The sequence below is a fragment of the Streptomyces sp. NRRL F-5650 genome (assembly GCF_000721365.1).
GTDB classification, from domain to species: Bacteria; Actinomycetota; Actinomycetes; order Streptomycetales; family Streptomycetaceae; genus Streptomyces; species Streptomyces ardesiacus.
Window position 1 is genome coordinate 1 of the sequence record NZ_JOGV01000052.1, and the last position, 57,671, is coordinate 57,671.

At 72.9% G+C, this 57,671-nt stretch carries 35 protein-coding genes and 1 pseudogene (1 of these 36 running past the window's edge); 7 read left to right on the forward strand and 29 right to left on the reverse strand.

Annotation, left to right across the window (positions count from 1 at the left end; translation table 11 throughout):
• The 4 genes from IG88_RS0132510 to IG88_RS0132525 all read right to left on the reverse strand — a co-directional run.
• On the reverse strand, positions 1-1,342 hold a 1,342-nt coding region (locus IG88_RS0132510; RefSeq protein WP_234332408.1), incomplete at its 3' end, for a glycoside hydrolase 5 family protein.
• Positions 1,343-1,374: 32 nt separating this feature from the next.
• Positions 1,375-2,301, reverse strand: a complete 927-nt coding sequence (locus tag IG88_RS0132515; RefSeq protein WP_031049092.1) for a carbohydrate ABC transporter permease — start codon at positions 2,299-2,301, stop codon at positions 1,375-1,377.
• Positions 2,298-3,227 carry a carbohydrate ABC transporter permease gene (locus tag IG88_RS0132520; RefSeq protein WP_031049094.1) on the reverse strand — a complete coding sequence of 310 codons (930 nt, stop codon included), beginning with the start codon at positions 3,225-3,227 and terminating at the stop codon, positions 2,298-2,300. The genes IG88_RS0132515 and IG88_RS0132520 overlap by 4 nt, the downstream gene beginning before the upstream one ends.
• Before the next feature lie 6 nt (positions 3,228-3,233).
• Positions 3,234-4,526 (reverse strand): ABC transporter substrate-binding protein, encoded by a 1,293-nt coding sequence (locus IG88_RS0132525; RefSeq protein WP_031049095.1) that lies wholly within the window; start codon positions 4,524-4,526, stop codon positions 3,234-3,236.
• Positions 4,527-4,740: 214 nt separating this feature from the next.
• On the opposite strand from IG88_RS0132525, the gene IG88_RS0132530 reads away from it, so the two are divergent.
• Entirely contained in the window at positions 4,741-5,787 is a 1,047-nt protein-coding gene (locus tag IG88_RS0132530; RefSeq protein ID WP_031049097.1) for a LacI family DNA-binding transcriptional regulator, read from the forward strand.
• A 170-nt stretch (positions 5,788-5,957) separates the two neighbouring features.
• Entirely contained in the window at positions 5,958-7,301 is a 1,344-nt protein-coding gene (locus tag IG88_RS0132535) for an amidase (RefSeq protein ID WP_031049099.1), read from the forward strand.
• A 6-nt stretch (positions 7,302-7,307) separates the two neighbouring features.
• Here IG88_RS0132535 and IG88_RS0132540 read toward each other — a convergent pair whose 3' ends face one another.
• Positions 7,308-7,790, reverse strand: a complete 483-nt coding sequence (locus tag IG88_RS0132540; protein WP_031049100.1) for a GNAT family N-acetyltransferase — start codon at positions 7,788-7,790, stop codon at positions 7,308-7,310.
• A 54-nt stretch (positions 7,791-7,844) separates the two neighbouring features.
• The gene (locus IG88_RS42960; RefSeq protein ID WP_037837202.1) at positions 7,845-8,021 is read right to left on the reverse strand and encodes a hypothetical protein; all 177 of its coding nucleotides are present in this window, start codon (positions 8,019-8,021) and stop codon (positions 7,845-7,847) included.
• Positions 8,022-8,497: 476 nt separating this feature from the next.
• On the opposite strand from IG88_RS42960, the gene IG88_RS0132550 reads away from it, so the two are divergent.
• Positions 8,498-8,932 carry a hypothetical protein gene (locus IG88_RS0132550; RefSeq protein ID WP_031049101.1) on the forward strand — a complete coding sequence of 145 codons (435 nt, stop codon included), beginning with the start codon at positions 8,498-8,500 and terminating at the stop codon, positions 8,930-8,932.
• A 7-nt stretch (positions 8,933-8,939) separates the two neighbouring features.
• Here the strand turns inward: IG88_RS0132550 and IG88_RS0132555 are convergent, their stop codons facing one another.
• The 5 genes from IG88_RS0132555 to glgA form a co-directional block, all read right to left on the reverse strand.
• Positions 8,940-10,472 carry an SDR family NAD(P)-dependent oxidoreductase gene (locus IG88_RS0132555; protein WP_031049102.1) on the reverse strand — a complete coding sequence of 511 codons (1,533 nt, stop codon included), beginning with the start codon at positions 10,470-10,472 and terminating at the stop codon, positions 8,940-8,942.
• A gap of 104 nt (positions 10,473-10,576) precedes the next feature.
• Positions 10,577-11,917, reverse strand: a complete 1,341-nt coding sequence (locus IG88_RS0132560) for a wax ester/triacylglycerol synthase family O-acyltransferase (protein WP_031049103.1) — start codon at positions 11,915-11,917, stop codon at positions 10,577-10,579.
• 280 nt (positions 11,918-12,197) lie between these two features.
• Entirely contained in the window at positions 12,198-14,816 is a 2,619-nt protein-coding gene (locus IG88_RS0132565) for a glycoside hydrolase family 2 (RefSeq protein WP_031049106.1), read from the reverse strand.
• 187 nt (positions 14,817-15,003) lie between these two features.
• A complete protein-coding gene (glgC, locus tag IG88_RS0132570) occupies positions 15,004-16,224 on the reverse strand; it encodes a glucose-1-phosphate adenylyltransferase (RefSeq protein WP_031049108.1) in 1,221 nt (406 codons plus the stop codon).
• A 49-nt stretch (positions 16,225-16,273) separates the two neighbouring features.
• Entirely contained in the window at positions 16,274-17,437 is a 1,164-nt protein-coding gene (gene glgA / locus IG88_RS0132575) for a glycogen synthase (RefSeq protein WP_031049110.1), read from the reverse strand.
• A 1,059-nt stretch (positions 17,438-18,496) separates the two neighbouring features.
• On the opposite strand from glgA, the gene IG88_RS44635 reads away from it, so the two are divergent.
• Positions 18,497-19,786, forward strand: a complete 1,290-nt coding sequence (locus tag IG88_RS44635) for a DMT family transporter (protein ID WP_234332410.1) — start codon at positions 18,497-18,499, stop codon at positions 19,784-19,786.
• On the opposite strand, the pseudogene IG88_RS0132590 reads toward IG88_RS44635, so the two are convergent.
• Positions 19,681-20,940, reverse strand: a pseudogene (locus IG88_RS0132590) (transglycosylase family protein); the annotation flags it as partial. The gene IG88_RS44635 and the pseudogene IG88_RS0132590 sit on opposite strands and share 106 nt — an antisense overlap.
• Before the next feature lie 295 nt (positions 20,941-21,235).
• Here IG88_RS0132590 and gndA point away from each other — a divergent pair.
• Entirely contained in the window at positions 21,236-22,675 is a 1,440-nt protein-coding gene (gndA, locus tag IG88_RS0132595) for an NADP-dependent phosphogluconate dehydrogenase (RefSeq protein WP_031049128.1), read from the forward strand.
• A 599-nt stretch (positions 22,676-23,274) separates the two neighbouring features.
• On the opposite strand, the gene IG88_RS0132600 is transcribed toward gndA, so the two are convergent.
• From IG88_RS0132600 to IG88_RS0132650, 11 genes are all read right to left on the reverse strand, one after another.
• On the reverse strand, positions 23,275-23,619 hold the full coding sequence (locus IG88_RS0132600) for a GNAT family N-acetyltransferase (protein ID WP_031049130.1): 345 nt from the start codon (positions 23,617-23,619) through the stop codon (positions 23,275-23,277).
• Positions 23,620-23,641: 22 nt separating this feature from the next.
• Positions 23,642-24,061, reverse strand: a complete 420-nt coding sequence (gene panD / locus IG88_RS0132605; protein WP_031049131.1) for an aspartate 1-decarboxylase — start codon at positions 24,059-24,061, stop codon at positions 23,642-23,644.
• Between the two features lie 635 nt (positions 24,062-24,696).
• Positions 24,697-25,749, reverse strand: a complete 1,053-nt coding sequence (locus tag IG88_RS0132610; protein ID WP_031049132.1) for a hypothetical protein — start codon at positions 25,747-25,749, stop codon at positions 24,697-24,699.
• 70 nt (positions 25,750-25,819) lie between these two features.
• On the reverse strand, positions 25,820-26,092 hold the full coding sequence (locus IG88_RS0132615) for a DNA-binding protein (RefSeq protein WP_031049133.1): 273 nt from the start codon (positions 26,090-26,092) through the stop codon (positions 25,820-25,822).
• Positions 26,089-26,823: a hypothetical protein gene (locus IG88_RS0132620; protein ID WP_031049135.1), complete on the reverse strand. Its 735-nt coding sequence runs from the start codon at positions 26,821-26,823 to the stop codon at positions 26,089-26,091. Before IG88_RS0132620 ends, IG88_RS0132615 begins: the two co-directional genes overlap by 4 nt.
• A 12-nt stretch (positions 26,824-26,835) precedes the next feature.
• Positions 26,836-28,875: a hypothetical protein gene (locus IG88_RS0132625; RefSeq protein ID WP_031049137.1), complete on the reverse strand. Its 2,040-nt coding sequence runs from the start codon at positions 28,873-28,875 to the stop codon at positions 26,836-26,838.
• Entirely contained in the window at positions 28,865-29,110 is a 246-nt protein-coding gene (locus tag IG88_RS41955) for a hypothetical protein (RefSeq protein WP_078861679.1), read from the reverse strand. Before IG88_RS41955 ends, IG88_RS0132625 begins: the two co-directional genes overlap by 11 nt.
• A 255-nt stretch (positions 29,111-29,365) precedes the next feature.
• Positions 29,366-30,250 (reverse strand): hypothetical protein, encoded by an 885-nt coding sequence (locus IG88_RS0132630; protein WP_031049139.1) that lies wholly within the window; start codon positions 30,248-30,250, stop codon positions 29,366-29,368.
• Positions 30,243-32,423 (reverse strand): hypothetical protein, encoded by a 2,181-nt coding sequence (locus IG88_RS0132635; protein WP_051852157.1) that lies wholly within the window; start codon positions 32,421-32,423, stop codon positions 30,243-30,245. Before IG88_RS0132635 ends, IG88_RS0132630 begins: the two co-directional genes overlap by 8 nt.
• On the reverse strand, positions 32,420-33,346 hold the full coding sequence (locus IG88_RS0132640; RefSeq protein WP_031049144.1) for a hypothetical protein: 927 nt from the start codon (positions 33,344-33,346) through the stop codon (positions 32,420-32,422). The genes IG88_RS0132635 and IG88_RS0132640 overlap by 4 nt, the downstream gene beginning before the upstream one ends.
• Positions 33,347-33,496: 150 nt before the next feature.
• The gene (locus IG88_RS0132650; RefSeq protein WP_031049145.1) at positions 33,497-34,153 is read right to left on the reverse strand and encodes a Crp/Fnr family transcriptional regulator; all 657 of its coding nucleotides are present in this window, start codon (positions 34,151-34,153) and stop codon (positions 33,497-33,499) included.
• 431 nt (positions 34,154-34,584) lie between these two features.
• On the opposite strand from IG88_RS0132650, the gene IG88_RS43585 reads away from it, so the two are divergent.
• Positions 34,585-34,995, forward strand: coding sequence for a hypothetical protein (locus IG88_RS43585; RefSeq protein ID WP_031049147.1), 411 nt, complete (start codon positions 34,585-34,587; stop codon positions 34,993-34,995).
• Between the two features lie 732 nt (positions 34,996-35,727).
• Here the strand turns inward: IG88_RS43585 and IG88_RS0132665 are convergent.
• Together IG88_RS0132665 and IG88_RS0132670 are read right to left on the reverse strand one after the other, a co-directional pair.
• On the reverse strand, positions 35,728-36,087 hold the full coding sequence (locus IG88_RS0132665) for a hypothetical protein (protein WP_031049149.1): 360 nt from the start codon (positions 36,085-36,087) through the stop codon (positions 35,728-35,730).
• Between the two features lie 106 nt (positions 36,088-36,193).
• Positions 36,194-36,634: a DUF6010 family protein gene (locus IG88_RS0132670; protein ID WP_031049151.1), complete on the reverse strand. Its 441-nt coding sequence runs from the start codon at positions 36,632-36,634 to the stop codon at positions 36,194-36,196.
• A 285-nt stretch (positions 36,635-36,919) separates the two neighbouring features.
• Here IG88_RS0132670 and IG88_RS0132675 point away from each other — a divergent pair, with 285 nt between their 5' ends.
• On the forward strand, positions 36,920-37,858 hold the full coding sequence (locus IG88_RS0132675; RefSeq protein WP_031049157.1) for a GlxA family transcriptional regulator: 939 nt from the start codon (positions 36,920-36,922) through the stop codon (positions 37,856-37,858).
• 140 nt (positions 37,859-37,998) lie between these two features.
• Here IG88_RS0132675 and IG88_RS0132680 read toward each other — a convergent pair whose 3' ends face one another.
• From IG88_RS0132680 to IG88_RS0132695, 4 genes are all read right to left on the reverse strand, one after another.
• Entirely contained in the window at positions 37,999-38,853 is an 855-nt protein-coding gene (locus tag IG88_RS0132680) for an SDR family oxidoreductase (protein ID WP_031049159.1), read from the reverse strand.
• A 17-nt stretch (positions 38,854-38,870) separates the two neighbouring features.
• Positions 38,871-39,608: a YoaK family protein gene (locus IG88_RS0132685; RefSeq protein ID WP_031049162.1), complete on the reverse strand. Its 738-nt coding sequence runs from the start codon at positions 39,606-39,608 to the stop codon at positions 38,871-38,873.
• A 68-nt stretch (positions 39,609-39,676) separates the two neighbouring features.
• Positions 39,677-40,396, reverse strand: a complete 720-nt coding sequence (locus IG88_RS0132690; protein ID WP_234332411.1) for a type VII secretion system-associated protein — start codon at positions 40,394-40,396, stop codon at positions 39,677-39,679.
• On the reverse strand, positions 40,389-57,671 hold the 3' portion of the coding sequence (locus tag IG88_RS0132695; RefSeq protein ID WP_031049166.1) for a lonely Cys domain-containing protein. 12,555 nt of this gene lie beyond the right edge of the window; only the last 17,283 of its 29,838 coding nucleotides appear in the window; its start codon lies off the right edge, out of view; its stop codon occupies positions 40,389-40,391. Before IG88_RS0132695 ends, IG88_RS0132690 begins: the two co-directional genes overlap by 8 nt.

The following is a 57,671-nucleotide window of genomic DNA, read 5'->3' on the forward strand; positions in this document are numbered from 1 at the left end:
CGGTCCCGCTCACCGGCCTCGCGGCTCGGGTGCTCCGGGGACTGTGGGCGGGGGAGAGCAAGGACGGAACCCCCCGCCGGGCGGGGTCCGAATCGTGCGGGCCGAGTACGGCGTCGGGCGTGACGACCTCCGTGATGCCGCGCGCGGCGAGGTGTCCGGTGTCCGCGGCGCGGGTGTCGAGGACGGTGGTGGGGCGAGCGCCGTCGGCGACCAGCCGGAAGAAGGCGTCGAAGACGGCACCGCCGGGGGCGCAGGCCGAGCGCGCCGCCGGGTCGGCCGGAACGACGAGCGCGGTGGTGCGCGGGGCGGGGGCGGAACGGGCCCCTTCGCGGGCGGCGCGGGCGGCGCGGGCCAGGACCCGGGCCGTGTCCTTGGGCCGGCGGTCGTTGGTGAGGAGGCCGAGGCCGTACTCCAGCTCGGGGAAGTCGGCCAGTGTCCGGGACACGTCGTGGGAGCACCACCAGGTGACGCCCCACAGGTCCGGGCAGTCCAGGGCGTTCTCGACGGTGGCCTCGGTGAAGGCGGCGGCGTGCTCGGCGGGCACGAGGGGGGCGGGGGCGCCGACCTCCTGGAGCCAGACGGGGCGGTGCGGTTCGTCGGCCCAGGCCTTGCTCAGCTCGACCAGGTAGGCGGCGTGGTGCTCGCCGGGCACGGAGGTGCGGCCGTGGCGCTGGGCCGTGCCGTTGAAGACCCAGGAGTGCACGGCCGTGACGGCGCCCCGCCGGGCGGCCTGGGCCGGGGTGAAGGGCTGGTCGTCCTGGTACCAGGTGGCGTCGTACTCGGCGTGCAGGTGCATCCGGCCGGGGGCGCCCTCCTCGCAGGCGGCCAGCATCCGCTCCAGCCAGGCGTCGATCTGGTCGCTGGTGGCGCGGTCCGGGTCGGGGTGGGGGCCGGCGGAGAACTGGTTGACCTCGTTGCCCAGGGTCATGCCGAGGAAGTTGGCCCGGCCGGCCAGGGCGGCGGCGAGGGTGCGCAGGTAGGCGGCCTGGCCGTCGACGACGTCGGGGTCGGTGAAGAGGTTGCGGCGGTGCCAGGTGCGGGTCCAGGCCGGGACGAAGTCGAAGCTGCTCAGGTGGCCCTGGAGGCCGTCCACGTTGACGTCGAGGCCGCGTTCACCGGCCGCGTCGACCAGCGCCACCAGGTGCTCGACCGCGCGTTCGCGGATCAGGGAGCGGTTGGGCTGGAAGTACGGCCAGAGCGGGAAGACGCGGACGTGGTCCACGTCCAGCGCCGCGATGGAGTCCAGGTCGGCGCGGACGGAATCGAGGTCGAAGTCGAGCCAGTGGTGGAACCACCCTTCGGTCGGGGTGTAGTTGACGCCGAAGCGCACGGCAGGAGGCATGCGGTGTCCTAGTGACGGGGGAAGCGGGTGGTTCAGCCCTTGACGGCGCCTTCGCCGACCCCGCGGAAGAAGTACCGCTGGAGACAGGCGAAGAGGACGATGAGCGGCGCCACGGCGATGATCGTGCCCGCGGCGACGAGGCGTTCGTCGTTGGCGAAGGTGCCGTGCAGGTAGTTCAGTCCGATGGTCAGGGTGAACTTGGAGGGGTCGCTCAGCACGATCAGGGGCCACAGGAAGTCGTCCCAGGCTCCCATGAAGGCGAAGATCGCGACGACGGCGAGGGTGCCCTTCACGGCGGGCAGCGCGATCCGGAAGAACCGCTGCCAGACGTTGGCGCCGTCGACGAAGGCGGCCTCCTCGATCTCGTAGGGGAGGTTGAGGAAGGCGTTGCGCATCAGCAGCACGTTCAGGGCGCTGACGCAGCCCGGCAGCACCACACCGACCAGGGTGTTGTTGAGCCCCAGCTCCCGCATGGTGGTGAACTGGGCGATGATGATGCCCTCCACCGGCACGAGCATGGCCAGGATGAACACCAGGGTGGCGACGCGCCGGCCGCGGTAGCGCAGCCGGGCCAGCGCGTACCCGGCCAGGGCGGCGCCGACGCAGTTGGTGACGACGTTGGCGGCGGCGACCTTCAGCGAGTTCAGGGCGTAGTCCCAGACCGGGATGGTGTCGGCGACCCGTTCGTAGTTGTGCAGGGTGGGATCGGAGGGCAGGAACTTGGGCGGGGAGCTGAAGATGTCCTCGGTGGGCCCCTTGAGCGAGGTCGAGAGCTGCCACAGGAACGGGCCGATGGTCAGGGCGAGGACGCCGAGCAGCAGCAGGTAGCGCAGGGCGAGTTCCCAGCCGCGTACGCGGCGTCCGTGCTCGTCGGTGATCCGGGGTTCGCGTTCCCGCTTGCCCTCCCGGCCGGCGGCCAGGGACTTCCCGGCGGGCCGGGACTTCTCGGCGAGGCTCACGACTCCTCCTTCCGGTCGGCCCGCAGGACGAGCAGCATCAGGACGACGGTGACGACGAAGACGACGACGGAGATCGCGGAGGCGTAGCCGACCCGGCCGGTCAGGCCGGTGCCGGTGCGCTGGACCAGCATCACGAGGGTGGTGTCCTCGCCTGCCGGGCCGCCGCTGGGGCCGGCCATCAGGTACACCTCGGAGAAGACCTTGAAGGCGGCGACCGAGGAGAGGGCCGCGACCAGCACCATCGTGGAGCGGACGGCGGGCACCGTGACGGTGAGGAACCGGCGGACCGCTCCCGCACCGTCCACGGCGGCGGCCTCGTGCAGTTCACGGGGCACGTTGGCGAGCGCCGCCAGGTAAATGATCATGTAGTAGCCGAGGCCCTTCCAGACCGTGACGCCCATCGCGCTGAGCAGGATCAGCCACTGGTCGCTGAGGAACCCGACCGGACCGGCGCCGAGCGTCTCCAGCAGGGAGTTGACCAGCCCGCGTTCGTCCAGGAGCCAGACCCAGATCAGCCCGACGACGACGATCGAGGCCACGACCGGTGTGTAGAAGGCGGAGCGGAAGAAGGTGATGCCGGGGATGTTCTTCTGCACCAGCAGGGCGAGCAGCAGCGGCAGCAGGACCAGCGCGGGGACGACCCCGAGGACGTACAGGGAGCTGTTGCGCAGGCCGATCCAGAACATGTCGTCGTGGAGCAGCTCGCGGAAGTTGGCGAGGCCCACGAACTCGCCGGGGACCAGCGTGCGGCGGTCGGTGAAGGAGTTGACCAGCGTGGAGACGAACGGGTAGAGGATGAACGCGCCGGTGATCAGCAGCCCGGGTGCGGCGAACAGCCAGGGACTGATGGGCAGTTGGCGCCGCACGCGCCGGGTGCCGCCCTGGCGGGCGTCCGGGGTGCCGGTGGTGAGGGTGGGACTCGCCATGACGCCTCAGCCCTGCTGCTGAAGGAGCCGGTCGCACGCCTTGACAGCGTTGTCGAGGGCTTCCTTCGGGCTCTGCTTGCCCTGGAGCGCCTTGGCGACCTCGTTGCGCAGCTCGGTCTTCATCTGCTCGCTGAACAGCACGGGCGTGTAGTTGACGGCGTCCTTGAGGGACTTGGCGGCGGCGACCCGGACACGGGTCTCGTCGGTGCCGTCCTCCTTGGTGAAGTACGGGTCGTCCAGCGACCCGGCGGTGCTCGGGAAGATCGCGACCTGCTTGGCGAACGACATCTGGTGCGCCGCGTCGGTGACGTAGTGCGCGAAGGCGACCGCGGCGGGCTTGCGACTGCTCTGCGCGTTCACCATCAGTCCCATCACGTACATGTTCACGTGCCCGGTGCTGGTGATCTGGTCGGTGATGCCGATGTTCTTGTACAGGCTCGGCGCCTGCTTCCTGAAGTTGGCCAGGTCGAGCGCGCTGCCCGGGTTCATGGCAACGGCGCCGGTCAGGAACTTCTTCCCGGAGGACTCCGGGGTGGCGGTCAGCGCCTGCGGGTCGAGGGCCTTGGCGGCGTACAGCTCCTTGTAGCGGGTGAGGAGTTCGACACCCTTGGCGTCGTTGAACGCGAAGGCGGTGCCCTCCTTGTTCATGAGCGGTACGCCGTAGCGGCCGAAGTCCTCGATGGTGGGCACGTTGGCGAGCGTGGCGACCTCGCCGCCGGTCCTGTCGGCGATCCGCAGGGCGGCGTCGAAGAGCTCGTCGTACGTCTTCGGCGGCTGCTCGGGGTCGAGCCCGGCCTTCTGGAAGAGGGACTTGTTGTAGAAGAGGGGGCCGGTGTTGAGGTACCAGGGGAAGGCGTACGTGCCCTGCGTGCCCGGTATCCGGTGGCTGGCCCAGGCGCCTTCCAGGTACTCCTTCTCGTACTGGCCGGCCGCCTTGTCGAGGTCGAGGGCGAGGCCCGCCTCGGCGAGCGGGGCGACGAGGTCCGGGGAGACGTTGACGACGTCGGGCAGGGTGCCGCCGGCGGCGTCGGCGCTGATCTTGTCGGCGTAGCCCTCGCCGGGCTGGTCGACCCACTTGACGTGGGTGCCGGGGTACTTCTTCTCGAAGTCCGCGATGAGTCCCTCGAAGTAGTCCTTGAAGTTGGCCCGCAGGTTCCAGGTCTGGAAGGTGATGTCGCCCTCGACCTTGCCCGAGGCGTCGGCCGAGCCCCCGCCGTCACCTCCGGAACCGCAGGCACTGAGGGGCAGGACGAGGGCGGCGACGGCTGCGGCGGCGAATGTTCTGCGCGAGGTGGGCACGGTGGCACGTCTCCCTGAAGGACGTCGGCGGTGGGATGCCAGCGACCATGCACGGCGTTTCCGTGGAAAGTCAATGGATTCCGGCCAACTAAAGCAGAGGGCACAGCATTAGTCCAGGTCAGGGCCGGATCGACCCCCACTTGCCAGCAACTACTAATGCGCTTTAGGATCTTGCACTCAAGCGCTTTAGCTCTCGCTGAGGAAAGGAGCGCGCATGCCGGCCAAGCGGCCCGCCGCGCGCCGGCCGACGATGAAGGACATCGCACGGCGGGCCGGGGTCTCCGAGAGCGCGGTGTCGTTCGCGCTGAACGACCGGCCGGGGGTCTCCGAGATCACCCGGGACCGGGTGCGCCGGGTGGCCGAGCAGCTCGGCTGGCGGCCCAGTACCGCGGCGCGCGCCCTGTCCGGGGAGGGCGCGGCGACGGTCGGCTTCGTGCTGGCGCGGCCCGCGCACACCCTGGGCGTCGACTCCTTCTTCCTGCAACTGGTCTCGGGCATCCAGGAGGTGCTGGCCCGGCGGCATCTGGGGCTGCTCTTCCAGGTGGCGCGGGACGTCGAGGACGAGTGCGCGGTCTACCGGCGCTGGTGGGCCGAGCACCGGGTGGACGGCGTCCTCGTCGTGGACCCGCGCACCGACGATCCCCGCCCGGGTCTGCTCGACGAACTCGGCCTGCCCGGTGTGGTGATCGGCGGGACGCCGGACGAACGTCATCCGGGACTGTCGACGGTGTGGGCGGACGACGCGGGCGCGATGGCCGCGCTGGTGGACGGGCTGTGCGCGCTCGGGCACCGCCGGATCGTGCACATCGCCGGGCTGCCGGACCTCGCCCACACCGAGCGCCGGATCCGTGCCCTGCGCGCGGAGGCCGGCCGGCGCGGCCTCGGCGAGGTCGAGTCGGTGACCACCGACTACTCCGACGCGGAGGGCGCGGCCGTCACCCGCCGGGTGCTGGAGGCGCCCGCTCCCCCCACGGCCCTGATCTACGACAACGACGTGATGGCCGTCGCCGGGGTCGCCGCCGCGTCGGGACTCGGCTTCTCGGTCCCGGCGGACGTGTCCGTGGTGGCCTGGGAGGACTCGGCGCTGTGCCGCATGGTCAAACCGTGGCTGTCCGCCCTGTCCCGGGACAGCGTGGAGTTCGGCCGTACGGCGGCCACGGAGCTGACCGCCCTGCTCGACGGCGGTCCGGCCCGGACGGTGCGGGTGCCGGTGCCGCGGCTGATCGAGCGGGACAGCACGGGCCCGGCCCGGCCGGTCTGAACGCGGCCGGTCTGAACGCGGGCGGTCTGAACGCGGGCGGACCGGCACGCGCTCTCGACGCACGGGCCGCGGACGGGCAGAGTGCTGTCCTGCGTACTCACCGGTAACGGCGTGCTCGCACGTCGTCGCCCACATCCCGTATCCCGTCCCCGCACCCCGAGGAGCCCTCCGTGACCGACTGGGCCGGACGCACCGCCACCGAGATCGCCGCCGCCGTACGGGAGAAGCGGGCCGTGCCGCGCGAGGTGGTCGCGGGACACCTGGCCCGGATCGAGCGCCTGGACGGCGGCGTCGGCGCCTTCCGCGCGGTGCGGGCCGAGGCGGCGCTCGCGGAGGCCGAGGAGGTGGGCGCGCGGGGGGATCTGGGCGAACTGCCGCTGGCCGGCGTGCCGGTGGCGGTCAAGGACAACCTCGCGGTGCGCGGCGAGGCCACCCGCGTCGGTTCGGCCGCCACACCGCACACGCCCGCGGACGCCGACCATGTCACCGTGGCCCGGCTGCGAGCGGCCGGCGCGGTGGTGGTGGGGCTGACGAACGTGCCGGAGCTGTGCGTGTTCGGCACCACCGACGGCGTGCTCGGCACCTCCCGCAACCCGTGGGACCCGTCCCGCTCGGCCGGCGGTTCCTCGGGCGGCAGCGCGGCCGCGGTCGCCGCCGGGATGGTGCCGCTCGCGCTCGGCAACGACGGCATGGGCTCGCTGCGCATCCCGGCGGCCAACTGCGGTCTGGTCACCCTCAAGCCGGGCCACGGCCTCGTGCCGGCCGGCATCGGCGAGGGCGACTGGTTCGGCATGTCCGAGAACGGGCCGCTGGCCACGACGGTCGCGGACGCCCGCCTGATGCTGACGGTCCTCGCCGGCCACGGCCTGCCGGACCGCGAGGAGACCGGTGCCCTGCGCGTCGCCGCCTCGCTGCGCAGCCCGCTGGCCGGCGTCCCCGTCTCCCCGCCGTACGCGCGGGCGGTGCGCGAGGCGGCCGGGGTTCTGATGAAGGCGGGGCATCAGGTGCGGCGGGCGGACCCGCCCTATCCCGCGTCGCTGGGCGTGACCGCCCTGGTCCACTGGACGGCCGGTACGTCGGTGGACGCGCGGCGCCTGGACCCGCGGCTGCTGACCAGGCGCACGCGGGTGCACGCGGCCCTCGGGCGGCACTTCGCCCGCCGGGTGCCGGAGGGCGGGGGCCGGGAGCGGCTGCGCGCACGCCTGGAACCGTTCTTCGCCGAGTACGACGTCCTGCTCACCCCGGCGCTGGCCCGCCGCGCCCCCGGGGCCGGGCCGTGGCACGAACGGGGCTGGCTGCGCAACGTGGCGGCGAACTCGGCGTACTCGCCGTTCACGCCGCCGTGGAACCTGACCGGCTGGCCCGCGATGACGGTCCCCTTCGGCACGCTGGACTCCGGTGCGCCCTGCGCCGTGCAACTGGTGGGGCGCCCGGGCTCGGAGGCGGCGCTGCTGGAGCTGGCGGGGCGCATCGAGGCGCTGCACCCCTGGCGGCGGACGGCGCCGCTCGACTGAACGGCGCTACAGGGCGCGGTGCATGACGTGCAGGCCGACGCGGCCGTGCCGGGGGTGCTCGAAGGCGTCCGGGACCGTGCCCAGGACGGTGAAGCCCAGGGAGGTCCACAGCCGTACGGCGGGGTTGGTCTCGACGACGGCGTTGAAGACCATCCCCCGGTATCCGTCGGCCTTGGCGGCGGCCAGGACGTACTCGGCGAGGGCGCGGCCGGTGCCACGGCCGGCCCGGTCGGGGTCGACCATGAAACCTGCGTTGGCGATGCGCGCGGCGGGACCGCCGTAGTTGGGGGTGACGTAGGCCGAGGCGACGACGGTGCCGGTGTCGTCCTCGGCGACGTAGACGCGTTTGGCGGGGTTCATCCACAGGGCCCGGGCGTCGGCCTCGGAGGTGTCCGGGTCCCAGGCGTAGGTTTCCCCGGCGGCGACGATGCGGTGCCAGAAGGGCCAGATGTGCGGCCAGTCACCGGCGGTGGCTTCCCTGATCAGCATGGGCGTGAGTCTGGCACGCCCATGCGTCCGGCGGCTTCGGCGGGTGGCGGCGGGTCAGTCCACGCTGGGCAGGATGTGCGGCTCGGCGAGGTCCTCCTCGTAGCCCGCGAGGCGGATCGGGGCGGAGCGCGCCCACACGTCGAGGCTGCCGATCTCGCCGGGCCGGCGGCGCGTGCGCCCGCCGCGTTCCTCGGTGCGTTGTTCTGGCTTGGTCGTCGTTTCCGGTGTCACCGCGCACTCCTTATGTGTCGGATCACCCTGGGGCGGCCGGCGCCCGTGTCCTGTCCGGCACCCGGCGCCCGCTCGGGTGTGAGTCGAAATGCAGTTCGGACGCGGTGGCGCCGGTACCTCGTGCGGGAGCGGGCCGTGGTGAACCGGCTCGCTCCATGACGGACCTCGGGTGCGGGTAGTGCCCTGTGCCGCCGCCCGTCCGCTTCAGATTAACCAAATGAGCGGGGGTGCGCTCTATGGCGCTCGAAAGATGGGAGAACCATTGCCCTTCGCTCCGCGCCCAGTTGGCCCAAGTGTGCCCTGGTTCCTCCGCGTCCGCACCGCGCACAGCTCACCCGTTCGGCCTACGTCGGCGACCGCACTTTCGCATACCGACGGCTGGCGGGACGCGCAGTTAAGTCGCCGTTGGCTGCTACGCAAGCTCGCCATGCTGTGCTGCCCGTCGGGCAACGGCTGTCTCGTGGGAGGACCGGGGCATGGAACTGCGCAGTGTCGAGGAGCTGATGAACCTGCTGTACGCCTGCCGGGGCCAGCAGCCCGGCCGCGAGGGGGCCGGGGATCCGCACGAGCACGCGCTGCGGACGGCCGCGCTGCTGCGTCGGCGCCGCCCGGCCGACAAGGAGCTCCAGGTCGCCGGGCTGGTGGCGCCGGTGGGACCGCTGCTGGGGCCGGGCGACCCGGCGGTCCGGACCGCCGAGGCGGTAGGGCCGCTGCTCGGCCCGCGCGTCGCCCACCTGGTGCACCGCCGGGCCCACCCCGGGCCCCGGCCGCACGACGACGACCTGGCCGGTCTGCGTCAGGCGGACGAGGAGGCCCGCACCGCGGTCTTCGACGCCGGGGTCCTGGAGGACTGGCGCACGGTGCTGGAGCTGACGGCGGCACGCAACGCGCGGCTGGGCCGGGTGGAGTGACGGCCCGTCACCACTTGCCCGGTGCGTAGTCCTTGAGGAAGACGCCGTACAGGTCCTCGCCCGCCTCGCCGCGCACGACGGGGTCGTAGACGCGGGCGGCGCCGTCGATCAGGTCGAGCGGGGCGTGGAAGCCGGCCTCGGCCAGGCGCAACTTGTCGTAGTGGGGGCGTTCGTCGGTGATCCAGCCGGTGTCGACGGAGGTCATCAGGATCTTGTCGGTGTCGAACATCTCCTGGGCGCTGGTCCGGGTGACCATGTTCATCGCCGCCTTGGCCGCGTTCGTGTTCGGGTGGCCGGCCCCCTTGTAGCCGCGGGCGAACACGCCCTCCATCGCCGAGACGTTGACGACGTAGGCACGCCCCGACCGCGCCCTGCGCGCGGCCTCGGCCATCGAGGCGCGCAGCGCGCTGATGAGGATGAAGGGCGACGTGTAGTTGCACAACTGGGTCTCCAGCAGCTCCACCGGCGAGATCTGCTCGATGGTCTGCACCCAGGTGTTGGTGTCCACGACGTCGGGGACCAGTCCGCCCGCGTCGATGGCGGTGCCCTCGCGGTGCCGGACCACGCTGGCGTTGCCGGCGACCAGGGCGAGGTCGGCCACCTTCTGCGCGTCGAGCCCCGAGGCGCCCAGCGGCAGCGCGGCCAGTCCGTCCACGGCGCCGGAGTTGAAGGCGCCGATGACGTGGTGGGCGGGCAGTTCACCGGCGGGCAGCGGGGCACTCTCGCCCTCGACCAGCGCGGCGTACGCGGAGGGCAGGCGCCGGACGGTCTGGGTGGCGTTGTTGATCAGGACGTCGAGGGGGCCCCGCGCGGCGACCTGCTCGGCGAGGGCGACGGCCTGGGCGGGGTCGCGCAGGTCGATGCCGACGACCTCCAGGCGGTGCATCCAGTCCCCGGAGTCGTCCATCGCCTTGAAGCGGCGGATGGCGTCCTTGGGGAAGCGGGTGGTGATCGTGGTGTGCGCGCCGTCGCGCAGCAGCCTGAGCGCGATGTACATGCCGATCTTGGCCCGGCCGCCGGTGAGCAGCGCGCGCTTGCCGGTCAGGTCGGCGCGGGCGTCGCGGCGGGCCCGGTTCTCGGCGGCGCAGTCCTGGCAGAGCTGGTGGTAGAAGTAGTCGACCTCCACGTAGCGCTGCTTGCAGATGTAGCAGGAGCGGGGGCGCTGGAGTATCCCCGCGATCGTGCCCTCCTCGGTGCGTGAGGAGGGCAGCAGGCCCTCGGTCTCGTCGTCGATGCGCTCGGCGGAACCGGTGGCGGTGGCCTCGGTGACCGCCTTGTCGTGGGCGGTCTTGGCGGCCCGGCGCTCCTGGCGGCGGCGCTGCTTGACCATCCGGTAGATGTGCGAGGTGGCGCGGCGGACGGTGATCGCGTCGGGATGGTCGACGTCCAGCTCGTCGAGTTCCCTGAGCACGTCGAGGCAGACGGCGAGCCGTTCGGGGTCGATGCCGGGTCCGTACGCGGAGGGCGTCTCCTCCTGCGCGGACGCCCGGCCCGCGGGCGCTTCGTCCGTGGTCGCCGAGCCGTCCTGTGTCACCGTCATCGCCGTTGCCGTTCCCTGGTCGCCGTCGCGGCGCTCCGGGAGGCGACCGCTGTCGAACAGCGGATTTTATTTCAGCGCGCGGCGCGGATCCAAACCCGCCGTGGTCAGGGACGGCATGCCGCGAGCAACGTCTCCACCTCCGCGGTCACCGCGAGGGCGAGCCGGTCGAGGTCCGGCACCGCCTTCCCGTCGGCGACCAGACCGAAGTGCACCTGCCCGCGGTACGTGGAGACGGCCACCGCGAGGGAGTGGCCGCGGGCCAGCGGCGCCAGCGGGTAGACCTCGGTGAGCGGGTGCCCGCCGAGCCGCAGGCCGAGGCTGGGCAGGGGCACGCTGGTGACCAGGAGGTCGAACCAGAGCCGGGCGGCCCCCGAGACCAGGGGCCCGCCGATCCGGTGGCCGAGCGCCGGCACGTGGTCGGCGAGCAGCGCGACGGCTCCGGCGCCGCGGCCGGGACCGGCTTCCTTGTTGCGGTCCATGGCGGCACGGACCGTGCCGAGGCGGGAGAGCGGGTCGGGGTCGCCGACCGGGAGCCGCATCAGGTATCCGGAGAGCCTGTTGCCCTGGGGGTGCGCGGTGCGCGGGCGGCGCTTGGAGACGGGGATGAGCGCGCGGGGCGCGACGCCCTCGCTGCCGTCGCCGCGCTCGTCCAGCCAGCGGCGCAGGGCGCCGGCGACGACCGCGACGAGGACGTCGTTGACGGTGCCGCCGGTGGTCTTGCGGACGTGGTGCACGTCGTCGAGGTCGACGGCCACGCCCGCGATCCGGCGGGTGCCGGAGGACTCGGCGGTCAGCGCGGGCGACGAGCGCACGTCGAGGGTGGACAGCGCCGCGGCGGCACCGATGTCCAGCGCGCGGCCCGCGTCGGACAGGGCGTCGCGCAGCCGGTCGGGCAGCGCGCGCACGTCCGGCACCCGACCGCGCGGCGGCCGCTCGGGGCGGGGCCGGGGTGCGGGCAGGTCCATCGGGTCGAGGACCCCGGCGGCGAGGGTCAGCGCGCGCAGCCCGTCGGCCAGGGCGTGGTGGAACTTGAAGAGCACGGCGAAGGCCGTGCCGTCGGCGCCCGGCAGCACGTGCGCCTCCCACGGCGGCCGGCCGCGCTCCAGGGGTCGTTGCATGAGGCGTCCGGCCCGGGCGTGGAAGTCGGTGGCCGGGGCGTGCAGCCGCACGTGGTCGAGGGGGTCGAACCTGGGGTCGGGCTCGCGGGTGGCGCCGCCGAAGGCGAAGGGCCGCCGCAGGGCCAGCGGCGGCTGCCAGGTGTCCCTGATCCGCATCCGCAGTCCGGGCACCGCGGGGGCGCGGGCCGCGAGGAGGTCCGCGGCGTGGGCGCCCGCGGTGGCCGAGCCGGCCTCGAAGACACCGAGCGCGCCCAGGTGCATGGGGTGCTCGGCGGTCTCGATGTTCCAGAACGCCAGGTCGAGGGGAGCGAGCGGATCGGGACTCAAGGGCTTGCCTCGCAGGGACGGCGCACGGGCGGCGACGGGTGGATCAGCAGTCAATCCCCTTCCGTCGATTACGGTCAAGCACGATCAGGCTACGCACGGTTAACGGGCGATTAAAGTCCCGCCCCTTTCGACCGGGGCGGGACTGGTGTGACTCGTGGTGCGTCCGTGCTGACCTCGGCTCACGCCGTCAGCGGCGGGACCGCCCGCGCCGGGGTTCCCCACCCGGACGGCTGCGGGCCGACCGGGCGCATCCGCCCGCGCAGGCGGTCGTGCCGCGCGGTCAGGCGGCGCAGCCCGCCGGGACGGGCTGGGACGCGTCGTGGATGAGCGCCTCGTGGGCCGCCCTCACCCGCTCGACGTCCGGCTTGAGCACCTTGCGGTCGTAGGTCGTCAGACCGTTCAGCTCACCCTCGACGTCCGAGATCTGGGTGTAGACGGCGCCGTTGCCGCCCCGGCAGACCAGGGCGCGCACCTCGTCGAGCTTGGTGAGGTAGTCGTCCGTGTACGTCTGCGGATCGACGTCGACGTACGACTGCTGCACCGACCAGGCGTGGCCGGGCACCGCGAGGCCGAGACCGCCGTACTCGCCGGCGACCAGGGCGCGCCGGCCGTCCGGGGAGGGTGGCAGGGCCGGGCTCGGGTAGCCGTGCTCGTCCATGATGTCGCCGGCGCCGCCGTCGGCCCCGAGGTTCAGGCCCGACTGGTTGTTGACGAGCCGGGTCGGGTCCCAGGTCTTGGCCTGCTCGGCGACGCGGCCGATGTCGTACTGGCCCCAGCCCTCGTTGAAGGTGACCCACATGACGATCGACGGGTGGCTGACGTGTTCGTCGATCATCTCCTTCATCTCGCGCTCGTACTGGGCGCGGGCTGCGGTGGACGGGTTCTTCCCGGCGGTCATCGCGGGCATGTCCTGCCACACCAGCAGGCCCAGCCTGTCGGCCCAGTAGAACCAGCGGTCGGGCTCGACCTTGATGTGCTTGCGCACCGAGTTGAAGCCGAGCTGCTTGTGCAGCCTCAGGTCGTACGCGAGGGCCTCGTCGGTGGGCGCGGTGTGCAGCCCGTCGGGCCAGAAGCCCTGGTCGAGGGTGGCCATCATGAAGACCGGCTCGCCGTTGAGCAGGGTGCGCGGCACACCGTTCACCTTGTCGACGGCGACGGAGCGCATCCCGAAGTAGCTCTCCACCCGGTCGTGTCCGACGGTGACCTCCAGGTCGTACAGGAAGGGATCGTCGGGCGACCACAGGCGCGGGTCGCGGATCCTGAGGGTCAGCGGTTCGCCGGTGCGTCCGCTGACGGTGGCGACCTTGCGGTGCCCGGCGTACGCCGTGGCCTTGACGCGTACGCCGTCGCGCACGCCCTTCGGCTCGACGGTCAGGGTGCTCGCCGCCCCGTCGACGTGCGGGGTGAGCTTCAGCGAGTCCACGTGGTCCCGGGCGACCGGCTCCATCCACACGGTCTGCCAGATGCCGGAGCTGGGCGTGTACCAGATGCCGCTCGGGTCCAGGCGCTGCTTGCCGAGCGGCGGGTTCTCGCCGCCCGCCGCGTCCGTCGGGTCGTAGACGCCGACGATCAGTTCCTGGGTGCGGCCGGGCTTGAGGGCGTCGGTGACGTCGGCGCTGAACTTGTCGTAACCGCCCTTGTGGTCGGCGACCTTGACGCCGTTGACGTACACCTCGGACTGCCAGTCGACGGCGCCGAAGTTCAGCTTCAGCCGCTGGGAGGACCCGATGTGCCAGTCGCGGGGCACGGTGAAGGTGCGGCGGTACCACATGCGGTCCTCGTGCCGCTGGATGCCGGAGAGCTGCGACTCCACCGGGTACGGGACGAGGATGCGCTCCTTGAGGTTCTTGCCGACCGGCGGCTGCTCGCCGGCCTCGGCGGCGGCGAACTGCCAGCGTCCGTTGAGGTTCTGCCAGTCCTCGCGCGTCAACTGCGGGCGGGGGTACTCGGGGAGGGCGTTGTCCGGCCCGACCTCGTCGGCCCAGTCGGTGCGCAGCTCATAGGTGGACTTGTTGCCGCCGCTGCTCCAGAAGGCGTTGACAACGTTGCCCCCGGCGTCGGTGAGGCCGCCCTCGCCGTCGTAGCGGACGTCGGCGGTGCCGGGGGCGTCGCCGTTCTTGTTGCCGACGACGGGCTGGTCGAGGGCGACGAGCAGGGCGCTCGGGTCGGCGGGGTCGAGCTTGGCCTCGCCGAGCGGCCACGCGGCTCCGCCGATCACCGCTTCGAGGTGGTCGGCGAGTCCGGCCGGGGGTGCGGCGAGGGGGCCGGCGAAGTCGAGCTTGAGAGTACGGCCGGTGGACTGGACGGTGGTCGCCGTCGCGCCGTTGTAGTCGAACCCGTCGGGCAGGCGGAACGCCGACTGCGGGACCGCCTCCTTGGTGCCGCCGGGCTCCGTCCAGCGCAGGTGGAGGTTGGAGCCGCCGTAGTGCTCGAAGTACTCCAGTTTGAAGTCGTAGGACTGGCCTGCCGTCAGCTCGACCGGTTCGGCGGTCTGTTCGCGGTCCCAGTCGTCGACCCAGTGGTCGATGGCGAGTTGGCCGCCGATCCAGAGGCGGAAGCCGTTGTCGCCGGTGATCGAGAAGGTGTGGGCGCCGGTCTTCTCCGGGACGAGCTTGCCGGTCCAGCGGACGCTCACGTCGTCCGACTGCCCGGTGGCGAAGGCGAGTCGCGGTTCCAGGGTGTCGAAGTCGAGCTGCGGATCGAAGCCGGTGGCCTTGAGTTCGTGGAAGTCGAAGGCGCCGGGGGCGGACTGGGTGTAGTACTCGCCCTTCAGGCCGTGGATCTCCGCGGCGTCGTCGGCCCCGGCCGCGTGGGCGGCGGGGACGGCGGCGAGGCCCGCGGCGCCGAGCGCGGCGGCTAGCAACAGCGCGAGTCTGTCTCTGAGTCGTTTGGTGCGCACTGACCCTCTCCTCGAGAACGGGTGGTGGCCGATGGCTCAGGACATCGATGTCATACATCGATGTAACGGCGGATGTGCAGTGGCATGACAACACGGATTCCGCTTGACGTCCAGGGACATGACAACGGCCCCGGGCTCCGCACGCGGATCGCGTCTCCCGCGCGCCCCGGGGCCGTCGTTCCCTCCCTCACGACACCCGCTGCCCCTTGCCCAGCGCGATCACGCCGCCCTTGGAGACGGTGTACAACTCGCCGTCCCGCTCCGGGTTGACGCCGATCGTCGCCCCCGGCGGCACCTGTACGTTCTTGTCCAGCACCGCCCCGCGCACCACCGCGCCGCGGCCGATGTGCACGTTGTCGTGCAGCACCGAGCCCTGCACGACCGCACCCGGGTCGACCACCACGCCCGGCGAGAGCACGGACCGGGTCACCTGCCCCCGGATCAGGCAGCCCGCGCTGACGATCGACTCGCCCGCGATGCCCCCGGCGTTGAAGCGGGCGGGCGAGAGCTGGGTGGAGTGCGTGTAGACCGGCCAGTCCCGGTTGTAGAGGTTGAACGCCGGCCGCTCGGCGATCAGGTCCATGTGGGCGTCGTAGTAGGCGTCGAGCGTGCCCACGTCCCGCCAGTAGCCCTGGTCCCGGGAGGTCTCCCCGGGCACGTGGTTGGCGCTGAAGTCGTACAGCGCCGCCTCGCCTCGGTCGGTGAGCTGGGGCAGGATCGAACCGCCCATGTCGTGCACGGAGTTCGCGTCCTCGGCGTCCCGCTGCAGGGCCTCGACGAGGACCTTGGTGGTGAAGACGTAGTTGCCCATCGAGGCGAAGACGCACCCGGGGTCGTCGGCGAGGCCGGGAGGGTCGGCGGGCTTCTCCAGGAAACCGGCGACCGTCTGCCCGTCGGAACCCGGGGTGATCACACCGAAGGACGGCGACTCGGCGCGCGGGACCCGTATCCCGGCGACGGTGACCCCCGCACCGGACTCGACGTGCTGGGCGAGCATCTGGCGCGGGTCCATCCGGTACACGTGGTCGGCGCCGAACACGGCCACGTACTCCGGCTGTTCGTCGTGGACCAGGTTCAGGGACTGCAGGATCGCGTCGGCACTGCCCAGGAACCAGCGCGGGCCGAGGCGCTGCTGGGCGGGGACCGGGGTGACGTAGTTGCCGAGCAGGCTGGACATCCGCCAGGTGGTGGTGATGTGCCGGTCCAGGGAGTGCGACTTGTACTGGGTGAGCACGCAGATCCGCAGGATGTCTCCGTTGACCAGGTTGGACAGCACGAAGTCGACCAGCCGGTAGGTGCCGCCGAAGGTGACCGCGGGTTTGGCGCGGTCCGCGGTCAGGGGCATCAGGCGCTTGCCCTCCCCGCCCGCCAGGACGATGCCGAGCACCGAAGGACCTCCACGACGCATGGCCGCTCCCCTCACCCTCGTTCACCCCGGCCGCCCCGGGCGGGGCGGCCTAAGCCCGCTTGAGGATCTCCTCGTAGAGCCGGACGGTGCGACGCGCGACCGCGTCCCAGCCGAACTCCTCCACCGCGCGTGCCCGGCCCGCCTCGCCCATCCGCCGGGCGGCGTCCGGGTCGCCGAGGACGGAGTCCAGCGCGCGTGCGAGACCCGCCTCGAAGTCGTCGTCCCCGGCACCCTCGTACCCGACGAGTACCCCCGTTTCGCCGTCGGCCACGACCTCGGGGATGCCTCCCACCCGGGAGGCCACCACGGGGGTGGCGCAGGCCATCGCCTCCAGGTTGACGATGCCGAGGGGCTCGTACACGGACGGGCAGACGAAGACGGCGGCGTGGCTCAGGAGCTGGATCACCTCGGAGCGCGGCAGCATGCGCGGCAGCCAGTGCACGCCCTCGCGGGCCCTGCTCAGCCCGGCGAACAGGTCGCGGAACTCCCGGTCGATCTCCGGGATGTCCGGGGCCCCGGCGCACAGCACGACCTGCGCGGCCGGATCGATGTCCCGCACCGCGCGCAGCAGGTGGGGCACGCCTTTCTGGCGGGTGATGCGCCCGACGAACAGGACGTACGGGCGGGAGCGGTCCAGACCGATCCGGTCCAGCGCGTCCGTCCCGGGGTCGGGCCGGTAGAGGCGGGTGTCGATGCCGTTGTGCACGACGTGGACCCGGGAGGGGTCGAGCGCCGGGTAGCAGCGAAGGACGTCCTCGCGCATCGCGCCGGACACGGCGACCACCGCGTCGGCCGCCTCGACGGCGGTGCGCTCGGCCCAGCCGGACAGGGCGTAGCCGCCGCCGAGTTGCTCGGCCTTCCAGGGGCGCAGGGGCTCCAGGGAGTGGGCGGTCACGACGTGCGGGACGCCGTGCAGGAGCTTGGCGAGGTGGCCGCCGAGGTTGGCGTACCAGGTGTGGGAGTGCACCAGCTCGCGCCCTTCGAGGGCGGCGGCCATGGCGAGGTCCACGGAGAAGGTGCGCAGCGCGTCGTTGGCGCCGTCCAGCACCGGCCAGGGACGGTGCCGCAGCACGCCGTCGGTGCGTCCCTCGCCCCAGCTGTGCACGTCCAGGTCGACGAGGCGGGCGAGTTCCCGGGCGAGGAACTCGACGTGGACTCCGGCGCCGCCGTACACGTCCGGCGGGAACTCACGGGTCAGCAGTCCCACGCGCACCCGGAACCTCCCGTCTCGGCGGCTGGTGCCCTCATGGTCACCCAGAGCGGGCGCCGGGGGAAGAGCGCGGTGCGCCCGGAGCGCGGTCGAAGCAGCAGCCGTCGCAGACCCCGGCCCCGGGCAGCCGGTAGTGGAGCAGCAACCGCGGCGCCGGCACGAGATGCCCGCGGGGGTGGCGGCGAGGCATCCGGCCCCGGCGAGCAGGCGGTGGGCAAGCAGTCCGGCGGTCGGCGCCCGGACGTGGGCGGCGGTGTCCGCGCGGCCTTCCCGGCGAGCCCAGCGCTCCGGTTCGCGTCCGGCGCCGGCCGGGGCTGAGGCCGCGTCGCCCCGCAGCAGGGCGGCCGTCACGCCGTAGCGGGTGCGCACGGCCGCGGTGGGCGACGCCAGGTGGGCGGTGAGTACGGGCGGTGAGTACGGCCTCCGCGAGGGTGACCGCGTTCCCCGCGGCAGGCGCGGGTCGAGGTCGGGCACCGCGCCGAGGCGGGCGGCGCAGGCCGGCGCGACCGAGCACAGGCGGGCGGCCCCGGCCCTGGTGGGCCACGGTGGCGGCGACGCGGGTCTCGTCGGCGCCGAGTGCGGCGGCGACCTTCCGTACCCGGAAGCCCAACGGGTCCGCCTCGGCCGGGAGGTGCCCGTCCGACGCGTCGTCCTCGTGCTCGGGTCCGGGGCCCGGCGCGCGCCGGAGCCGGGGCCGTGAGCGCGGCCGGGCGGGCAGGCGTGCGCGAGCGGTACGGGGGTGCCCGGCCCGGCCGGGCCGCGACGGCGTCGGCGTGTGCAGGCCGCTGAACCCGCCGAGCGGGCGGAGGGCGGCGAGGCCGGGCGAGGTGCACGAGGAGCAGTACTGACAGGGCCCTCGGGGGCGCCGGACCTGGGGTGGGGGGCCGGAAGTCGCCCACCCAGGGGAGGACGGCGGGGCCGTCGTACTCCATCGGCAGTAGGACGCGAAGAATGCTCAGGGACGACGACGGGAAGACCCCGGGACGGCATCGTGTTGTCCATGGATGACGACCGTTCGCCGCGCCGGGCCCAGCGCCCCCGCCTCACGCAGAGGAGCAGCCGATGAGCGCCCTCGCGTTGTCCGTGCTCCTGTCGCTGGTCTCGGCGGTGGCGTACGCGGGCGGAGCGATCGTGCAGGAGCAGGTCGCGGTGTCGTCGCCCGGCGCTCAGTACGCTCCGCTGCGCCGGCCGGGCTGGTGGGCGGCGGTCGCGCTCAACGGCCTCGGCGGTCTGCTGCACGTCGTCGCCCTCGCGCTCGGCCCGCTGAGCCTGGTGCAGCCGCTGGGCGCGCTCACCATAGTGTTCGCGCTGCCCATGGCGGCGCTCTTCGTGGGCCGCAGGGCCGGTGCGACCGCCTGGCGGGGCGCGGTGATGGCCACGGTCGGCCTCGCCGGTCTGCTGTCCCTGGTCGGTGCCTCGCACGCGCAGTCGCTCGACATGGCACAGCGGGCCGGGGCGGCGCTGGTCACCGGCGGCGCGGTCGTGGCGCTGATGATCGCAGGCCGGGCCGTGCACCGGCACCCGGCGGTCCGCAGCATCCTGCTGGCGACGGCGTCGGGCATCGCCTTCGGCATGTCCTCGGTCTTCACCAAGACGGTCGCGGTCGACTGGACCGGCGGGGTGTCCGCCGCCGACCTGCCGTCGCTGGCCGTGATCGGCGTCCTCGCCACGGCCGGCATGGTGCTGTCCCAGGCCTCCTACCGGGGCGCCGGTCTCGCCGCCCCGCTGGCCACGCTCACGGTCGTGAACCCGGTGGTGGCCGCCGTCGTCGGCATCACGATGTTCGGCGAGACCTTCCGCTACGGCACGACCGGCACGGCGCTGGCGCTGAGCTGCGGCGTGGTGGCCGCGGGCGGTCTGATCATGCTGACGACGGAGCGGATCGCCCGGGAGGGCGGCACGGGCGACGAGGCCGCCGCGGCTCCGGACGGGGATGCCCCGGCGTCCGCCGAGGCCGGGGCGGCGGCCCACCCGACAGCGGCCGGGGCGACGGCGGCCGGGGCGACGGCGGTCAGCACGGCAGTGACCGAACCTGTGGCGGCCGGAGCGACGGCCGACGAGCCGATGCCGGCCGGACGGGTACGGTCCCTGCCGGTGCCGGAGACGTCGGTGGCGGTGTCGGAGCCGGTCACGTCGGTGCCGGAGGCCCGGCCGCCGGCCAAGATACTCGTGCCGTCCCCCGTGGCCTCGCCGGTCGCGGCGGCCACAGCCCCCGCCCCCACCTCCGATCCCGCCCAGGAGGAGCACGACGCCGGGTCGACGTCCGAGCCGAAGCCGGGACCGGTCCGCACCTCGAAGTGCAGGTGCGGGCCCGTGACGTTGCCGGTGGAGCCGGACCGCCCGAGGCGCTGACCGACCCCCACCGACTGGCCGGACTTCACGGAGATCGCCGAGAGGTGCGCGTACTGGGAGTAACGGCCGTCCCCGTGGCGGACCACGACCTGGTAGCCGTACGAACCGCCCCACCCCGCGCTGACCACCCGGCCGGCCGCGACCGACTTGACGGAGGTGCCGGTGGGGACCGGGAAGTCGACTCCGGTGTGGTAGCCCTTGGACCAGGAGGAGCCCGTCTTGTGGTACGGCGTGCCGGTGGCGGCGTCGACCGGGGCGACGACGGCCTGGCGGGTGGTGGCGCTGCCGGAGGACGACTTCTTCGGCGCCTTCTGCGGCTCCTGCCGTTTCTGCTGCTCCGGCTCCGGCTGCTGCGGCTTGGCCTGTTCCTGCTGCTTCCGCTCCGGCTGCTGCGGCTTCGCCTGCTTCTGTCGTTCGGCCTGCTTCCCGACGGGGGCACCGGACGCCCTGGCCGCCCTCTCGCCGCGCAGGGACAGCCGCTGGCCGGGCAGGATCAGGTCGGGATCGGATCCGATCGCCCCCCGGTTGGCCTCGTACAGGCGCTGCCAGCCGCCCCGGACCTCGTGGGCGTCGGCGATGCCGGAGAGGGTGTCGCCGGTCACCACCGTGTACATACGGGCCTTGCCCGCCCGGGACTGCGGTGTGGTCTGCGGCTGCACGTCCTTGACCGAGCCGGTCTTCCGCGCGGTGCCCGCCGTGGGCTTGTCACCGGGGGGCTTCTCACGGCTCTGCTCCGCCCCCGCTCCCCCGGCGGGCCGGATGTCGGGAGTGTCACCGCCGCGGGTCAGCCCGGCCCGCTGCGAGCACACCGGCCAGGCCCCGGGCCCCTGCGCGTCGAGCACCTTCTCGGCGACGGCGATCTGCTGTTCCCTGCTGGCGAGGTCGGCCCGCGGGGCGTACCGCGTGCCGCCGAAGGCCTCCCAGGTGGACTGGGTGAACTGCAACCCGCCGTAGTAGCCGTTGCCGGTGTTGATGTCCCAGTCGTGGGTGGACTCGCAGGCGGCGACCTTCTCCCAGGTCGCCGCGTCGGCCGCCTGGGCCGTGCCGGTGCCGACGAGGGGGAGGGCCAGGCCGGCGCCCCCCGCCGTGACGGTCAGTGAGGCGCGGTTGATCCTGTTCGGCTGATACCGGCGGTGCCGGCCGCGTACGGCCATGGAGGTCCCCCTCGACATTGCGTCAGGAGCGGCAAAAGTAAGCGCCGCGAACAGGCCATGACAAGACGGCAACCGGCCGGTTGGACGCGCCGACTGGCCGGGAAGAGACGGCCGTTGGCCGGATGGGGCGTGCGCCCGCTGAGACGGGCAGCCCCGCGCGCCCGTAAGAGAGACCTGGAGCAGGAAGTGCGACCGGCGTACCGGCACGTCAGCATGGTCGAGGGGCGAAACCGGCGATACTGGCGGGCACCCGGCACAGGCACCACCGACACCAAGGTCACTAGGAGCCAACCCAATGAGCACTGCAGCGCAGATCGGCGTCACGGGTCTCGCGGTCATGGGCCGCAACCTCGCCCGCAATTTCGCCCGCAACGGCTACACGGTCGCGGTGCACAACCGGACCGCCTCGCGCACGCACGCGCTGGTGGAGGAGTTCGGTGGCGAGGGCGACTTCGTCGCGGCCGGGACCGCGGAGGAGTTCGTCGCGGCGCTGGAACGGCCGCGCCGCCTGGTGATCATGGTGAAGGCCGGTGACCCGACCGACGCGGTGATCCGGGAGTTCGCCCCGCTCCTCGAGCCCGGCGACATGATCATCGACGGCGGCAACGCGCACTTCGCCGACACCCGGCGCAGGGAGCGCGAGCTGCGCGAGCAGGGCATCCACTTCGTGGGCACCGGCATCTCCGGCGGCGAGGAGGGCGCGCTGCACGGACCGAGCATCATGCCGGGCGGCTCGAAGGAGTCGTACGCGTCACTGGGGCCGATGCTGGAGAAGATCTCGGCGAAGGCGGCGGACGGGGCGCCGTGCGTCACGCACGTCGGTCCGGACGGCGCGGGACACTTCGTGAAAATGGTGCACAACGGCATCGAGTACGCCGACATGCAGCTCATCGGCGAGGCGTACCAGCTCCTGCGCGACGTCGCCGGGTACTCCCCCGCGCAGATCGCGGAGATCTTCCGCACCTGGAACACGGGCCGCCTCGACTCGTACCTGATCGAGATCACGGCGGAGGTGCTGTCGCACGTGGACGCGGCGACGGGCAGGCCGTTCGTGGACGTGGTGGTCGACCAGGCGGAACAGAAGGGCACGGGCCGCTGGACCGTGCAGATCGCCCTTGACCTGGGTGTGCCGGTCTCGGGCATCGCGGAGGCCGTCTTCGCCCGCTCCCTGTCCGGTCACGCGGCGCTGCGCGGGGCCTCGCGCGGCCTGGCGGGCCCGAAGGCGTCGCCGCTCGGCGAGGCGGAGGCGGCGGCCTTCGCCGACCGGGTCGAGCAGGCGCTGTACGCGTCGAAGATCGTCTCGTACACGCAGGGCTTCCACGAGATCGCGGCGGGCAGCGAGGAGTACGGCTGGGACATCGACCTGGGCGCGGTCTCCGCGATCTGGCGCGGCGGCTGCATCATCCGCGCGGCCTTCCTGGACCGCATCCGCGCCGCGTACGACGCCCGGCCCGACCTGCCGAGCCTGCTGTCGGACGAGACCTTCGCCCAGGAGATCGCCGCCGCGCAGGACGACTGGCGCGAGGTCCTGGTCGCCGCGACCCGGCAGGGCGTGCCGACGCCGGGCTTCGCCGCCGCCCTCGCCTACTACGACGCCCTGCGCGCCGAACGGCTCCCCGCCGCACTGACCCAGGGGCAGCGGGACTTCTTCGGCGCGCACACGTATCGCAGGACGGACCGGGACGGCGCGTTCCACACGCTGTGGGGCGGGGACCGGTCGGAGGTCACCGCGTAGTCCCCGCCCCGTCCGGCCCGCGGCCGGCCCCTCAGGTGAGCGGTGGTCCCGGCTCCGGGTTCGGCACGGGTTCGGGTCCCGGCGGAATCGGCGACGGGGACGGCTCCGGCGGACCGGGCGGCGGCTGGGGGCCGGGGCCGGGAGGCTGCGGCGTCGGCTGCGGCCCCGGCCCGGGGGGCTGCGGCGTCGGCTGCGGGCCGGGACCCGGAGGCTGGGGCGGAGGGGTGGGCTCCGGGCCGGGGACCGGTGGCGTCGCCGGGTCGGGTGGCGGCTGCGGTGGCTCCGGGTCCGGGCCCGGCGTGGGACCAGGGGTGGGCCCGGGTGGTACGGGATCCGGATACGGGTTCGTCATGGCGCTGTCCTCCGGCCAGTCGGTCGACGTCGGCTCTCTGGACTTGTCCCCCGCCTACCCGAGCGCCGCCACCCCACTCACCCGGCCGTACGAGCCCCGGCGCCCGGGCGGCCCGGACGTCCGTGCCGCCACCGCCGTGGCCCCCCCGCCCCGGGAAGGCACCCGGGACGAGGTGCGCGACGGCGCGGCCATGCGACTGCGGCACCGGCACCGCACGTGCGCCCTCGACGTTCTCTTCAGTCCCCGGTCAGAACCGATCCGGATGCGCCACGAGCCACTCCTTCGCCGCGCGCAGCAGCTCCGGGTCCGCGGCGGGCGCCTCGTCCGGGTGCCGCTCGGCCCACTTCACGACGTACGGGCACAGCGGCGCGACCGTGACGCCCTCGCGCCGCGCGATGCCGTACAGCTCACGTGCCAGGGAACCGGCGATGCCTTTGCCCTCGTGGGCCGGTTCGACGATCGTGTGCACGGGGACGAGGGCCCGCGCGGGTGCGTCGAGCACGAAGTACTCGACGCGTCCGACGACCTCCCCGTCCGCAACCGCCTCCAGCCGTCCGGCCGACCGGTCGTCACGGATCTCGATGTCACTCACGGCCACGCTCCTCACCGGTACGTCAGGCCGACACGGCCTGCGGGCTGCGTTCCTGGTCCGAACCGGGCACCGGCTCGGACGCGTCGGCCCCCAGGGCGACGATACGGTTCTCACCGTCCACGTGCACGACCCGGGGCCGCAACGACCGTGCCTCGGCATCCTCGACCTGGGCGTAGCTGATGAGGATCACCAGGTCACCGGGGTGCACGAGGTGTGCCGCGGCCCCGTTGATCCCGATCACCCCGGAGCCGCGCTCGCCTTCGATGACGTAGGTCTCGAGCCGGGCCCCATTGGTGATGTCCACGATGTGCACGAGCTCACCGGGCAGCAGATCGGCGGCGTCCATCAGATCGGCGTCGACGGTCACGGACCCGACGTAGTGCAGGTCGGCCTGGGTGACGGTGGCGCGGTGGATCTTGGACTTGAATACTGTACGAAACACGAAGAAACTCCCGATTGGTCTGCTCCCTGCCTGCTTCTGCAGGTCAGGGGCGTCGTCCGGAGGGTACATCGATTGGAGTGTCCGGTCATCTGTCGCCAGCTGTTGAAGGACTCACACTGACCCTTTGCTGACTTTGCTGACGCCGAGTCAGGATGACGGAAATGTCTTGACGGATCCCCGGCGTGCTTCGGTCCAGTCGATGTCGAGCGTCTGAAGGAGCGCCTCGACCGGCTGGGCGCCGGAGTGCCAACTGCCTGGCGTCAGAGGATCCGCACGCACTCCGGCACAGTCACAGCCCGCCGCGTCGCAGTAACTACAGGGCTCTTCAGCCGCGCACCTGCACCGATCATCGTCCGCCTCGCTCGCGATCCATTGCGTTCCCTCCTCAGCAACTCCGTGGCCGTCGCGATCAGCTTTCGGGTCCACTCCGACGCCACTTCGGTCTCCGTCGGCGGTCGCCGAAGAAACTGGGCTTCTTCTAACAACACGCAAGGGAGCTCGAACTGAGCTGTAGACGGGCCGGCCATGTCCTCGAACGGTGGGTGATTCCTCGTTGAAGCCCGTGGCCGACTACCGGAAGGGCCACCCCGGAAGACTCCGAGGCGGCCCTCCGGCACCGCGGAAGACGAGGGAGGTCAAGCCCGCTTGATCGCCTCGGCCCTGCCTTGCCACTCCTCCAGCACGGTCACACTCCGGAACAAGGTCTGCAGAGACCGACCGATTCGCCGGGCCGGTCCACGCAGGTGCCGGCTGGAAGCACCGAACAGGTTGATCAGTGCCATCACCTCCTGGAAGCCAATCGTCACGGTCTGCATGTCCGGGGAAGCTGTCGCCACCTGGTTGAGAATCTCCAGCGTGCCGTCCGGCCATTCGCCACGCGGCGTGTCAGCCGCCCACTCCAGGAACGCGCCGAACGCCCCGACGCCGGCCCCCATGCGCTCCGCGAAGCGTTCGGCCGCTGCTTCAAGGTCGCCGACCGGCCCGTCGATGGCCTTGGCCAGCCGATTGATCACCGCCAGCTTCGAGTTCATAGAAGCCCCCGGATGGCTGACGCGGGCCATGTCCTCCGCGATCAGCTCCATCATCGCTCCAAGATCCGACAAGGCGGACTCCACGTCGGCCATGTCCGCCGAAATGACCTCCAGTTGGGCCTCGGCTTCGACGGCCAGGTCGAACAGGCCGGGCCCGTCGTCGTGCCCACATCCCGGTTCCGCGCGAGGTGGCGCCGTCGGCCGGGAAGGGTCAACCGCGGCAGCCGCCCCGCGTAAGGCATCGATCAGGAGCATCGTGAGCTGCTGCCGGGCTGTGAGCGCGCCGTCCGGGTGCGACGCAAGCTCGATGGAAGGAGTCCTGCCCGCTCTGGAAGGAGTGACGGATCCCTGGGTGACGTGGACGGTGCACCGCCCGAGTGCGTGTCGCATGCCCAGCCCGAAAGACAGTTCCTCGTTGTGTCCGCTGAGGTCCGCCACGACGATGTCCACTTCGGTGAGCAGGCGCAGCAACTGGTCCGCGGGCAACCCGGCATCGGTGAGTGCGTCCGCTCGCAGGAGGGTGAGACCGAGCTGTTCACACGTGGGGCGCACGACGTCTTCGTAGAAGACCGTGGCCCGTTGTCGCCCGTCCGGTACGGACCGGCCGGGCGGGTCGGCGGGAATGGCCGATGCCCCGATGGCGAGGCAGGTAGGCATGGCGCCTCCTTCAGAGGGATTCACTGGCTTGATACGTCGGTGCCAGGCGGCCGACGGAGGGGAGAGCAGATCAGTCGAAGAGGGTGAGCGCTATGCCGTCGGCGATCTCGTCGGCGAAGACAGGGCGCTCCTCGATGCCCAAGGCGCGCAGCAGATCCACGGTGAGCACCCGGTGGCGCCGGCCGACCCGGACCGTGTCACAGGGGAAGGCGTCGCGGGCGACGAGCCTGTAGGCGGTGCTCAGGCACATGCCGAACGCCCTGGCCGCTGTCCTGAGGTCCACGCTGACCGGCAGGTTGAAGATCTCGCGGAAGGTGAGAGGTGTCTCCACGTGGTCGTTCACCCTTTCCGCCTGCTCCGCCGCAGGGAGATCGTCGCGACCTGCCTGCCCCGGCCCGAATGCGCGGTGCCGGCAGCCGTGCCGGCCAGGCCCCAGGCCTGTGCGAGTGCGCCGATCCGCACGCCTTCCACGCGGTGGGCGGGGATGGTGATCCGCCGACTGGCCGAGAGCGCGGTGCGGCCCGCGGGTGGGTCGTAGTCCACCTGCCAGGGATCGTCCGTGTCCGTGTCCGTGTCGAGGGGAAGGCCTCCGACACCTTCCACGTCGTCCACAGCCGTCTCCGGGCGGGCTCGGCGGAATACAGACCAGGCGCGCGAGCAGGCCGAGCGAAACACCTGGTCTCCGGGGTCCGGGGTATGTGCCCCGACCTCCGTCAGGGCTTCGAGATAGCACGTGACGAGTTCAGCCTCGACGTCTTCTCGTTCCGCGCGGAAGTACCAGGTGATCCTGAACGCGGTGCGGCGAAGCCCTGGCAAACCCAACCACACCACTGCCGACGGCCAGTCGGAGCGGTCGGCATCCGTACGCAGGCGTTCCGCGATCTGGTGCCACAGGGCGGTACGCACAGCGGGTTCCACGCAGCGGTCGTACAGCATCTCCCGGGCCTGCTCCAGGGCGATGGGAACGCCCGCTCCTTGTGATCCCGTAAAGAGCCGCAGTTCGGGCACCGGATACTGGCCTGCCCGCTGGCGTTCGACAGTGGTGAAGACGCTGGGGTGAGAGAGAAGCGACACAATTCCTCCTGGTCAATCCGTTGGGGTGGCCGGGGTCCTACTGCGCCACGCGGTCAGCAAGCGCGCCGCCAGTTCCTTGCCGGGCATGGCGTCCGGGCCGCGTTCGACGGCCAGGAGCCATCGGAGGAAGCCGGGCTGCCGGGCTGCCACCAGGCGCGTGAGCAGTTCCTCCAGATCCGGATCGGGCCGCGACGCACCAGCGGCTTCGCGGCACCAGGCCAGGAGGACGTCGCGCATGGACGGGTAGGCGGTCGACTCGTCGAGGGCGTGGCCGATCAGTTGGACCATGCCGGAGGCCGTCTCGGCGCCGGCGAGGATCTGACCGCGGCACCATGCGAGGTCATTCGCCGCCATGGCGGGGAAAATGAGGGCCACCAACCGGGCCTGGACACCGTCGGAGCCGGCCCAGTGCCGAAACCTGCCCAGGACGGTTCTCCTGGTCCGGGAGTCGCCCACCGAGAAGCGTTGCACCAGCGCCTCGGCGACGGCGGTGGCAACGGCAACGTCGTCCGCGCCGTCGCTCAGCGTCTCCATGAGCCTGTGCAGCAATCGAAGGGCCTGCCCGTCCGTGAACCGGCCGCGGTCCGGGTGGCAGGCATACGCGACCACTTTCCGCAGGGTCGCTTCCGGGGCGGCGCTCCACTGTTCGAGTAGGTCGTCCGCCTTCGCCGCCGCTGCCGCGTCGCGGACGGCCGTGCCCAGGCAGCGGGCGGCCACCTCGACTGCCGGAGGACACTGTGCCAGCGCCAGAGATCGCAGGAACTCAAGGGACTGCCCGCCGGACGCCACGGCCATGGCGGCGGCTGCCCGCCCGGCCCGTTCGATCTGGTCCGGTGCGTGTCCGGTGCCTGCGAGCCACGGGTACAGCATGGGCAGCAGGTCCGTGTGCTCACGGCAAAGGACCTCCCACACCGCATCGCCCACGGCCGGCCAGAAGAATGACAGGGTGTCCGTGGCCTCCGTCGCGTCGGTCCCTGGCTGTCGCGTACGTCGCGCCGCCAGGGCACGCAGGGTCTCGGCCATGGGCCGCCGACCGGCCGTCACGGCCTGCTGACAGAACGGGCTCCGCGCTGCGGGCTCCCTCTTCGATCCGACGCCCGCCGACGCCAGCAGGTCCTCGGCCCGCTCCATGACAACACCGTGGTCGAGTCCGCCGTAGACGCTGAGGGAGAGCAGATGGGCAAGGAGTACGGGGTTTTCCCGCGCCCGGCCCACCAGTTCCGGGGCCTCCACCCGGGCCAGGGCCTGCAGCACCTCGGCGCAGGAAGCGCCACCGCTACCCAGTCGGGCCACGACGTCCGCGGCCTGCGCCGCAAGCCGGGGCGGCAGCTCCATTGGCAGCAACTCGCCGAAGAGGTCCGGTCCCAGGGATCGCAGCAAGCGCGAGCGCCTGTCCTCGTCGGGGCAGAGGTCCGTGAGGTGGGCCGCGAAGACCTTCCGGGGATCCGGCGGCACGTGGTGCAGGACCGGCGTGCCCAGGTGGTCCTCCAGGGCGGTGGGCAGACCGGGGCCGTCCGCCAGCACAATAAGGAGACGCGCACCGGCCTCCGCCAATGGTGCTTCCAGCCTGGAGAGGTCCCAAGGGCGGAGCGCGAAGGGATCCGCGAGTTCCATCACCAGGTAGCCGTGCACTCCTCTCGGGCGCGGCATCCACCGGGTAAGATCGACGGCCCCGTCCACCTGGACCAGCACCGCATCCTCCCTGCCGTGGGCCAGCAGATTGAGGGCATGTGTCTCTCGGCCGGTCCCCGGTGCTCCGACAAGCACGGAGACACCGGAGTCGAGTGCCGCGAGGGCGTCATCGAAGCCGGGTGGCGGCACGAAACGGCGCCTCGCCGCCCTCAGGCCCTTCGCCCGCACGGGCCCCTGTCGCATCGGTCCCGCGAGAGGACCACCGTCCGACGAAGCGGACACGATCTGCCGCTGATCCCCCGTCACCAGGCCGGTGTTGACCGTACCGTTCGGCGCGACGACCACCATGTCCCGTCTGGCGGCCAGGGCTGCTACGACGAGGGAGTCGAGCTCGTCGGTCCGAAGAACCTCAGACGTCACCGTCGGCTCCGCTGCGAGCACGGCCGGAAAACTTGATGGTCGTGACATGTTGGCCGCCATGGACGGTGCCGGTGTTGATGATCCCTCGCTCCGCGTTCAAGACCGTGGTAGGAGCGGCTTCCGGGTGCTCGGCGGCACCCCACTCCTCGTGGCGGTCGCCTTCTGCCAGGGGTGCCGGCCGCCGGCGGTCAAACGGGATCACACGGTTCTCGTTCAGGAATTCCTCTGCTCGCATGTCGTCCTTTCTGAGCGATTGAGACACCCGAGGGGGTTCTCGTTGCGTCAATTCCTGGCCCCCTGAGACTCCCGCACCCGGGCATGGCCGTCTGCTTTCAAAATGCGTACGGGAAGTGGCTGTTGTCACATGCTCGGGATCATGCGGAGCGTGGTGCGCAGCAGGACACGGAGCACGGACACAATGAGAAGGGCACGCTGCCGTGAAAGCAGCGTGCCCGTTTGTGCATTCGACCGTCGAATGCGGCTTCTTCGATCAGACGGCCACACCGGGAACCTGACGTCCCAGCGCGGAGATGCGGTCACGCAGAAGGTACGAGATCTCCTTCCTTTCCTGCTCGGAGAGCGTGCCGAGTAAAGAGGCCAGTTCCTCCTGCCAGTCGGAGCGCGGCGCGCTCAGCAGGTCCTGGTGCTCGACCGACCAGTCCAGCACCTGCCTGACCTGATCGGGATGCCGTAGCAGCCAGAGCGCTGCCAGCGAGACCGGGCCGGAGTGGAGTGCCTGGAGGCAGAACTCGTACTCGCCACGCCGGCTGGTCGTCCAGGAGTAGGAGACTCCCTCGTCGTCCGGCCGACCGAGGAGGAGCTCCTCACCGGTCTCCCGAAGACGGACGTCGAACACCCGATAGCTCAGGCCCGTTTCCTCCACGCGCTGCGGCACACCGAGATGCTGCATGATCTCCGGAGCCCCGAGCCCGTTGCCCGCGCTCGTCTGTGTGTCGGCCAGCCAGCGCAGGGCCCGCGTGAGATGGGTGCGGATCACATGCCAGCCGTGCAGGGTCTTCGTGCGGACGACGCGCACCGGATCGTGCACCCACCACGACACCCACAGGTCCACCGATTCCGTGCCGTACACCGTGGGCAGGCCGACGGCCCGGGTGTCCACGTGCTCGGTCACGTCCACGCGGAAGACATCGGTATAGCTGCCGCCCAGAGCGGGCGCCGCGGCCTCGTCGGGCGTCGGCACATGTGCACCGGAGGTTTCGGGGTCTCCACAGCGGCCGAGGACGTAATAGTCACCGGCGGAGTCCCTGAGTACGAGCGCCCAGTCCGTCGCGGCGGACCAGCGCTGGCTGAGGATTTCCCGCCAGGGCGGTCTGACCGTCCGGAGATAGAGGCGCTCGGCCGATTCGTCACTCATGCCGTCCCTCCTTCTCGTCACTCATGACGCCTTGTTCGCCGCTGCGCCATCTGTCGAGCGCGGTCCGTGCGATATCCCGCCCGGCCCAGCCGACGGTGTCTCCTTGGTCCATCTCGACGAAGAGCCGCAATTCGCCGTATTGCATGGATCGGGCCAAAGTGGTGAACAGGATCTCCACCGCGCGGAACAGCGACTCGTCCCAGCGTCCCCAGTCGGCCCATCGCAGCAAGGCGGCGCAGGTCAGGTCGAAGGAGCTGTCGGTGTTCAGCGCCCGTCCGATCACATCCGCAATCAGCCGCCCTTGACGGGTCCCTTCGGCAAGGTGGTGCTGGAACCATTGTGGGTCCTGCATCAACTGGCCGAACAAAGAGAGAACTTGTTCCGTGTCGGCCTGTTCCTCGCCCAGCCATTGCATGAGACGGTCGAACACGTTCTTCTCGTTGCCCGCCTGGAACAGGCGCAGGATCGCCACCCGCACTGCCAGGCGGACCCGGGCTTGTCCATCGTCCTCCTGGTCATGGGCCCGTACACCCCGCAGGAGGGTGCTGAGCAGTCGCAGGGCGGCATCGGGACGTGACAGCCCGAACTCCGCACCGCATGCGTAGGCCACCGTGGTCCTCAGCTGCGGGCTGACCGCCAGGCTCCAGCGCTGAAGTCGATAGCGCACCTCTGCAACCAGTACAGGGTCCTCGGCCGCGATGCCGAGGGCGTGTGCCGCGATGAGGCGGCTGGTGGTGCGCTCGGACTCGGCGAGGGTCTGGACATGGCGCAGCGCCCGACGTCCACCTCCCCAGCTGGCTGCCCTCCCCATGACCCGGCCCACCGGCTCGGTCAGTTCGCTGTCGCGATGCACCTCGCTCAGCCATCTGACGAGCAGGTCCGACAGCGTCCCGTACTCACGCCATACGTGTCTGAGCACAGCCTCGGCCTGTCGGTGTCTGACGAATACGACCGGTTCTACGCTGTGCGCGTAGTCATCCCCCGTGCGGATCTCACGGGTCTGCCGGGTGGCACGGACGGCATGCAGCAGCTCCGTCAGAGAACGCCGGAAGACGAAGTCCGGGTTGGGCCGCTCGACATTCTCGGCGCCCGACGAATCGGTGGCCGGCAGTACGGCCATCAGACGCCCCTCGGACAGCGCCATCAGTCGGTCGGCTTCCTCCCTGACGATCCGGTGGTCCAGTCCTTCGTAGACACAGACGGCCAGCAGCAGAGACAACGCGTCCGGGTCGTCGCGCAGCTCGCGGATGAGCTCCGGTACTTCCTGCTCGACCCGATGGCTGAGCCGCGCCCCGAGGTCACCGAGAGCCGTCGCATCACCGTCGGCGGACACAATGGCCGTGACCAGCTCGACTACCTCAGCCGGCACCAGCTCAGGAGCCAGGAGTTCTCCCAGCTCGTGGCGGTCCAGTGCGGCCAGCAGCCGCTCCCGCTCTCGCTGGTCCGGCACCAAGGCTTCGAAGCGGCTGCCGAACACCAAAGCGGCCGCAGGCGGTTGGCAGGCGATGGGAGTGACGTGCAAGTCCTGTTCGAGGCGGCGCAGCAGGGCCGTGTCGTCAGGAAGGACGATCACCATGCGCGCACCGGTGTTCTTCAGCAGGGAACGCACATGACCGAGCACGCCGGGCCCGAACGGCCGGGACGGGAACAGTCCGTCCACGAGGTAGCCGCGCGCCGAGGCGTCTGTGGGCCGCCAACGGTCCAGTTCCGTGACGCTGTCCAGGGCCCGCAGCGGGGCCGATTCCCCACAGCACGCACGCAGCAGGTTGAGCGCCGCGGTGCGACGGCCGGATCCCGGTCGGCCGGCCAGGAAGAGCAGCCCCCTTTCCAGCTCGCTCAAGGCGCTCCCGAACCATTCTGGCTCCGCGAACCCGAATGCGGCGGCTCGCATCTCGGTCTCGGGGATCGGCCCCTCGCGCACCCTCGCCGCCCGAGCTGTCCGCCGGTCGTCCGTCCGCTTGTTGTACACACGTTGACCACCGTGGACGGATCCCGCGTTGAGGTTTGCGTTCGGGGCGTACACGAACGGACCTCGGGCACCGGTGGCTCCGCCGATGGCGTCGAACAACTCGTGGACGTCGTGCTCCGGTTCCGCACGCAGTGACTTGCCCTCGGGTGGCACCTCGTGCGCCCCGGGCAGTTCTGCGCGCGCCGCTCCTTCGTCCGACGTCACGGTCGTCCCTGGTACTTGTCGCCACGGACCTGGTCGCCCTGGAAACCTCGGACGCGATGGGCCTTGCTTCCTTCGACGTGGTCACCGGCGACGTTGTGGTTCGACACGCTTTGCCCACCGTGCACCGTACCCGTGTTGATGTTGCCGTGGGGAGCGCTGTTGCTCACAGGAGGGCCCTGCGTGCCGGCGGTCTCCGGCGGACGGGCAACCTCCCGCAGAGGGCTCTCGGCGGCCGGGTCGGCCAGGGCCGCCTCCTCGTACAGCGGTCCGGACGGCTGGGGTACGTAGATCCACGCCTGTTGGGCGAATGGCTTACCGTCGACTGTCGCGGCCACCTCCACGAAGTGGTCGGGATGACGCCCGGTGTACCCACTGGCGACGGCGTCCTCGTAGCAGCGCTGGGAGAGGATGGCCGCGAGGTGGGTGATGTTCTCCTTGTGCGACGCGAGCACGGCCTTGACGGGGCGGCAGTCGAGGAGCCGGTGCGTGTCATTTCGCGCCGTTCCGTTCCCGCTGAACTCGTCGCCGGTGTCCGGCAGGGGACCGATGTGCAGACTGGCTCGGAGCCTGATGGGTGCGGCGCCGTAGGACAGGACGTTGTAGTCGGCGAGGACGTCCTGGAGGGTGATCAGTAGCGGGTGAATCACGAAGGGCATCAGGGCGGGGTCGAATCCGAAGACGTAGCCGTCGCCGGTCGAGGCGGGGAACTTGCGGTCGTCCCAGAGCTCCTCAAGTCCCGCCGTGGTCAAGGCAGTCCTGAGGAGTTCGGGAATGGCGCGGCTGATGGTCTCGTGTTGGATGGCCGGATGCCCCGTGAATCCCTTGGCGTCCACGGCCAGGATCCCCCGATAGGCGGGCAGCGCACGGCTGCGGGTGTGAGGCCCAGCGCTGCCCTGGGCCGATTCGCTGAAGAACTCGCGCATGTGTCACTCCTCCGTGAAGTCCCGTCCGGCCGTCAGGGGCCGGATGGTGGCATGGGCGTTCGACGTGCCAGCCAGTCGAAGCTTCACAGCGGAGGCGCTAAGGCTCCGCCCCAGGAACGCGTACAGCATGTGACGTGGGGCACGCTACTGTCACTCGTCAGGGGGCAGACCGAGGGTCAGCCGCAGGGCTTTCACACCGGTGACATGAATGCGATTCCTCGCGAACTGCACCTGGTCCGGACCGAGATGCCTCAGGGCCTTGCTGACGGTGTCGCGGCTCACTCCGATGTGCTGGGCCAACTCCTCCCTGGTCAGGGCGAAGGAACGCACACCGCCGGAAGCCTTGACCAGACGGAGCAGCGCCACGGCAAGACGTTCGTGCACGGCCCCGTCGTAGACTTCGGTCTGCTCGCGCAGCCGACTGGACGCGAGCGTCGCGAGCGGATACGCAAGCTGATACTCACGCACAAAGCGGCGGAAGTCCTCCGCCGGGACCACAGACGCTTTGCATTCGCTCATCGTTCGCACATCGGCCAGCCTCTCTCCGCCGTGCTGGAGCGCCATCTCCCCCAAGATCTCCCCGGGGCCACGGAACGCCAGCAGTCGCTGCCGCCCGTCGCGGTCCGTACGGACCACTTTCACCATTCCACTGATCAGGGCGAGCACATGAGTCCCTCGTGACCCCTGCCTCAAGAGGATTTCCGCCGGCGCGTAGGTCCAGCACGGGTAACGGATCAGTCCTGTCCACGCCTCCTCCGAGACTAAGTCCTGGAGAGTCCGCACCGAGAAAGCACGATCTTCGCTCATGCGATCACGCTAGGAGAGTCGGCTACCGAGTCACCACGGAATGCGTCATTCCGTGGTCGCAGCGATGCGATCGGCTGGAACTATTCCATGTGGCGAAATCACTCTCCCTGACTACTGAACGCCTTGCTCACTCGCAATGCAGGGTTGAAAGCGGGAGGCAATTGCTCTTCGAGCTGGCCGTCACCGAGTTCCGCCGTCGGCCCCGGACTGAACGTGGGAGTGGGAGCGGGATGCAGTGCTTAACCGTTACCGCAGCAAGGTTTCGCCGTGAGTCCGCTGCGGGGAATCGCTCGGCTGCCCTGCACATCCGCCGTGCAGGGCAGCCCTCCCACCGTCGACGGCTCCAGGTTGGAACATGCTGGCTACACGGCATCCTCTCGTTGCAACGGCCGTAGAGGGGGCGCGATGACCACCTCTCAGGCGTTCTCGTCATGGATCCGCGCACTCAGATCCTCCGCCCACTCCAGCGCCCACGCCCTGAGTTCTTCGATCTGCCAGGAGGCGAGCCCGTACGCGGTGTAGTCCTCATCCTCATACCATTCCGCGCCGATGAGTCGGTCCCGGAGGCCTTCGAGGCTGAACTCGTCATGGGCGCGACGGCGGACCAGGGACTCGAGATCGGCGGTGGAGCGTTGGCGGGAGGCAGCCTGGACGTCGATGAGGTCGCGGACGGTGGGGCCGTAGTGGGTCTGGGCAGGCGGAGCCCAGAACGCCTTCTTGAGGACGTCGACCTCGCACGCCTCGCCGACGTCCGGATCGGTGACGAGAGAGCGGCCGCTCAGCGGATCGGTCTGGACGTGAGTGGTCCGTCATCCGCGCACGCTGAGGCCCGTTGTGAGTGAGGCGACGATCTCCTGCATAGGAGCGGGATTCGCTGCTGGGAGGCGGCGGCATGGCGGATACGGGGGTGCCTGTCGTACGTACGGGTCGGGCGCCCGCCCTTCCCTCGGCTCAGCCAGAGCACGCTCAGCGCCTCATCGCTTACCCGCGCAGGCCCCCAGGTGGCACGGCAATCGGCTGCCCTGCAGACCCGGGCAGCCCGCCCACGGGCGCGGGTGATCATGACACAGCAGGTCACGCGGAGGGTCGCCGCGGTGGAGTCGGCTGCGGCTTCGGGCTCTCTGTCGGAGTGACGACGGTGGCGAAGCCGAAGCCCATGGCGTTGGCGCAGTGGGCGAGAAGGATACCGGCGCGGTGGAGCTGTCTAGTAGGCAAGCTGAGACGCTCCCGCGCCCGATGCTGACCGTTTGCTGACCCGAGCAGGACAACAAACCTGTGACCTGCAAAGACACCCAAATGCTAGATCTTAAACTTGAACATGGTGCGTATCATCGAGGTTCTCCTGCGCATGGGCTCCCTGCCTGCGATTTTGCAGGTCAAGGGCGGTTTCCCGACCTTACAACGGGTCGCATGTGCGGTCAGCTTCCAGCGGGTTCTCGAAACGAGGGGGGCGGACTGGTGACGGCCAGTCACTGACGCGGGTGGAAACGCCGCGCCGGCGCAACCCGCGCTTCGCCGGTTGGTCGAACCGGCGAAGACGACGGGTTCCTCAGGGTGAGCCGTGGGTCGGTGAGTCAGTGGTCGGAGTAGCTGAAGTCGCCCATGGTCCAGGCACTGACGTCCTCGATCGCGACGCGGTACATACCGCCCGTCTCCGGGATTCCCACCGTGCCCTGCAGGATCCGGGCGACGTGGAAATGCAGGTATGTGGGCGGGCCGTCCGTCTTCGCGGGGGTGTCGAAGATGGTGGAGAACTCGCCCAGGTCGGCGGAGTCCGTCAACACCTCCGACACCCTCTTCCTCCACATGGCTTCCGGGGCCAGCCGACCGGTGATGACGGCACCACCGGTGACCACGGTCAGGGACATCTGGTTGCTCTGCCCGGACTCCACAAGGGCGGCGATGGCAACGAGCAGCTCGTCAAGCTTCGGCATGGGATCGGATTCTATGCGTCGGCCCGCGCCGGCGGGTGCCCCAGGGAGGTCCCCAGGATGTGCAGCCAGTGGCTGGAGACGGACGCCGCCCTGCGGTGCGGTCCCGTCAGGAGAGGGCGGAGGCGTGATCGTGTGCGTGGTCCGCTGTCCGGCCGGGCCTGAAGCGGCGGCGGGCGAGCGCGATCAGGGAAGGTCCTCCGCGCAGGCACCACAGGGCGATCACCGGATCACAGATGGCGCAGGCCAGGGACGAGTCGTGGTGGAACGGCAGAATCGGATTGCCCTTGAGGTGGTGGACCGTGTCCCAGGCCGTGTGGAGCAGCCAGCCGAGGCCGATGAAGGTCCAGGAGTCGAGGCCGCGGTAGGCGACGTAGGCCGCGAGTGCGACGAACGGGATCTCCCACGGGCCGAATCCGCCCCCGCTCAGATAGGCGGCGCCGGCTCCGCCCACCATGATCGCGTTGAAGCGGCGTCGGTGTGGTTCTTTGATCAGGGACATCAGCAGGCAGTAGATGATGCCGACGATCACCGGTGACACGAGGCTCATTGCGGAATGACTTCTTTCTGCTGAGGCGGGGCGGATCGCCGCGGTCGAGCGCAGCGAAGCCGTCGGACACGGCGATCCGGATGTGCGTGGAGCAGTCCTTCAGGGCCGGTCTCTCTGCGACGCGTTGAAGTCAACCGTCCGCCGACCAGATGGCACAGTGGCACGAGTGACAGTTGTCAACGGGAAATTGCCAAGTGCCTCAGAGGGCCTGTGGACTGCGGTGACATGGCCTTTTGAGGGTGCTGGCCCCACATCCGTCGTGTGGCGACGGGGTAGGTTCCGGCCATGCACACAGTCGCCGTTCTCGCGCTGGACCAGGTGATCCCGTTCGACCTGTCCACCCCGATCGAGGTCTTCTCCCGGACCCGCCTGCCCGACGGGCGGCCCGGCTACCAGGTCCGGGTGTGCGCCGAGCACGACGAGGTCGACACCGGTGCCTTCACCCTGCGTGCCCCCTGGGGTCTGGAGGGCCTCCAGGACGCGGACACGATCATCGTGCCGGGCGTCACCGATCCCACGGTCCCGCCGTCCACCGCCGTGGGCGACGCGCTGAGGTCGGCCGCCGCCGACGGCACCCGGATCGCCTCCATCTGCGTGGGCGCCTTTCCCCTCGCCGCCACCGGGCTCCTCGACGGGCTGCGCGTCACGACCCACTGGCGCGCGGCCGGGATGCTGTCCGCCCTCCACCCGGGGGTCGACGTCGACCCGGACGTCCTCTACGTCGACAACGGCCAGTTCCTCACCTCGGCCGGTGCGGCCGCGGGCATGGACCTGTGCCTGCACATGATCCGACGGGACTACGGATCGGCGGTCGCCGCGCACGCCGCCCGCCTGTCGGTGATGCCACTCGAACGCGACGGCGGTCAGGCACAGTTCATCGTCCACGACCACGTCCCCGCGCCGAAGGGCTCCGAACTGGAGGCGCTGCTCACCTGGCTGCGCGAGAACCTGGCCCGCGACCTCACCCTGGCCGACATCGCCGCGCAGGCCGGGACCAGTACCCGGACCCTGATCCGGCGTTTCCGCGACCAGACCGGCACGACCCCGCTCCAGTGGCTCCACCGGGCCCGCGTGCGCCAGGCGCAGCACCTGCTGGAAACCACAGAGCACTCCGTGGAGCGCATCGCCGGCCAGGTCGGCTTCGGCTCGTCCACCACGTTCCGTGACCGCTTCAAACGCACCACCGGCGTCAGCCCGCAGACCTACCGACGCACCTTCGGCTGAACCAGTGGCTCGGAGCCGCCGTCGACCGGATCACTCACACCGCTTGCTCCCGGAGCGGGAGTTCGTCGAGCCGTACCCGTCAGTGGGCGGGTGCGCTCTGGCGGGTGCGGTCCGGCGGGAGTACGCCGAGCGGTTGTGGGTCACGCCGTGATGTTGGCGCTGTCGCCGCCGGTGGCAGCGAAGCTGGTGCCGGTCACCATGCGTGCCTCGTCGGAGGCCAGGAACACCACCAGCGGTGCGACGTCCTCGGGCTCGACCCACGGCACCCCGAGCGGCAGCTTGCCGCGCTGGGCGTCGGCCGCCGTCCGCTCGTCCTCGGCGATGTCGCCGGTGGGCTCGTGGCCGCCCGTGCGGATGATCTGCGCGTAGCGGTCCTCGTGACGGGTGAGCGCCGTGTTGACCAGTCCCGGGATCACGGCGTTGACGGTGATGCCGTGCTTGCCCAGGTCGAGGGCCGCCGACTTCACCAGCCCGATCAGTCCCCACTTGGACGCCGAATAGCCTGCGCCGTCGAGGGTGCCGTGCTGCCCCTGGGTGGAGGACGTGACGATGATCCGGCCGCCCCCGCGCTCGACGAGGAGCGGCGCGGCGGCGCGCAGAACGTTGGCGGTGCCGGTGAGGTTGACGTCGATCTGGTCGTCCCAGAGCTCGTCGCTCATCTGAAGGAGAGACGCGAAACCCTGGATACCGGCGTTGGCGAAGACGACGTCGATCCCTCCGAAGCGCTCTGCGACCTGGTCGAACCCGGCCTTCACCGCGCTGCGGTCGCGCTGGTCGAAGACCACTGGCAGCCACGGGGCCCCGGCCTCCTGGACGAGCCGCCCGGTCTCGGCGAGGTCCTCTGGCGTCGCCGGGTGGTAGTCCATCGCGGAGCTCACCGGGGCAGCGATGTCGGCCCCGGCGACGCGGTATCCCTTCCGTGCGAAGGCCACGGCCGTGGCGCGACCGATCCCGCGGGCCGCTCCGGTGACGACCACTACTCGGTTCTCGCTCATCCCTGACTCCTTGTCGTTCATCGTCCGGCATTTCCACCGGGTCGTTCGAGGACCGTCCGAGTGCCGGCCGCCCGGTGTCCCTCCCTGCGCCGCGCCGCCCCGAGCCCGACCACTCCGAGGGTCATGCACGCACCGGCCACGATCAGCGCGCCGGCTCCGGACCAGGCACGGATCAGCAGCGCGCCGAGGGCCCCTCCCGCACCCATCGACACCACCGCTCCCGCGCGGCGGACCCATTTGTCGAAGGTGCCGCCGGCGAGCGGGCTGTCCAGCGCGAAGTTCACCAGCGTGCTCGTGATGACCACCGTGGTGACGTCGGAGATCCGTGCCCCGCGGGCGACCACCGCCTGCATGCCCATCGCCGCGGCGAGCAGAGCCGTGAGCCCGATCAGCCATCCTCCGGCCGGAGCGCCCAGCAGCAGCCAGGCGACCCCGCTCGCGAGAGCCGTGGCAGCGGTGCCGCACAGGACCAGCAGGTGAGCGGTGGGCAGTCGGGTGACGTGCGTGCGCCCGTGCACGAGGCGTCCTGCCACGATCGCGCCGGCGAGGAATCCCGCCAGGGCGAGCGCGTTGTTCAGCAGCGGAACCTCTCCCGACCCGGCGAGGCCGAAGCCGACGAACAGCACGTTGCCGGTCATGTTCCCGGTGAAGACACGGTCCAGCGCCAGGTAGCTGACCGCGTCCACGAGGCCGGTGGCAACCGTGAGCGCGAACAGCCCCACCAGGTACGAGGCATCACCGTCCGTCGGCTTCATCGGCCCAGGGTCTCGTGCCGTGGCGGCGTTCCGGCGAAGGCGCGTCCCTCATGGCCCTGTGTGGGGCATCAGGTGGAGTTCCGGTCCACCCCACCCGGTGACGCCACCCGCACCCCGGGCTCCGGCGCGTTCGGAAGGCCACCACCGCCCACCGCGACCGCCCCGGTGCTGGAGTCCGACGCCCCGTCGTTCCGGGTGGCTCCCTCCTCCAGCAGGTCGGCGAGGCCCTCCGTCGGCAGCACCATGCCGACCGGTGCGGTGCTGTTGAGGTAGAGGGCGTGGCCCGGGGGGACGCGGGTGAGCAGGGTGCCGACCGGGAGGTTCTGGGAGGCGAGGCGGCCCGCGGCGTGGAGGTATCGGGGGGAGGTGTAGACGGGGACCGCGGGGGTGCCGTCGGGCGCGCAGGCCCGGACCGGTTCGCCGTCCGCTGTGACCAGGACGGCGACCTCGGCGCCGGACAGGGCCGCGGTGACGTCCTCGGCCGGACCGTAGCCGGTGGTGGCGAGCTGGATGGCCCGGTCGATCTCGTCGGCGGGCCCGGGCCAGCCCATCGCCTCCGGGGACGGCCGGTACTCCGGGTTGTCCTCCCACTCGACGATCGTGCCGTCGGAGTCGGAACGCCACTGGCCGACCACGGCCCAGTCGGGCGGCGGCCCCTCGCCCCGCCAGGCGGGATCGGGCAGGTAGAGCCAGTGGTCGGGGGCGAGCCTGGCCGCCTCGACGTACTCCTGCGGGGGCTCGGGGTCCAGGGGGGCGGTGGCGGGCGTCCGGGCGCCGGACTCACTCATCTCGTCCTCTCGTCCTCTCGTTCTCGTGTGCCGCGGGAGCACCCTCCGCCGCGGGCGTCGGAGCGCCTTCCTGTCGCGGGCCGACGGTCCGCCCCGCCTGCAGCCGGTCGAGCAGGGCACGGGCGTGCTCGTCCGGGAAGAGTCCCTCACGGGCCACGAAGGTCCGCAGCTCCTCCTCGGTCAGCGGGTAGACGTCCCAGTACCGGCCCCAGTTGTCGGAGTAGACCGACGCCGCTCCCGGGTCGAACTCGTCCAGGGCGAGCTGGGCGCCGGTCATCACCTCGTGAAAGCTGTGGTGCCCCACGCCGACCAGGATGCTCGCCAGTCCGGCCCGGACGAGGCCGAGGTCGACGGGGACACCGGCGAGCCGGGTCAGCCGGGCCACGTGCGTGAGGATGCGGTAGGCGCTGCCCGAGGTACCGGTCAGCACCAGACCCCCCGAGTCCTCGGAACGCGCCTGGAAGTCGGCGGCCATCGGCAGCGTGTGCTCCATCCCGGCGGGCGACCAGAGCAGTTGCCCGTCCCGGACCGCGCGCCGCCACTCGGCCTCGCTGAGCGGCGGACTGACCTCGTCGGGGCGCAGCGGCGTACGCAGCATCGCCTCCAGCTCGTCCCTCTCCTGAGCCTCGTCCTCGGGGTCCAGTTCTGCCTCGCGGAGTTCGGCGACCCTGCGCTCGTACTCCTGGAAGAGCTGGCTCTTGTGCCGGTCGCGGCGCTCCACGGCGATCACCGGGTGCTGGGGCTCGACGCCGCCCATGAGATGCGGGACGAGGTCCTTGGCGACGCCGTTGAACAGGAACGTGACCCGTTCCCGCAGATTGCCGGATTCCACGACTCGGGCGAGTGCCTCGTAGCGCTGTCCGACGGCGCCGGCGGACATCTCGTTCCTGCTGCCGAACAGCCGGTAGTCCAGCCGGTTGTGGAGGGTGATGGTCCAAAAGGCCCGGACGACCTTGCCGATTTCGGCGTTGACCTGCTCGTTCTCCCCGAGGTGTGCGGCCAGCCGCTGTTCGAAGAGAAGGGCTTCCTGGGCGTAGCGGATCCGGGCCAGGACCCAGTCGGGCGCGGGACGGTCACCGGTGTTTCCATCCGCGGCGTCCGACGTCTCCGCGTCGGGGTCGGAGTCGGAGTCCGAGCCGGAGTCGGAGTCGGTCGCCGCCCCTTCCGTGCCCGTGTCCGTGTCCGTGTCCTCGTGCAGGGTGAGGGCCGGGAACGATTCCAGGAGCGGAGCGGCCGCCCTGGCGAGCGGTGCCTGGACCGGGCGCGGCGCGACGCCGGGGGACGTGGCCTGGGCGGGGCGGGTCCGCTCCCAGGCACCGGCGTCCGGTACGTCGCCGTCGGGTGTCGTCCGCAGGGTCAGGACCGGTTCCCCTGAGGTTCCCGTCGCGGACACGTCCACCGGGAACTCCGTCCACCACACGGTGCGGCCCAGGCGCTGGGCCGTCCGCGCCGCGAGGTCGCCGGGGTCGCCGTCGTGGGCCGAGAAGGCGAGGACGACCGGTACGTTCAGTTCCTTGGCGGTCAACGACGCATCGTGCGCGAGGAGTTCGAGGAACTCTCCGGCCGTCACCCGATGCGTCTCCCCGTCGAAGGACAGCTCCAGGAGGTCGGGCGCCCTGCCGTCCGGGGTGATCCGTACGAGGTAGGGGGCGGGGCCCTTGTGGTCCGCCCACGGCGCGTCCGCGAGGCCGGAGGGCGTGCCGAACCGCGCCAGGTCGACCGTCGTCGGCGTCTGCCCGGCGGTGTAGTCCCGGCCGTCGCCGCTCTCGCCGCCGTTCGTCGTCACCACGTCGGTGGTCGCGTACACCCCCGACTCGTCCAGGTGGTAGGCGGCCGCCACGTCCGGGTCGGCGGCGTCACGGCCCGCGGCGAAGGCGCGGGTGAGCAGGCCGAGCAGCGTGTCGCGGTGGCCTGTGGGCCGGGGGCCGGGCCGCAGGTGCAGCACCTTGGACACGCGGACGCCCAGGTCCGTGCCGGGGGCGCTCAGGGCCTCCTCGGCCTTGACCCGGGCCCAGAACATCCGGGACCGCTCGGCCTCGCCCACTGCGTGCGGGCCGGACAGGTCCAGGGCGGTGACGGCCTCCTCCTGCGGGTCGCCGTCCCGCATCCACCGGGCGGCCGCCTCGATCGCCGGCACCTCGACGAAACCGACCAGTTCGTCACCGGGCCACGCGGCCCAGTGCTCCGCCGCGGCGGCCAGCACACGGCGCACGGCCGCCCGGTCCGCCCCGGACGCGGCCGACGGGTGCGCGGCGACCACCCGGTTCAGCAGGTCCAGGGTGAACGGGCCGGCCTCGTCGAAGTCCGTGTCGCTGCGCCACATGTGGTCCACCGCGGCCACGCCGCGCAGCAGTTCACCGAAGTCGGCGGCGTCCTCCACGTCGTGGCCGAAGGTCAGCCGCAACGCCCGCACCAGGCGCAGCGTCCCGGCGCGCATCTCGTCGGAGACCTTGCCGTCGCCCGGAGCCAGGCCGGCGGCGGCCGCCAGCCGGTCGAGGTCGGCGCCCGAGGGGTCGGGCCGGAACAGGGCCCACGCCCTGTGGCGGCCCTGCGCGTCGGCGAACAGGGTCCGCGTGTAGCGCCCGTTGCTGCTCCGGGTGCCCTGGGCGCTGTAGGACAGCCGGACGCTGCGGCCCGTGGAGTTGGCGAGCTGCTGGCCCAGGGAGAGGCTGCCCAGCGGGTCGGGGACGAACGGGCCGGCGTAGGCGTCGCTCGCGGTGTTCGGCGACACGGGCACGGCGCGGTCCCGGGGGGCGCCGCTCCAGCAGACCACGAAGTCGATCCAGTGGTCCTTCGGCAGGCTCGACAGGCTCTTGCGGCGCCTGAGCCACGGCCCGGCCTCCCGCTCGTCGACCTGCCTGACGGTGCCGTCCCGCATCGCCAGGTGCAGGTGGCCGGGCGAGCCGTGCACGTCCAGGCGGTAGGCGGCGTCCTCCGCGCCCGGACGCGGCAGTTCCTGCTCGGCGGAGACCCGTCCGGTGGCCGGGTAGTAGTGGACGTACGTCGTCATCCGGTCCAGGTGGCGGTCGTCGTCCTCGAAGTCGGCCGCCCACTCGGCGGCGTGGTGCGAGGCCCGCCCGATCTGCCGGCCCGTCAGCGCGCTGACGATGGGCCGGGTGGCCACCCGGTGGTGCCACTCCGGCGCGTCGTCGTCGGGGTCGGGTGCCAGACCGGGCTCGCTCGCGGTCCAGTCGCCCTCCGGGGAGCCGGTGCGCCGGACCGTGTCGACGGTGCTCACGCCGCCGTCCGAGCCGAGCGTCACCTCTCCGCTGTGCGCCCACACCGTCAGACCGGTGCGGTCCGCGAGCGTGCGCGGCAGGTCGAGGTAGTGGTCGCCGGCGAAGGGCACGGCCAGCACCACCGGAGTGTCCTTCGGCAGCCGCTCCCGTGCCACGTCCGTCGCGACCAGCTCCGTGAACTCGTCGACGTCCAGGTCCCGCGTCGTGCCGTCCGGCAGCAGCACCTCCACCGTGTCGTGCCGCCCGCCGGCCGCCACGACGTAGGGGGTGGTGCCGCGGGGCCACGGGGTCTGCCGGGTCTCCGCGACGGTGTAGGGGCCCGGTCCGGTGTCCTCCAGTACGTCGCTGCGGGTGGGGTCCAGTTCGGCGGCCGGATCGGCGTCCGGGTGCCAGTTGAGGCCGGGTACGCGCCGGCCCCCGGCGGTGAAGTGGCGGGCCCGGCCGGGGCCGGTGACGCCCAGCTCGGCGAGGTGGTGCGCGGCCAGCGCGGGCAGGCTCGTCGCGCGTCCGGCCGCGGCGGCCCGGTTGACCAGCGCGAACAGGGCGTCGCGGACGCCCTGGTCCACGGCCGTGCCCGGGTCGAGGTGCAGGACGCGGGCGGCGAGCGCGTCCACGTCCAGCGGGCGGTGGCGCAGCACGCGGTCGCGGCGGCGCAGGGCGTCGAGGGTCTGCGTCGCGGTCGCGTCCGGCGCCTGGACTACGCGGATCGTCGCCTGCCGTCCCAGGTCTGCCCGGCCGGTTCCGGCGAGTTCGCCCGTGCCCGTCCAGTCGTCGGGGACGCGGGTCATGGCCACCGCCTTGACCCGGAAGTCACGGGCGGTCAGCCGGGGGGCGTCGGCGGGGAGGTCCCGCTGCATCTGCTCAAGCGCCTGGGTCAGCCGGCGCAGGAAGTGGGTGCGTGCGGCCGTGGCCCGTTTGAGGCCCCGGTTGCCCGGGCCGTCGGCCCCGTAGCCGGTGACCTCGACGCGCGGCGGGGCCCATCCCGCCGCGCGGTTGTGCAGCCCGGCGGCGGCCACCTGATGCGCCAGCCGGTCGAGGGTCGCCCGGCCGGCCGGCGAGGGAACGGTCGACTCCCGCGCGTAGGCCACGAGGCTGCGTTGGGGCAGTGCTGACGGCGCTGGGCCCGCCGGGCCCGTGAGTACCGGCCGGGCGGGCGCCGGGCCCGCCGGGCCCGTGAGCACCGGCCGGGCGGCGGAGACGGGCGCGGGCGCGGAAGGCGGACCGGGCGTGAGCGCGGGCACCGAGGTCGGCTCCACCCCCTCCATGGGCTCCCCGGCCGTCGAGCGCGCCCTGGCGGCGGCCGGCGGGACGTCGGGGAGGCCGGTGGGAGGCTCAGCGGGCAGCCCCTCGGGCAGAGGCGGGGCGACGGGACGCGGGCCCTCGCCCTCCTCTATGCCGGAGGAGTCGGTGGGGCCCGCCTCCTGCCGGTCGGCGGCGGCCGGAACACCCGCGGTGACGGGCGACGGGAGAACGGGCGTGGGCACCGAGGGGATGCCGGGCACGCCCGTGTCGGGCAGGCCGGTGCCCCTGCCCGGCCGGGTCGCGGGCGCCGGCTGCCGCGTCCCGGACGTCCCCGTCGCACGGGCGCCCCTCGCCCCGGCGTCCGTCCCGGCGTCCTGTGCCGTGTCCACGGGGGGCGGGTTCGCCCCCGTGGCCTCCGCCGGGTCCTCTTCCGTGGTCGGCGCGTCGGGGCCGGGCGTCGTCCAGCGCGGACGCAGGCCCAGGTCCCGGCGGAGGGTGTCGGCCAGTCCGGCGGCGGACCAGGCGTCCGCTCCCCCGGTCAGCACCTGGGCCGCGACCCGGCGCACCGCGTCGCGGAAGTCCCCGCCCACGTAGCGGGAGTCGGCGAGTACATCGTGCGGCTCGGCCGGCAGGACCAGGACGACGGCGACGGCCCAGGCGCGGGAGGCGTCGGCCTCGTCCGTGCCCTCGGGCGCCGCGTCCGCGAAGCCGGCGTACGCCCGCGTCCACAGGCGCCGGGCGGCGTTCGCGGCCGCCGTGTCCGACGCGGCCGTCCAGGGGCCGGGGCCGGTCATCCGGACCCGGGCCAGGTCGAGCGGTGCCAGCGCGGACGCGGGCAGCCGGTCGTCGCCCCGCAGCATCATCTCGGTGCGCTGCCCGACCGAGGGCGTGATCCCCGCCGCCTCCAGTTCGCGGAGGCCGACGGTCTCGCCCTCGGCGGGAGGCGGCGTCGCGGGCGGCAGGTCCGCCTCGGTCACCCGGTCCGCGATCCGGCGGCGGGCCTCGGCGTCCTGCGGGACGGACGGCGGCGGATCCCCGGCGCCGGTGTTCTCCCCGGTCTCCCACCGGGCCCGTCGCGCCGCGCCGAGTGCTTCCGGGGCGACGCCCAGGGCCCGCAGCCGCGCCTCGGCGTCCTCCAGTCGGCGGCGCGCCGCGTCGGCCTCGGTCCGTGCGTCCGCGACGGCGGCCTCGTCGCCGCCGGTCCGCTGCGTCGTCGCGGCCCTGTCGGTCGCCGCGCCGAGCGCGGACAGGGCCCGCGCGTGAGCCTGCCAGGCCTCGGCGGTGGCGTCGGCGGGTGCGTCGCCGGACTCGGTGACGGGCTGCGGCGGCCCGTCCGTCCTCGGCGCCGCCCCGGCGTTGGTGGCGCCCGCGACCGGGCCCGGCGCGGGGCCCTCCGGGTCGCCCTTGGGACGGGCGGTGCGGGCCCAGGTGCCCGTCGGGGCCGGCTGCCCGTCGGGGCCGGGCAGCATCGCGACGGTGTACGTGCCGGTCGCCGGGTCCCGGTGGAGAGTGGTGGCGCCGCTGGTGGTCCACCAGTTGCGCGCCGAGTTGCGGGCGCCCTCGTCGGGGAGGCTGCCCGCGGACGGCCGGGTCCCGGCCGGGCTGCCGTGCGGGACGACCGCGACGACCTCGGTGTGCCCGGCCCTGCCGAGCAACTCCGCGTCGCGGAAGACCAGTTCGCCGAACTGCCGGGCCGGTACCGCAGCCGGGGCCGGGCCCGGCAGCACCAGCCCGTCGGCGTCGCCGTCGGCGACGTAGACGAAGGGGGCCGGGCGGCCCGGCTGTGCCGCCCAGGGCGCGGGCTCGCTGCCGACCGGGACCAGGGTGCCGTCGGGACCGTGCCCGAGGAGGGTGATCACGCCGGGGTCGAAGGTGCCCGGCGGCCGGTGCGTGGCGTCCAGTGCGCGTCCCCAGGCCGTGCCGTCGGGGTTCGCCAGGAGCCGTTGCGGCGCCAGTGCGCCCTGCCGTTCCAGGTGGTGGGCGGCCAGCTCGTGGATCTGCCGGGGGTCGCGGCCGACGGCCGCCGCCTGGCGCGCCACGGTCACCGCCTCGCCGAACCGCGTCGGGTCGGGGGCGGGCAGGTGCAGCACCGCGGCGGCGAACGCGCCCCGGTCCACCTGGCTCGTCACCAGGGCGACCTTGAACGACGCCCACACCAGCCGGGAGAACTCGCTCTCGCCCACCGGCGCCGTGGCGTCGAGTCCCAGGACCTGCCGGGCCAGGTGCTCGCGCTGCCCGGAACCGGCGAGGCCCGCCAGCAGGTGGGCCAGGTGCGGCAGCGCGAGCCAGTCGCTCAGGGGGCCCGGCCGGCCGGCGTCGAGGCGGGCGGCGGCCTCGGTGAGCAGGCGGCGGTGGTCGTCCGCGGTGACGGGCGGTACCGGCCCCGGCGCGTGCCCGGCCGAGCGGTGACGGGCGAGGATCTGCTCGTACAGGTCCAGCGTGAACCGGCGTGCGCCGTCGCGGTTCAGGGCCGGGTCCGCCCGGTGCATCAGGTCGAGGGCGCCCATGCCGCGCAGCAGTTCCGGGTACGGGGCGCTCTCGTCGACCGTGGGGCCGAAGACCTCGCGCAGCGCCCGCACGAGTCGCAGGGTCCGCTCGCGCACGGGTTCCGGGACGGGTCCGGTGCCCGTGTGGAGGCCGGCCGTGCGGGCCCGCAGGTCGAGCGCGTCACCGGCCGGCTCGGGCCGGAACATGACCCACGGGTGGGCGCGGCCGCGAGCGTCGGTCAAGAGGTTGATGTACGACTGGGGGTCGTTGTACCGGGCCGGGCCGACCGAGTTGGACAGGACGGTCGCGAACACGGTGCGGCCCGTCTCGTTGGCCATGTGCTGGCCGGTCGCGACGACCGCGAGGGGGTCCGGCACGAACGGCAGCGGTCCGGCGACGTCGCCCCCGAGGGTGCCGCCGATGCCGGGGCGCGCCGCCGCGTAGCAGATGAGCGGCACCACGGGGTGGTCGGGAGCGAGCGAGGCGAGGCTGCGGCGGCGGGCGAGGGTGCGGGCGAACCGTGGGCCGTCGTCCTGCCGCGGACCCTGGGGGGTGTGCCACACGACGCTGCCCGGCGCCCCGTGGTTGTTGGGGAAGTACGGTGCAGGCAGGCCGAGTTGCACCCAGGGCAGGAGGGCGGGGGTGCTGCCGTAGTCGTAGCCGCTGCGCAGGTGGGTGTAGGAGGTGACGGTCCCGAGGCGGCTGTGTTCCAGCGTCCGGGACCAGCCGCCGTCCGGCTCCCGGGCGAGGTCCATCGAGAGGTAGCCGGTGGACCGGTGGCCGTGGTGGGCGACGGAGACGGCGGTGACCCGGTCGTCCGGCGTCCTCGGGGGTCCGTCGGGCGGGGTGGCGGGCGTGCTGGCGATCCACTGGCCGCGGGGCGCCCGCCCCTCGGCGTCGAGGAGCAGGAGCCGCGAACGGTCCGGGCTGCTCGGGAGGTGTCCGATGCCCGCCCGGCCGGTGGCGGCCCACACCTCGCGGCCGAGCCGGTCGGCCAGACCGCGCGGCAGGTCCAAGGGCACGGCGCCGGGCTGTTCGGCGTGGAACAGGACCGCGCCCGGACGGCCGGCCAGGTCCCGGTCGAGGGCCATCAGTTCGTACAGCACCTCGGGCGGTACGGCCCGCGTGAACCCGCCGAGTCCGCGCACCACGGTCCCCTCGTCCCGGCCGGCGGTCAGGACGAGGTACGGGCCGGGATCGCCCGGCGCGGGACGCCACGGCGCGTCCTCGGCGCCGCTGTCCACGGTCGTGCCGTCGGGGGTGCGCCGGACCCGGCCGGTGCTGTCCGCGTCGAAGTCGGCCGGCAGGGCGCGGCCGGTCCAGTTGCGGCCGCGCGGGCGGCCCTGGGCGTCGGTGATCCGGAAGTCGGGGTGGAAGGCGCCTCGGTGGGCCAGGTAGTGGGCCGACAGTGCGGCCAGGGAGGCGACCCGCGCCGACGAGGGGACCGTCATCAGCCGCACCAGGGCGCCGCGGGCCGCGGCGTTCACCGGCTGGGCGGGGTCGAGCAGCAGGGCCCGGCGGACCGTCGCGTCCAGGTCCAGGAAGCCGCCGCGCAGCCCCGGGTCGGCCACCCGCAGCCGGTCCAGCCGCTCGAGCGCGTCGGCGGCCCGCTCCCGGTCGACGTCGCCGAGGGCGCCGAGGCCGTACAGCGCGTCGAGGAGCCCTTCGCGGTGCCGCTCGGCCTCGTCGGACGTCACGTCCTGGAGCGTGACGACGCCCGGGGAGGAGCCGGGGCCGGTCGCCGGGTCGGCGAACGGGTTGGTGCGGTGCGGCACCGCGCGGTCCGGCGGCTGCTGCTGCGGCTGCGGGCGGTTGAGGCCGGTGGTGGCGGGCCGGGTGGGGATGGTGCGCGTCGGTGCGGGGCGGTGCGGCGGGCCGGGGGTGGTCCGGACGGGCGCACGGGAGCGGCCTTCGAGTGCGTCGAGCAGGTCCCGGGCGTGCTCGTCGGGGAAGCGTCCGTCGCGGGCGACGTTCTCCCGCAGCTCCTGCTCGCCGAACGGGTGGATGTTCCAGTACCGGCCCCAGTTGTCGGTGTAGTCCAGGGCCGGGTCGTGGCCCGGTACGTCGTTCAGTGCCAGCTGGGCACCGCGCATCACCTCGTGGAAGGTGTGGTGGTCCACCGTGAGGGAGACGGCCAGCATGCCGGCCCGGATCAGGCCGAGGTCGAGGTCGACGCCCCACTGCTCCCGCATCCGGGCGGCGTGCAGCATGAAGCGGTACGTGGATCCGGCGGTGCCGGTCGCCACCAGGCCGCCGGACGTCTCCGAACGCTGCTGGAAGCCGGCGCTCATCGGGATGTCGTACAGGGACGTCGCCGGCAGCCAGGTCAGGCCGTGCTCGTTGACCGCGAAGCGCCGCTCGGCCTCGCTGAGGGGCGGGCGCGCGTCCTGCGGGCGGGTGCCGATCGTCACCGAGCGCTCCAGTTCCTCGACCGCCGCCCGCTTCTGCTCGGGGTCCAGGTCCGGCGCGGCGAGGATCTCCTTGGCGCGCCGCTCGAACGCGGCGTGGGTCTCGCGCTGCCGCCGGCTCGGCCGCTCCTCGGCGATCTCGGTGGGCTGCTGCTCCCTGCCGCCGAGCATCATCGGCACGAAGTCGCTGGAGATGCCCTCGTAGAGCAGCGCCACCAGCTCGCGCAGGTTGCCGCTGCGCAGCACCTGCTGCAGCGCGGGGCGGGAGGTGCCGACGACGCCGGCCTTGTACTTGCTGGTGTCGCCGAACGCGCCAAGGCTGCGGGGGTGCCGCTCGCGCGCCGCCTTCCAGGCCGCGTTCGCCATCTTCCGGTACTCGGCGACCACGGCCTCTCGCCCGGCCAGGTACTCGCCCAGCCGCTTGTCGAAGACGAGTGACTCCTCGGCGTAACGGATGCGCGCCATCACCCACGGCGGCGCGGCGCTGTTCCGGTGCTCCGGGCTCGGCTGCGGGGAGCGGCCGCGTGCGCGGGACGCGGGACGCGCGGGGGACGTTGGACGCGCGGAGGCGGTCTCCTCGTGGGAGGCGGTCCCCACGGGTCCGGGCGCCGTGGGACGCGCGTCCGCCGGGACACCGGCCGTCGGCGGTGGGGCCGCGGTGCCGTCGGCGGGCGTCGCGGGCGCCACCCGGCGGTGGTCGTCGATGTCGACGCTCACCACGCGCCCGGCGTCGGGGTCCGTGGCGCCGCGTACCCGCTTGGCCTCCAGGGTGAGGCCGAAGTCCCGTACGGCGAGCGGGGTGCCGGGCATCCCCTGCTGGGACGCGGCGAGGATCTGGGCGAGCCGTGCCCCGAGCGCCCTGCCGACCGCCTCGGCCCGCTTGCGGGCCACGGCCTGCGAGCGGTTGCCGTGCCCGGTGACGGTCACCGCCGGCGCCGGCAGCCCGTTGGCGCGGTTCCACAGGCCCGTGCGGGCCAGTGTCCGGGCCAGGGCGTCGATGGTGCCGTCGGCGCCCTCGGGGAGACCGTGCTGCTCGCGGGCGAAGCGGATCGTCCGCTGGTGCGGGCGCGGGGCGTGGCCGTGCAGGACGACCATCGTCAGCGGGTTGGCCAACGCGGGCGCGTCCTGCGACAGCAGCGCTGCGTTGACCTCGTGCGCCGACTCCCCCGGCCGCTTGCTGTACGCCCGGAAGTACCACTGGTCCTTGGGGTCGAGCAGCGGCGCGGCGGCCCGGACCGCTTCCCTGGCGCGGGCGCGCGCCCGGTCCGCCTCGCGCAGGGCCAGCGCGTGTTCGGGGCGGTCCTCGTCGAAGTAGAACGGGATCTGCTCGGCGTCGTGGACCTCGGCCAGGGCCCTGGCGGCCCGTGCGAGGTCGGCCAGGCGGGCCGTCCGCGCCGGGTCCGCGCCGTCGCGCCGGGCGTCGGCCAGACGCCGCTCGGCGGTTTCGGCCAGCCCCTTCAGGCCGTCGCCGTGCCGGTCGAGGTTGTCCTCCACGATCGCGTCCAGTTCGGCGTCCGGGACCGCGGGGCGGGAGTGGGTCTCGTTCTCCAGCGTGATCTGGTGGGTGCCGTCCTCACTGGCGAGGACGACCTGCGCGAAGTGGTACGGGGCGTGCGGGCCGACCCGGTCGCCGGGCTTGGCGTGGTTGTGGGTGAAGAGCTGCGCGCCGCCGTCGGCGGTGGTGGTGCTGACCGACTGGATCAGGTAGCCCTCGCCGACCTCCGCCCAGGCGTGCTCGTTGACGCCGACGCGCCACGCCGCCGCGGCCAGCGGAGCGCGCCGGGGGTTGTTCGCCGGTACGTGGCTCAGGGCGCCGCCGTAGCGGTCGCCGGGCGTGGGAGCGCCTACGACACCGCCCGTGAACCGCGGGTCGCGGCCGGTGTGGCGGGCGGCCCACCGCGGGCCGGTCCCGGCGGCGGGGCGGGTGCCCTCGGCGACGTCCGCCAGGGCCTCGGCCAGGTGGTGGGTGCCGGTGACCTCGCGGCCGTGCTGCCCGTTCACCGGGGCGGTGGCGACGACGTCGCCGGCGGGGTCGCGGAAGGCGACGTGGGAGAGGGACGCGGGCCCGGTGCCGGCCAGCATCTGGGCGAAGTCCCGGGTGAAGGCGTGCTCCGAGGCGCCGGACGCGGTCAGGAACTCGGGTTCGACGCGGAACAGGGGATCGCCGTACGAGCCGTCCTCCCGCGGGAGCAGGACACCCGTCGACTCGTCGGCCTTCAGCCGTACGCCCGCTCCCGCCGCGGCCAGCCGTGCCGAGGAGGCGTCGATCGCCGCGCGGGTGGCGTACACCTGGCGGCCCCGGCCGGTGGTGCCCTCGCCGTCGGCGAGCAGGGCCAGGGTGCGGTCCTCGGAGATGTGCAGCGGCGGCCGGTCGGCCGTCGGGACGGTGCCGAGGCCCTGGCTCGGCAGGAGCAGCGAGCCTGTTCCGTCGCCGGTGCCGTCCCCGACGGGCACCTCGGCAACGTGGCGCGGGAGCGGCCGGGTGAACAGGACGCCGGTGCCTTGCTTGTCGATGATGCCGTAGTCGCGGGTGGTCAGCGGCCGGGTGCGGCGTGCGTCGATCCGCCGTTCGAGGACGAGTTCGTCGGCGAGGCGGTCGAACTCCGCGTCGCCGTCGCTGCTGGAACCCTCGCTGTCGTCGTCGCGCCCGGCGTCGCTCTCGCCGTCGCTGCTCAGGTCGCGGGCCCCCGGGAGGCCGTCCCCTTCCGAGGGGTCGACCGGCACCCAGCCCGCGCCGGTGTCGCCGTCGCGCACGTCCAGGGCGAGGCGGGACCCTGCCGTGGGGTGCGTGGCCACGGTGACCGGCGCCTCGGGGTGCCAGACACGGCGGCCCGTGGTGCCGGCGACGAGGACGGCGAGGGGCGCGGCGATCCGCGGGGGCAGGGCCAGGACGACGTCCGCGCCGCGGGGCCGCCGGTCGTCGTAGGAGATGAGCATCGCGAGCTCGTCGAGACGCGTCACCCGGAAGGTCCGGCCCGGCATGAGGGAGACCTCGACGGCACCGTCGACCGCTCGGGCGACGACCATGTAGGGGTTGCGCCACGGCGCGGGCCGCTCGACGACCCGGCCGGTGCCGCGCAGGACGTAGGAGTCGGGGCCGGGGGCGGGCGCTCCCGTCCTGCCGAAGTCGCGTCCGGCGGCGTTGCGGGCGGTGTCGCGCAGCAGCGTGCCCTCGTCCAGGGCGCCGCGTCCGGTCTCGATCTGCCGCTCGACGAAGTAGCGGGAGAGGTCGTGGGTGGTCTCCAGGTCGTCCGAGGAGGCGTCGAGCGCCAGGGAGCCGAGGAGCTGGTGGTCGGCGGGGCCCGGCCGGGCGTCGCCTGGCAGGTGCAGGACCTGCCGGGTGACCCGGTCCAGGGCCCGGTGCAGCGACCGCGGTTCCCGGTCCGCGCCGGCTTCGGCCGAGACCAGTTCGTACAGCGCCTGGGAGGTCTCCCTGAGCCGGTCGCCCGGGAGGGCGTCCCACCGGGGTCCGAAGACGGTGCTCAGCCATCCGGTGTCGGCCCAGCGCGGCCGCCCGTTGCCGTCGTCGGAGGCGTCGGCGTCGGCGTCGGCGTCCGAGTCGGATGCGGCGTCGGATTCCTCGGACTCGTCGGAGACCTCCTGCACGGTGGTCATCGGACGGCCGCCGGGCAGCGGCGGCGGCACCGCGCCGTCCGGTCCGGTTAGCGGAGTGGGTGACGGGAGCGACACGGGGTCGGTCCAGCTCTGCTCGCGCGGTGCGGCCGGTGCGGCGGCGCGGGCCTCGGCCCAGCTCGCCCCCTCCGGCGAGGGGTGCGGGTCGAGGTCGCCGGTGACCGCGGCCAGAAGGTGGAGGTGGCGGGGGCGCAGACCGCCCTGGACGAGGCCGTCGGGGGCCTGCTCGCGGAAGGCTCCCAGGAGGCTGCCCGGCGCGTCGAGGCGGTCCGGGCCCGCCGCGTCGGGCGTCTCGTCGCGGAGGAAGAGCTGGTGTCCCAGCTCGTGCGCGAACTCCTCCGGATCGGCGTCGGCCCACCACGCCATCTGGTTCATCGGCCGGCTCCGGTCGACCAGGTCCACGGTGAGGTGCGGGGCGTCGTCCGGGCCCACGAACTCGACGGTGACGTGCAGCCGATCGCCGCCGGGCAGGCGGTGGCCGGGCCGGTTGTAGAACCGCTCGACGCCCTCGGTCACCCGCTCCGCGACGCCTTCGGCCGCCTCCCCGAGCGGGCGCAGGGCGAGCCGCACGGTGAGGTCGGTGACGTTCTCGCCGTCGTGGGTGAAGCGCCGTACGTCGAAGGCGGAGCGGACGACCGTCCGCGGCCGGTCGTCGCGGTGGGCGGCGGGCGGCGGTCCGTCCTGCCGGAGCGGCACGCGCAGGGCGGTGGAGCCGTGGGCGGGCACCACGTACAGGGCCTCGGCGTCGGCCGTGATCCGCTGCGGCACGGGGTCGGGGTCGAGTTCGGCCAGCCGCGGCGCGAGGGACTCCATGTTGGCGACGCGGCCGATCCATCCGCTGTCGCCGCGCAGCAGCGTGCCCGTCTCCGCGTGCACGAAGTCGTGGCCGAACGGCGTCCAGCCGTCCGGCGGGATCTCCGTGCCGTCGGGCAGCCTGATGCGCCCGGTGGCGGCCACCTCGTAGCGGAGGGGTTCCGGGCGGGAGTCGGCAGGACGGGTGTAGGTGTACCAGTGCTCGGGCGGGTCCGCGGCGTCGGTGCCGGGGGCCGGGGACTTGCCCTTCGGGTCCGCGGGCGGGCGTCCCGCGGGCGCTTCGCCGACGGGGACGACGAAGGACGGGGGGACCCCGCCGTGGCGGGGCCGGGCGAGGGTGACCGGGCGGCCGACGGGCCACTGCTCGGCCACCGGGTCGAGGCCGTCGTCGCGGGAGCCGCCGCGCAGTCCGCCGCCGGTCCGGAGGGTGCCGCGCGGGCCGCGGGTCGTGATGTCGCGCAGTCCGCCGCGGTGGTCGTCGACCGTGACGTCCACGGTGGTGCTGCCCTGGTCGCCGTCGGCCGACGCGCCGCGGGACCGCACCGCGACCGGGTCGACGGTGAACCGGTCGGCGGTGAGGTGCGGCGCGGGGGTGCCGTCCTGGAGGGTCGCGAGCGCGTCGGCCAGCTCGCGGCGGAAGGAGTCCGCGACCGCCTCGGCCCGCGCCCTGGCGGGGTCCCGGCCGACCATGCGGGTGCCGCGCCGGCCGCTGACCGTGACGTCCGGCAGCGGCAGCCCGTTGGCCGCGTTCCACAGTCCCGTCCTGGCCACCACCCTGGCCAGGTGCCGGAGGGCGTTGCGGGAGCCTTCGGGGGTCTGCTGGACGCCCTTGGCGAAGGTGACGGAGACCGGCAGCGCCTGCTGCCCGCGGAGCACGACGGCGGTGAGCGGGTTGGCCTCGGCGGAGGGGCCCTCGGTCAGCAGCTCGGCGTTGGTGTCGTGGGCCGACTCGCCCGGCCGCTGCGCGTACATCCGCAGGTACCACTGGTGCTTGCCGGGGATGACGGGCTCCAGGTTCCCGATGCGGTGCGCGGCGGCGCGGACGGCGGCTTCCAGTTTCCGCTCGGCCTCGGCGCGCTCCGGCGAGCCGGCGGGCGCGGTCTGCGCCTCCGTCAGGCTCTGCTTGGCCCGGATCAGGGCGAAGGTCAGGTCCAGGTAGCCGCGCAGTTCCGTGAGGTGCTCGTCGGTTCCGTCGTTCCCGTCGTTCCCGCTCCGCTCGATCTCCTGCCTCAGCCGCGCGGCGATCGCCCGAAGGTCGTCGAGAGCGTGGCCGCGCAGGTTGGCCTGGACCGCCCGGCGGTGGCGGTGGGTGCGCTGCGACACGCGCGCGTGGTTCTCCAGGGAGACCTGGTGGGTGCCGTCCTCGCTGGCCAGGACGACGGTGGCGAAGTGGTAGCCGAAGTGCGCGCCGGTGGCGTCGGTCTGCGGCTTGGCGTAGTTGCGCTCCAGGCTGGCCTGGCCCTGCTCGCCGGCGGCCGCGACGGACTGGACGACGTAGCCCTCGCCGACGTCGGCCCAGGCGTACTCGTTGACGCCGATCCGGCGGGAGGCGTCCGAGAGGGCGTCGCGACGCGCGTCGTGCGGCTGCTCCAGGCTGAGCGCGCTGCCGTAGGCCCGGCCCGGGAGCGGCCCGCCGTGGCCGCCGGTGGGCCGGTCGTCCAGGCGCACCCGTGCGGCCGCCCAGTCCGGTGCCGCCGACTCCGGCGGTTCGTGGCCGTCCGCCACGCGGGCGAGGGCGTCGGCGAGGTGGTGGGTGCCGGTGACCTCGACGCCGTCGGAGGCGTTGACGGGCGCCGTGACCGCCGGGCCGCCCGCGGGGGCGCGGAAGACCATGTGGGAGGTGCGGGAGGCGTCGGCCAGCATGTCGGCGAAGTCCCGGCAGACCTCCTCCGTGGACCTTCCCGAGCGGGTCAGGAAGTCGGGGCTCACCCGGTACAGGCGCCGGGTGCCCCCCTCCGGGGTGGGCAGGACGATGCCGAGGTCCTCGTCGAGACGCAGCCGTACCGCGAGGCCCGCGCGGGCCAGTTTGACCGAGGAGGCCTCGACGGCCTCGCGGGTGGCGAAGACCTGCTGACCGTAGGCGCCGTCCTCGACGGCGAGGGTGCGGTCGGCGGAGATCCGCAGGGTGGGACGGTCGGTGACCGGCGTCGGCGTGTAGTCCTGCTCGCTCATGAGGAGTTCGGGGGCGTCCTCCGTACCGGTCATCGACCGCGGGGTCTGCCGGCCTCCCCGCAGGGCGCCGGGCTTGCGGAACAGCACGCCCTCGCCCGTGTTGTCCACGATGCCGTAGGTGCGTGTGGTCAGCGGCTCGGGCACGCGCGAGCGGGCCCCGGCGGCGGGCTCGGAATCCCGCTCGTAGAGGCCGAGGAGGTCGTCGAAGTCGCCTTCGCCGCCGTCCTGCTGCCCCGGCAGGACCGCCTTCCACACCGGGCCGGCGCCGTCGTCGACGGGGCCGAGGGTGAGGTGGTCGGCGCCGGTGCGCCAGTCCGTGGACGGGCGGGGGCCGTGCGCGGAGTACCAGACCCTGGCGCCGGTCAGGTCGGCGACGTGGCGGGCGAGGGCTTCGGCGTCGTCGTGCGGGAAGGCCAGCACGACGTCGTCGGTCCCGCGCCGGGCCGGGTCCCGGGCGACGAGCCGGGCGAACTCGCCGTCGTCCGGCGTGATGGTGCCGTCGGGCGTGCTCAGCCGGACCTGGTCGCCGGCGTCCTGGGCGAGGACCACGTACGGCTCCGACCACGGTGCGGGCCACGTGCTCGGCGGGCCGTCCGCGGCCTCCACGGCGTACGTGTCCAGGGGCGGCACCTGGTCGCCGGTACCGGTCCAGTTCCGGACGGTGCCGTCGCCCCGCGTGAGGCGGGTCACCTGTCCCAGGGCCCGGTCGTGGCGCCGCAGGTGGGAGGCGAGGGCGTCGGCGTCGGCCAGGACGGCCGGCGGGGCGTCGAGCGCGAGCGAGCCGAGGAGGGCCAGGTGCCTCTCGCCGACCGGGGCGCCGGGGCGCAGCCGCAGGACCCGCCGGGTCAGGGCGTGCAGTTCCCCGAGTGCGCCGGTGGCCTCCCCGGCGGCGTCGGCCTGCTCCCGCGCGAGTTGCCGCAGCGAGACCGCCGTGCCGATGAGCATCCCGGTCGGCTGCTCGCTGCGGGCGGCGGGGGTGAAGAGCAGGTCGAGGTACTCCTCGGGCGTGAGGTCCGTGCCGTCGTCGCCGTCGGTGTCGTCGCCGTCGGAGCTCTCGGCGCTGGTGTCGTCGGTGAAGCGGAACCGCGCCAGTGCCTCGGCCTCGGTCCGCGCGGGCTCCGGCCGGGCGCTCCCCGCCGGCCCCTCCGCGCCGGACAGCGTGTCGAGACCGAACGCCTCCTCGGGGTCCGGCCCGCGCTCCCGGCCCGGGCGCGGGGCCGGGGTGCGCTCGATCAGCGGGACGAAGTCGCCGCCGCGGCGGCGCAGCCGCAGGTGCGGGCC

Coding starts and splice junctions, on each gene's coding strand:
- IG88_RS0132610 (WP_031049132.1), bottom strand. CDS start 25,749: ATGCCTACCTGCCTCGCCATCGGGGCATCGGCCATTCCCGCCGACCCG.
- IG88_RS0132690 (WP_234332411.1), bottom strand. CDS start 40,396: ATGAGTGAGTCCGGCGCCCGGACGCCCGCCACCGCCCCCCTGGACCCC.
- IG88_RS0132640 (WP_031049144.1), bottom strand. CDS start 33,346: ATGCGCGAGTTCTTCAGCGAATCGGCCCAGGGCAGCGCTGGGCCTCAC.
- IG88_RS0132555 (WP_031049102.1), bottom strand. CDS start 10,472: ATGACGGTGACACAGGACGGCTCGGCGACCACGGACGAAGCGCCCGCG.
- gndA (WP_031049128.1), top strand. CDS start 21,236: ATGAGCACTGCAGCGCAGATCGGCGTCACGGGTCTCGCGGTCATGGGC.
- IG88_RS0132665 (WP_031049149.1), bottom strand. CDS start 36,087: ATGCCGAAGCTTGACGAGCTGCTCGTTGCCATCGCCGCCCTTGTGGAG.
- IG88_RS0132670 (WP_031049151.1), bottom strand. CDS start 36,634: ATGAGCCTCGTGTCACCGGTGATCGTCGGCATCATCTACTGCCTGCTG.
- IG88_RS0132550 (WP_031049101.1), top strand. CDS start 8,498: ATGGAACTGCGCAGTGTCGAGGAGCTGATGAACCTGCTGTACGCCTGC.
- glgC (WP_031049108.1), bottom strand. CDS start 16,224: ATGCGTCGTGGAGGTCCTTCGGTGCTCGGCATCGTCCTGGCGGGCGGG.
- IG88_RS0132540 (WP_031049100.1), bottom strand. CDS start 7,790: ATGCTGATCAGGGAAGCCACCGCCGGTGACTGGCCGCACATCTGGCCC.
- IG88_RS43585 (WP_031049147.1), top strand. CDS start 34,585: ATGGATCCGCGCACTCAGATCCTCCGCCCACTCCAGCGCCCACGCCCT.
- IG88_RS44635 (WP_234332410.1), top strand. CDS start 18,497: ATGAGCGCCCTCGCGTTGTCCGTGCTCCTGTCGCTGGTCTCGGCGGTG.
- IG88_RS0132520 (WP_031049094.1), bottom strand. CDS start 3,227: ATGGCGAGTCCCACCCTCACCACCGGCACCCCGGACGCCCGCCAGGGC.
- IG88_RS41955 (WP_078861679.1), bottom strand. CDS start 29,110: ATGCGAGCAGAGGAATTCCTGAACGAGAACCGTGTGATCCCGTTTGAC.
- IG88_RS0132530 (WP_031049097.1), top strand. CDS start 4,741: ATGCCGGCCAAGCGGCCCGCCGCGCGCCGGCCGACGATGAAGGACATC.
- IG88_RS0132675 (WP_031049157.1), top strand. CDS start 36,920: ATGCACACAGTCGCCGTTCTCGCGCTGGACCAGGTGATCCCGTTCGAC.
- IG88_RS0132650 (WP_031049145.1), bottom strand. CDS start 34,153: ATGAGCGAAGATCGTGCTTTCTCGGTGCGGACTCTCCAGGACTTAGTC.
- IG88_RS0132685 (WP_031049162.1), bottom strand. CDS start 39,608: ATGAAGCCGACGGACGGTGATGCCTCGTACCTGGTGGGGCTGTTCGCG.
- IG88_RS0132680 (WP_031049159.1), bottom strand. CDS start 38,853: ATGAGCGAGAACCGAGTAGTGGTCGTCACCGGAGCGGCCCGCGGGATC.
- IG88_RS0132630 (WP_031049139.1), bottom strand. CDS start 30,250: ATGAGTGACGAATCGGCCGAGCGCCTCTATCTCCGGACGGTCAGACCG.